The organism is Streptomyces sp. NPDC006655 (assembly GCF_040703965.1).
GTDB lineage: Bacteria > Actinomycetota > Actinomycetes > Streptomycetales > Streptomycetaceae > Streptomyces.
This window is the reverse complement of the sequence record NZ_JBEYJU010000083.1, coordinates 1-41,771: the sequence shown is the minus strand read 5'-3', so window position 1 is coordinate 41,771 and position 41,771 is coordinate 1. Positions and strand designations below refer to the sequence as shown.

The following is a 41,771-nucleotide window of genomic DNA, read 5'->3' as shown; positions in this document are numbered from 1 at the left end:
AGGTGGCTCCGCCACATGACCCGCCACCCCGCACGCCGATCGCACGCACCGAACACCGCTCCTTCTCCCACGGAGATCCATCAGAAGGGCCCTAGCGGAGCATGCCCTCAAGGAAGTCGCTGCCCAGCCGGGCGACGACCGTGACGTCCAGCTGGTGCAGCACGTAACGGCCGCGGCGGCGCGTCGTGACCAGGCCCGCCTTCTTGAGCACCCCCAGGTGCCGGGACACCTCCGGCGCCGACAGGCCGTGCACCCGCGCCAGATCGCTGGTGGTGTACGCGCTGCGCGCCAGGTGCCGGCACAGCCGCATCCGGACGGGGTGGGAGAGCGCGGCCATCCGCAGCGTCAACTGCTCCACCGAGGCCGGGGTGGCCGGCTCCGGTGAACCGACCGGGTAGTGCAGCACCGGCTGCCAGCCGTAGCGGTGCAGCACCATCAGATGCGGCCAGCCGAGGCTGGTGGGCACGAGCAGCAGGCCGTCGGTGTCCGTCACCGCGTGGCCGTCGGTCAGCTTGTCCACGGTGATCCGCGAGGCCGCCTCGTCGAGCGTCACGGAGGGTGAGACGGCGGCCAGCGCCTCGGCCAGCCCCTTGTGCCGCAGCAGCTCGGTCTTGTGCCGGGCGTCGGCCGCCAGCTGGTGGCGCAGCCGCGACCATGCCTCGTCGAAGAACGCCGCCGCGCAGTCCGCCAGGAACCGCCGCAGCCACGCGCGCACGCTCGGCGGATCGTCCAGCAGCCGCTGGGTGAAGCGGACCTGCCGCGGACCGCGGGAGGCCGCCACCTCCTGCGCCCGGCGCCGCGCGACCGGGTCCGACAGGATGTCCGGTGCCTTCGCGTCGTACGACCACACGCAGGTGAACTCCAGGGCGGCGTCCACGAACTGCTCGTCCGTCAGCTTGTCCAGCTGATCCAGCTCCTCCGCGAGCGTGCCGCCCGGGACGGCGCCCGGTACGCCCGCGAACGGCAGGAACAGGTCGGAGAACGTCGACCGCCACAGGAAGTCCGCCTCGCACATCCGGTCCGCCAGGTCCGGCTCCAGACGTGCGGTCACGCCCGTCACCCAGCCCTGGAGGCCGGGGTGGTGTCCCGGCTCGGACAGCGCGTGCAGCGCCATGCCGAGCTCGGCCAGCGGAGAGGGCACGACGGCGACCCTCTCCGGCCGCAGCCCCGCGATGTCGATGCGCACGCTCATGTGCCCATCGTGCACCCCGCCACCGACAACGCCCCCGCCCGCGGGCGCTTCGGCGACGGGGGGTTGGGGGTTCACGGCAACCGTGTCACGAAGTCCGCGACCGCCGCCCGTACCTCCTGCGCCGTCCAGTCCAGACCCGCCGCCGTCACCGTCACCTCCGTCATCGAGATGCCCGGTCCCTTCGTCTCCCAGAAGCCGGCGAAGAGGTAGGTGCCGGTCTCCTCGGCCTGCCTCAGCGCCGTCTCCGTCAGCGCGTCCGCGTCGTACGGCAGCCAGACCTGGAACTGGTGGGTGTGCGGCTCCGCGGGATGCACCCGCGACCAGGGGACGCCGGCTTCCGTGAAGCCCTCGCGCAGTGCCGTGGCGACCACGCGCGCGTGCCGTACGTAGTCCGGGAGGCGCGGGAGTTCGCGGTCCAGGCCGACGAGAGCGGCGAGGGCGGTCGGGAACTGCTGGAAGACCATCCCGCCGTACCGGTGGCGCCAGGCCTTCGCCTCCTCGATCAGGGGAGAGGGGCCGGCCAGCGCGGCGCCGCCGAAACCGCCCAGGGACTTGTAGAACGACACGTAGACGCTGTCCGCGAGGTCCGCGATCTCGGGCAGCGGGCGGCCGAAGTGGACGGTGGTCTCCCACAGGCGGGCCCCGTCGAAGTGCACCACCGCGTCGCGGTCCCGGGCGGCCTCCACGACCTCGGTGAGTTCCTCCCAGGAGGGCAGCACGAAACCGGCGTCCCGCAGGGGAAGTTCCAGCATCAGGGCCCCGAAGGGCTCCTCGAAGTCACGTATCTCCCGTGCGGTGGGGAGCCGGGGCTCGCGGGTGACGCGCACCGTGCGCAGGCCGGCCACCTCCCGGAAGGCGCCGCGTTCGTGCACCTCGGGGTGGGCGAGGGCGTGCAGGGCGACCGTGCCGTTGCCGGTGCGGCCCGCCCAGCAGCGCAGGGCGACCTGCTGGGCCATCGTGCCGGTCGGGAAGAGCGCGGCGGCCTCCGCGCCCAGCAGGGCCGCGACCCGCTTCTCCAGGGCCTCGACGACGCCGTTGCCGTAGACGTCCACGGCCTCGTCCAGGTCGTACACCCCGGGCGCCGCCTCCTGGAGCCGCGCCAGCTGGTCGCGGAGCGAGGCGCGCAGGTTCACGCGCGCGAGGACGCGTCCGGCCGCCCGGTAGGCGGCCGCGCGCCGCTCCCGGAGGCGTTCCTCGGCGGCGAGGGAACCGCGGGGCCGCTCACCCGGCTGCTCACCCTCGCCGGTCTCGTCCTCGGTGGTCTCGTCCTCGGTGGTCTCGTTCTGGGGGTTGTCGCTCATGCCGTGGATGATGCCCGGCCGGTTCCCGTGCGATGTGACGGGTCACCCACAGCCTGTGGACGGCCAACCGCGCCCGGACCCGATAGCGTTAACATGACGAGAAATCGTCCGGTACCCAGAGCGGACTGGAACGGGAAGGCCACTGTCGCGTGAGTACAGTCCAACACCCAGACCCCAGCGACCGCCCCGCACGGCTCACCGTGGGCGTCGTCGGCGCCGGCCGCGTCGGCCCCGCGCTCGCCGCGTCCCTGCAGCTCGCCGGGCACCGCCCGGTCGCCGTGTCCGGGGTCTCCGACACCTCCCGGCGCCGCGCCGAGGCGATGCTCCCCGACGTCCCGCTGGTACCGCCCGCCGAGGTCCTCCAGCGCGCCGACCTGGTGCTCCTGACCGTCCCCGACGACGCCCTGCCGGGCCTCGTGACGGGCCTCGCCGAGACCGGCGCGGTCCGTCCGGGACAGCTGCTGGTGCACACCTCCGGACGGTACGGCGCGCGGGTCCTCGACCCCGCCCTGCGCGCGGGCGCGCTGCCGCTGGCCCTGCATCCCGCGATGACCTTCACGGGCACACCGGTGGACGTACAGCGGCTGGCCGGCTGCGCGTTCGGCGTCACCGCGCCCGAGGAGCTGCGGCTGGCGGCGCAGGCCCTGGTCATCGAGATGGGCGGCGAGCCGGAGTGGATCCTGGAGGAGAACCGCCCGCTCTACCACGCGGCCCTCGCGCTCGGCGCGAACCATCTGGTCACCCTGGTCGCCCAGGCCATGGAGCTGCTGCGCACCGCCGGTGTGGAGGCCCCCGACCGGATGCTCGGCCCGCTGCTGGGCGCGGCCCTGGACAACGCCCTGCGCTCCGGTGACGCGGCGCTGACCGGGCCGGTCGCGCGCGGGGACGCGGGCACCGTGGCCGCGCACGTCACGGAGCTGCGCAGGCACGCCCCGCAGGCCGTCGACGGCTACCTGGCGATGGCTCGCGCGACGGCCGACCGTGCCCTCGCGCACGGCCTGCTGAAGCCGGAGCTCGCCGAGGACCTCCTCGGCGTCCTCGCGAACCGTGCCGTCGACGGGAACGGCACCGACGGCACCGAAGGCACCGAGGGGAACGCCCGATGACGACCGCCCTGCTGAGCACCGCCGACGAACTGCACGCGCGGGTGCGCCACGGCCGCCGCGCCGTCGTGATGACCATGGGAGCCCTCCACGAGGGCCACGCCACGCTGATCCGCACCGCGCGCGAAGCCGCGGGCCCGGACGGCGAGGTCGTCGTCACGGTCTTCGTCAACCCGCTGCAGTTCGGGGCGGGCGAGGATCTCGACCGCTATCCGCGCACGCTGGAAGCCGATCTGAAGCTCGCCGAACAGGCGGGCGCCGACGCCGTTTTCGCCCCCTCGGTCGACGAGGTCTACCCGGGCGGCCGGCCCCAGGTGCGGGTCACCGCGGGGCCGATGGGCACCCTCCTGGAGGGCGCCTCGCGTCCCGGGCACTTCGACGGCGTCCTCACCGTCGTCGCCAAGCTGCTGCACCTCACCCGGCCGGACGTGGCCCTGTTCGGGCAGAAGGACGCCCAGCAGCTGGCCGTGATCCGGCGCATGGTGCGCGACCTGAACTTCGGCATCGAGATCATCGGCGTGCCGACCGTGCGCGAGAGCGACGGACTCGCGCTGTCCAGCCGCAACCGCTACCTGTCGGCCGACGAGCGGCGCACGGCGCTCACCCTGTCCCGCGCGCTGTTCGCCGGACGCGACCGGCACGCGGCGCAGGAGGCGCTGCGCGCGCGGGCCCTGGAGGTGCCCTCCACGCGCGCGCGTGCCGAGGCCCTCAGCGCCATAGGGGAGTCCCGCGCCGCCGCCGACGCGCACGCCGTCGCCAAGGCGGTGCCGAACGCCGCCGCGGCCGTTCGCGCGGCCGCCCGGGCCGTCCTGGACGAGGGCGTGCACTTCGACCCGCCGCTCGAACTGGACTACCTCGCCCTGGTCGACCCCGCCGACTTCACCGAGATCGACGACGACTTCACGGGTGAGGCCGTCCTCGCCGTCGCCGCCCGGGTCGGCACCACCCGGCTGATCGACAACATCCCCCTCACCTTCGCCGCCCCCGGAGCCGCCTCGTGACCAGTACCGGCATACGACTGCACGCGCCCGCCCCCGGATGGTCCATCGACGCCGACGTGGTGGTCGTCGGGTCCGGCGTCGCCGGACTGACCGCCGCCCTGCGCTGCGAGGCCGCGGGACTGACCACGGTCGTCGTCACCAAGGCACTCCTCGACGACGGCTCCACGCGCTGGGCGCAGGGCGGCGTCGCCGCGGCCCTGGGCGAGGGCGACACCCCCGAGCAGCATCTGGACGACACCCTGGTCGCGGGCGTCGGCCTGTGCGACGAGGACGCCGTCCGGATCCTCGTCACCGAGGGCCCGGACGCGGTACGACGGCTGATCTCGACCGGCGCCCACTTCGACACCGACGCGGACGGCGGCATCGAGCTCACCCGCGAGGGCGGCCACCACCGGCGACGGATCGTCCACGCGGGCGGCGACGCGACCGGCGCGGAGATCTCCCGGGCGCTGGTGGAAGCGGCTCGCGCGCGGGGCGTGCGCATGATCGAGAACGCCTTGGTGCTCGACCTGCTGACGGACGCCGAGGGGCGCGCGGCGGGCGTGACCCTGCACGTGATGGGCGAGGGCCAGCACGACGGTGTGGGCGCCGTGCACGCCCCCGCGGTCGTCCTCGCGACCGGCGGGATGGGCCAGGTCTTCTCCGCGACCACCAACCCCGCGGTGTCCACGGGCGACGGCGTGGCGCTGGCGCTGCGCGCGGGCGCCGAGGTCAGCGACCTCGAATTCGTGCAGTTCCACCCGACCGTGCTGTTCCTCGGCGCCGACGCGGAAGGCCAGCAGCCGCTGGTCTCCGAGGCGGTGCGCGGCGAGGGTGCGCACCTGGTCGACGCGGCCGGCGTGCGCTTCATGGTCGGGCAGCACGAACTGGCCGAGCTGGCGCCCCGGGACATCGTCGCCAAGGCCATCACGCGGCGCATGCAGGAGCAGGACGCCGAGCACATGTTCCTGGACGCCCGGCACTTCGGCGCCGACATGTGGGAGCACCGTTTCCCGACCATCCTGGCCGCCTGCCGGGCGCACGGCATCGACCCGGTCACCGAGCCCATCCCGATAGCGCCGGCCGCGCACTACGCCTCCGGTGGCGTGCGCACCGACGCGCGCGGGCGCACGACCGTCCCCGGCCTGTACGCCTGCGGAGAGGTCGCGTGCACCGGCGTGCACGGCGCGAACCGGCTCGCGTCCAACTCCCTCCTGGAGGGCCTGGTCTACGCCGAACGCATCGTCGCCGACATCACGGAGCGGCACGCGGCGGACCGGCTCCACGCACGCGTACCCGCACCGGTCCCGCACCCCGACGAGCCCGACCACCCGCTGCAGACCCCCGAGGCCCGGTTCGCCATCCAGCGGATCATGACCGAGGGCGCCGGCGTCCTGCGCTCCGCCGAGTCCCTGACCAGGGCCGCCGAACAGCTGCAGCGCCTGCACACCGAGGCCCGCGAGGCACTCGCGGAGAACGGCAAGACCGCCGAGCCCGGCGTCGACACCTGGGAGGCCACCAACCTCCTGTGCGTCGCGCGCGTGCTCGTCGAGGCGGCCCTCCGCCGCGCGGAGACCCGCGGCTGCCACTGGCGCGAGGACCACGCCGACCGCGACGACGCGAACTGGCGGCGCCACATCGTCGTACGGCTCAATCCGGACCGTTCGCTGGCCGTACGCACCACCGACACCGCAGACTTCCCCCCGACCCGGCCGCACCAGCCATCCCAGGAGCAGTGACAGACGTGAGCACCAACGATCTTCCCCTCGCCGACGGCGGCGGCTGCGGCGACGGCTGTGCCTGTGGCGCCCAGGGCGACGAGGAGTACTTCGAGTGCGGGCTCGACCCCGCGCTCGCCGAACTCCTCGCCGCCGCCGGACTCGACCCCCTGGAGGTCGAGGACATCGCCAACGTGGCCATCCAGGAGGACCTGGACAACGGCGTGGACGTCACCACCGTCGCGACGATCCCCGAGGAGGCCGTGGCGACCGCCGACTTCGTCGCGCGCGAGGCGGGCGTCGTCGCGGGCCTCCGGGTCGCCGAGGCCGTGGTCTCCGTGGTCTGCACCGACGAGTTCGAGGTCGAGCGGCACGTCGAGGACGGCGACCGGGTGGAGGCCGGGCAGCCGCTGCTGTCCGTCACCACCCGCACCCGCGATCTGCTCACCGCCGAACGCAGCGCGCTCAACATCCTGAACCGGCTGTCCGGCATCGCGACCGCCACGCGCGCGTGGGCCGATGCCCTGGAGGGCACGGACACGCGCGTGCGCGACACCCGCAAGACCACCCCGGGGCTGCGCTCCCTGGAGAAGTTCGCGGTGCGCTGCGGCGGTGGCGTCAACCACCGCATGTCGCTCTCCGACGCGGCCCTCGTGAAGGACAACCACGTGCTCGCCGCCGGTGGCGTCGCCCAGGCATTCAAGGCCGTCCGCGAGGCCTTCCCCGACCTGGCGATCGAGGTCGAGGTGGACACGCTGCACCAGCTGCGCGAGGTCGTCGACGCGGGCGCCGACCTGATCCTGCTGGACAACTTCACGCCCGGCGAGTGCGAGGAGGCCGTCGCCCTCGTGCACGGCCGCGCGCTCCTGGAGGCGTCCGGGCGGCTCACCCTGGAGAACGCGCGGGCGTACGCCGACACCGGCGTGGACTTCCTGGCCGTCGGCGCCCTGACCCACTCCTCGCCGATCCTGGACATCGGCCTGGACCTGCGCGCGGCGGAGTGACGCCATGCTCCTCACGATCGACGTCGGCAACACGCACACCGTCCTCGGCCTCTTCGACGGCGAGGACATCGTCGAGCACTGGCGCATCTCCACGGACGCGCGCCGTACCGCCGACGAGCTGGCGGTGCTCCTCCAGGGCCTGATGGGCATGCACCCGCTGCTCGGCGACGAGCTCGGCGACGGCATCGACGGGATCGCGATCTGCGCGACCGTGCCGTCCGTGCTGCACGAGCTGCGCGAGGTCACGCGGCGCTACTACGGCGACGTGCCCGCGGTTCTCGTCGAGCCCGGGGTGAAGACCGGGGTGCCGGTCCTGACCGACCACCCGAAGGAGGTCGGCGCGGACCGGATCATCAACGCGGTCGCGGCCGTCGAGCTGTTCGGGGGCCCGGCGATCGTCGTCGACTTCGGCACCGCGACGACCTTCGACGCGGTGTCCGCGCGCGGGGAGTACGTCGGCGGTGTGATCGCGCCCGGTATCGAGATCTCCGTGGAGGCGCTGGGCGTCAAGGGCGCCCAGCTGCGGAAGATCGAGGTGGCCCGGCCGCGGAGCGTGATCGGGAAGAACACGGTGGAGGCCATGCAGGCGGGCATCGTGTACGGGTTCGCCGGGCAGGTCGACGGGGTGGTCGGGCGGATGGCCCGGGAGCTGGCGGACGACCCGGACGACGTGACGGTGATCGCGACGGGCGGGCTGGCGCCGATGGTGCTGGGCGAGTCGTCGGTGATCGACGAGCACGAGCCGTGGCTGACGCTGGTGGGGCTGCGGCTGGTGTACGAGCGGAACGTGTCGCGGCTGTAGGCGGCCCCGGGCGGGGCGCGGCGTGGCACCGGGCGGCGGGATGCACCCCCGCCGCCCGAGCCGCCCCGCCCTGCCGCCCCCACTTTCCGCGTCGTGCCCGCGGTCCGCGCTGTCCGCGCCGTTCGCGCCGCCCCCGCGCGAGGGCCCCCGCCGAGAGGCGGCTAGGCGGGTGGCCCCTGCCGCGCCACACCCGCACCCTGTGTCTGGTTTGTCTGATTTACGCGTATCTTCGGTCCATGCCCACGCCCTACGGATCCCGCGGCGGCATGGCGTTCGGTGCGGAGGAGCTGCGCGTGCTCCGCCGTGCTCTCGCCCTCGCCCTTCACCCCGGCCCCGCCTCCGCCGACGACATCAAGCACTGTCATCGGCTCGCCGAGTCGCTCGACGAGGCGACGCGCGAGGCGGCCCGGCTGCGTGCCTTCCTGGTGGCCGATCTCGCCCGGTACCGGGCCGCCCTGCCGGGGACCGTCACCGCTTACCTGGCCCTTCTGGAGGAGGTCCTGGCCGCCGGGCACCGGCCCACCCCGGACGATCTCGCCGCGCTGCGGGCGCTGCGGGGCAACCCGGGCGCCGCCGCGCTGCTCGCCCGGTGCCAGGACCTCGCCGAGCACGACGTGCGGGCCCGCCTCGCGCAGGGCGCCCGCAAGGTACCGGCGCCCGCCGTTCCGCTCTCCAGGGCCCGCCTGGCGGCCCTGTCGGGCGGTGTGGCCGGGGAGCCGGAGCGCAAGCCGAAGGAGAAGCCCGCCGAGCGGCCGGCCCCGCGGCCCGCGACTCCCGAGCCCGCCGCGCCGAAGCGCCCCATCCCCACCCCGGGCGAGGTCTTCCCCCGCCGCCGTCCCACCCCGCCCCCCGCCGGACCCCCGCACCAGCTCGCCGCGGGCTGAACGGCCCGGCGCGCGGTGGACGACGCCGAAGTCGGGGGCGACGGCGAGACCCCGCCCCGGGCCGTCCCGCTCGGTGCCGGGACCGCCGCCGGCACATCGGGGTCGGCCGACGGCGGGTGACACGCGGGTGGGTGGGAAAACGGCAGCTCGCGGGGGTTGCGGATCGGTTCGCCCACCCCGCACCTTTCGCCCGGTCCGCCGTGGCTACCCTGGACGCATGGAATATGCCGCCGCGCTCCTGCCTCCGGTCGTCATGGCCATCTTCTTCATCGGCCTGGTCCGGGTGATCGTGAAGACCCAGGGCGGAGCCGCCAAGGCCAAGGAGGACGCCGCCGTCGACGCCGCCCTCGCCCACGCGGAGAGCGTCCGGCAGGCGGCCGCCCCGAAGGCCGACGCCTGACCTTCCGGGCCCCCGCCCGCACGTCACTTTCCGCGCCGTGCGCCCCTTTTGCTCGCGTTTGCAGGCGTAGGTGCACGTCCGGCACGCCTTTGGCGGGATCTCCCACTATTGTCTGAGCTGTGCCTCGCCCATTGGGAGAACTCGAAGACGCGGTCATGACGCGGGTGTGGAAGTGGAACCGCCCGGTGACCGTTCGAGAAGTCCTGGAAGACCTCCAGCAGGAACGGTCCATCGCCTACACCACGGTGATGACCGTTTTGGACAATCTCCATCAGAAGGGCTGGGTCCGCCGCGAGGCCGAAGGCCGCGCCTATCGATATGAGGCCGTCTCCACCAGGGCCGCCTACGCCGCCGCCCTGATGAACGACGCCTGGTCGCAGAGCGACAACCCCGCCGCCGCTCTCGTCGCCTTCTTCGGGATGATGAGCGACGAACAGCGTCAGGCGCTGCGCGACGCCGTACGCATCGTGCAGGGCCCGGATAGGGCGGAACGGCCGGAAGAACGCGAAGGCCGGCCGCCCCGCCAAGAAGACCGGCCGCCCCGCCAAGAGGAGAACCCCGGCTCCGTGGTGGACCACGGAGGGCGATAGCGTCCGCTCATGTCAGCGATGCGCCCCGAAGTCACCGCAAAAGCCATCACCGTCCGGCGGGCCAGGACCGGCGATGTCCCGGCGGTGCGCCGCCTCCTTGACGCGTACGTCCGCGACCGCATCCTGCTCGACAAAGCGACGGTCACGCTTTACGAGGACATCCAGGAGTTCTGGGTCGCGGAACGCGACGACAACGCCGAGGTGGTCGGCTGCGGCGCACTGCACGTGATGTGGGAAGACCTCGCGGAAGTGCGCACTCTCGCGGTGAAGCCGGGCCTCAAGGGCGCCGGTGTCGGTCATCAGTTGCTGGAGAAGTTGGTGGAGACCGCGCGTTGGCTCGGTGTTCGCCGCGTTTTCTGTCTGACCTTCGAAGTCGAGTTCTTCGGGAAGCACGGCTTCGTGGAGATCGGCGAGACGCCCGTGGACACCGATGTCTACGCGGAGCTGTTGCGTTCCTATGACGAGGGCGTCGCGGAGTTCCTCGGACTCGAACGAGTGAAACCGAACACCTTGGGCAACAGCCGGATGCTTCTGCATCTGTGATCGCCAAGGGCCGCCGGGGCAGAGATGGGCAGGAGATCGGCGGGAGATCGGCCCGCTATTCCGGGCATCGCGCCTTGCCCCGGTGCCCTATGTCCGAAACGCGCATGTTTCCGCGTGGGAGCGGGCCCCCCGGTCTCTCCCAGGGGTTTGTGTTTTCCTCGCAAAAGCGGTTTGCTTTCCGACGTACTGCAGTACTGCATATAACAGGGGACGGCGTAACGGCGGACGCCGCGGACCCCCGGCCCTCACGTTTTCGATGAAAGGAAATCCGGTGGCACAGAAGGTTCAGGTCCTTCTTGTCGACGACCTCGACGGCGGCGAGGCGGACGAGACCGTGACGTTCGCGCTGGACGGCAAGACATACGAGATCGATCTCACGACGGCCAATGCGGACAAGCTGCGTGATCTCCTCGACCCCTACGTCAAGGGCGGCCGGCGTACCGGCGGCCGTGCCTCGGGCGGGCGCGGAAAGACCCGTGCGGCTTCCGGCGGCAGCCAGGACACCGCGCAGATCCGCGCCTGGGCGAAGGAGAACGGCTACGAGGTGAACGACCGCGGCCGTGTTCCCGCGACCATTCGCCAGGCCTACGAGGACGCCAACGCCTGACGGTCCGGCTCGCGGCCCGCACGCCGCAGCCGGATGCGGTGGCACTCGGTGGCCACCGTCTCCACCACGCGCACGAGATCGGGGGCGCCTTGGACGCGCCCCGCGGCCGACAGCGTCGGCAGCGAGGCCTCGACCTCGCACCCCGCCCCGGGGGGTCGCAACCAGACGGCGGCCCCCCGTACGGGTTCCGCGATGTCCTCGGCATGTCCGGGCCGGGCCGGCGCCTCCATCCGGCCCCGCGTGCCCAGCGCCCGCACGTCGAGGTCCAGCACGCCCCACTCCAGCCACTCCAGCAGCCCCGGCAGCTCCTCCGCGCCGCCCGCGGCCACCAGCAGCCGCATCCGCTCGCCCTGGAGCGCCACCGGAGAGCTGGGCGTCAGATGCCTGAGCGCCTCGACGCCCGCCCGGGCCGGCACGTCGAGCACATCGAAACGCACGCCCGTGACCAGCCGCAGCGGTTCTCCGGGCGACGCGGGCACTGTCGCCCACCCCAGATCGTTCTCGTACCAGTGCCGTAGCGGGCCCGGCCACCGGGGTCCGCCGGGCGCACCGACGGGACCGCGGTCCTGAGCGGAACCGGAACCGAGCGGACGACGGGGGTGAGGGAGCGTGGAAGCAGCCAGGGGGAGCGTGCCAGCCATGCCACCTGCAACGCCCGAGGACCGCCAGGGTTACGCTGGGTGCTCCGGTGACTGCACAGCGTCTCGGGGCGGGTGCCGAGCGGGCGTCCGGAGCGGCGCAAGGTTGTTCGCCCATAGCGGAGGGATCGGGGGCTCACGGCATGGACTGTCCGTCGCTGCGGGTAAGACATCCCTAGTGGGAGGGGGCGACACGCATGCGAGGCCGTCTCACGTTCGCCATCGGCGTACTGGCGGAAGGGGTAACTGTCTGGCCTGCGGGAACATCGTCTCGCACCATCGGGTTGGAGCAGATGTCGGCGTTCGGGGTCAGGAGGCCATCGACGGTGTCGGCAGTTGGAATGAGCGGTCCCCGCTTGCGGGACTAAGCTGCGGAAGGACAGGGAGGGGAAGTTCCCCCCACTGCCTGACCGCTCTGAGGAGCGATTAACGATGTTCGAGAGGTTCACCGACCGCGCGCGGCGGGTTGTCGTCCTGGCTCAGGAAGAAGCCCGGATGCTCAACCACAACTACATCGGCACCGAGCACATCCTCCTGGGCCTGATCCACGAGGGTGAGGGTGTCGCCGCCAAGGCCCTTGAGAGCCTCGGGATTTCGCTCGAGGCGGTCCGCCAGCAGGTGGAGGAGATCATCGGCCAGGGCCAGCAGGCCCCGTCCGGGCACATCCCCTTCACCCCCCGTGCCAAGAAGGTCCTGGAGCTGTCGCTCCGCGAGGCCCTTCAGCTGGGCCACAACTACATCGGCACGGAGCACATCCTGCTCGGCCTGATCCGTGAGGGCGAGGGCGTCGCCGCCCAGGTCCTGGTCAAGCTGGGCGCTGACCTCAACCGGGTGCGGCAGCAGGTCATCCAGCTGCTCTCCGGCTACCAGGGCAAGGAGACCGCCACCGCCGGCGGCCCTGCCGAGGGCACCCCCTCGACGTCCCTGGTCCTCGACCAGTTCGGCCGGAACCTCACCCAGGCCGCTCGTGAGTCCAAGCTCGACCCGGTCATCGGGCGCGAGAAGGAGATCGAGCGGGTCATGCAGGTGCTGTCCCGCCGTACCAAGAACAACCCGGTCCTGATCGGTGAGCCCGGCGTCGGCAAGACCGCCGTCGTCGAGGGCCTCGCCCAGGCCATCGTCAAGGGCGAGGTGCCCGAGACCCTCAAGGACAAGCACCTCTACACCCTGGACCTCGGCGCCCTGGTCGCCGGCTCCCGCTACCGCGGTGACTTCGAGGAGCGCCTGAAGAAGGTGCTCAAGGAGATCCGCACCCGCGGCGACATCATCCTGTTCATCGACGAGCTCCACACGCTGGTCGGTGCGGGTGCCGCCGAGGGCGCCATCGACGCGGCTTCCATCCTGAAGCCGATGCTGGCCCGCGGTGAGCTCCAGACCATCGGTGCCACCACCCTGGACGAGTACCGCAAGCACCTGGAGAAGGACGCGGCCCTGGAGCGCCGCTTCCAGCCCATCCAGGTCGCCGAGCCGTCCCTGCCGCACACGATCGAGATCCTCAAGGGTCTGCGTGACCGGTACGAGGCCCACCACCGGGTCTCCATCACGGACGAGGCGCTGGTCCAGGCAGCCACCCTGGCCGACCGCTACATCTCGGACCGCTTCCTGCCGGACAAGGCGATCGACCTGATCGACGAGGCCGGTTCCCGGATGCGCATCCGCCGGATGACCGCGCCGCCGGACCTGCGCGAGTTCGACGAGAAGATCGCCGCCGTCCGCCGGGACAAGGAGTCCGCGATCGACTCGCAGGACTTCGAGAAGGCCGCCTCCCTGCGCGACAAGGAGAAGCAGCTCCTGGCCGCCAAGGCCAAGCGGGAGAAGGAGTGGAAGGCCGGCGACATGGACGTCGTCGCCGAGGTCGACGGCGAGCTGATCGCCGAGGTCCTCGCCACGGCCACCGGCATCCCGGTCTTCAAGCTGACCGAGGAGGAGTCGTCCCGCCTGCTGCGCATGGAGGACGAGCTCCACAAGCGGGTCATCGGCCAGGTCGACGCCGTCAAGGCGCTGTCGAAGGCGATCCGCCGTACGCGTGCCGGTCTGAAGGACCCGAAGCGCCCCGGTGGCTCGTTCATCTTCGCCGGCCCGTCCGGTGTCGGTAAGACCGAGCTGTCCAAGGCCCTCGCCGAGTTCCTCTTCGGTGACGAGGACGCGCTGATCTCCCTCGACATGTCGGAGTTCAGCGAGAAGCACACGGTGTCGCGTCTCTTCGGTTCGCCCCCCGGCTACGTGGGCTACGAAGAGGGCGGCCAGCTGACCGAGAAGGTCCGCCGCAAGCCGTTCTCCGTCGTCCTCTTCGACGAGGTGGAGAAGGCCCACCCGGACATCTTCAACAGCCTGCTGCAGATCCTGGAGGACGGTCGGCTGACCGACTCCCAGGGCCGGGTCGTGGACTTCAAGAACACGGTCATCATCATGACGACCAACCTCGGCACCCGGGACATCTCCAAGGGCTTCAACCTGGGCTTCGCGGCCTCGGGTGACACGAAGACCAACTACGAGCGCATGAAGAACAAGGTCCAGGACGAGCTCAAGCAGCACTTCCGGCCCGAGTTCCTCAACCGCGTCGACGACGTGGTGGTCTTCCCGCAGCTCACGCAGGAGGACATCCTGCGGATCGTCGACCTGATGATCAGCAAGGTGGACGAGCGCCTGAAGGACCGGGACATGGGCATCGAGCTCTCCCAGTCCGCCAAGGAGCTGCTGTCCAAGAAGGGCTACGACCCGGTGCTGGGCGCGCGGCCGCTGCGCCGCACGATCCAGCGCGAGGTCGAGGACACGCTCTCGGAGAAGATCCTCTTCGGCGAGCTGCGTCCCGGCCACATCGTGGTCGTCGACACGGAGGGCGAGGGCGACACCGCGACCTTCACCTTCCGCGGCGAGGAGAAGTCGGCACTCCCCGACGTCCCGCCGATCGAGCAGGCGGCCGGCGGAGCCGGACCGAACCTGAGCAAGGAGGCGTAGCCCTTCCGGGGTGAGCCGATGACAGGGGCCGGTGCTTTTCGAAGCACCGGCCCCTGTCGCATGCCGCGGCGCGGCACATAGGAGAGTGGGCCGTCGGGGTCCGCCAGATGATCCCCGGACGTAGGCGGCCGGAGGTGTGCGTCACACCACGCCGTCGACCCTCTGAACGACGGGGGTGACGGGGAGTTCGGGGTCCAGTTCGGTCGCGTGTTCCAGAGAGGCCAGAGCGAGCAGTCGGACCCGGGTGGCGGCCGGTCCGGTCAGCCGCGTGGCCGCGTCGGCGAGGTCCCTCAGCAACTCGGCCCGTTCCCGGGGGCGGGCATGGGCCACGGCCATGCGGACGACGTCCGCCCACTGCTCGTCCGGCGCGCCCCGCACCAGCAGGCCGAAGTCGCCGTCCTCCACCGCCGCCTTCGCGCCCAGGTAGTCCTGGAAGGTGCGGTGCACGAACTCCAGGGTGCCCACGGCGGGCTCCCGGAGCAGGCCGCTGCGCAGCAGCAGGTGGGCGAGGATCGCCCGGGCGTCGCCCTGGGCGGCGGCGGCCGGCAGGGACGGCAGGACGTCCGCGATGATGCGCTCCGCGCGCTCGCGGTCGAGCTCCGACTGGTTGTTGCGGATCAGCCAGTAGGCCAGGCGCTGGAGCAGCTGGACCTGGGGGCGTTCGCCGAGCCGGATGCCGGAGGAGTCGTCGCGGAACATGTCGCGTTCCTCGTCGCGGCGGGTGAGCAGCATCGACAGGGCCGCCTCGTACAGTTCCTGGCGGCCGTGCGGGAGATAGCCGCGGCGGGTCGCGGTGCAGGGCGCAGATCAGGCCGCACATCAGGGGGTTGGTGGCGAGCCGGCCGAGGTCCGGTTTGGTCCGTACGGCGTCGAGCAGCGAGCGTTCGTAGGCGTCGAGGCGGTCGAGGTCGGCGGCGTCGGTGCGGGCGGCGGTGTGCCAGCGCGTGATGAACGCGGCCGTCTCGTCCGGTCCCATCGGGGTGAGGACGAGTTCGCCGAAACCGTCGGCGGCCAGCCAGTCCTCGCGTACGGCGGACGGACGGGAGGTGACCAGCCACTGGTTGCCGGGGTAGGTGTCCAGCAGTTCGCGCAGCCGGCGCCGGGTGCTTTCGCGGTCGCGTTCCGGGATCTCGTCCAGGCCGTCGACCAGGAGCAGACCTCGGCCGGCGGTGAGCACCCGGTCCGCCCAGCCGGCCGGCTGGGCCGCGTGGAAGGGGACGCGTACGGCGGCCAGAAAGGCGTCAGGAGCCGGGAGGCCGCCGGCGCGGCGGACCAGGGTACGCAGCGGGAGGACGAAGGGGATGCGGTCGCCGCGCTCGCCGCGGGCCGCGGTGACGGCCAGCCACTGTACGAGCGTGGTCTTACCCGAGCCGGCGACCCCGCGCAGCAGTACCCGGTCGTGTTCGGACCGCCTCCGTCTCCTCCGCGGGGAAGGGCCGCTCGCCGGGGGCGTCGGCGGTCCGTGACACCAGGACGCGTGCGAGGCGTCGCAGCTCCTTGTCTGTCAGGGTGCGCCGTACGCCGGTCAGGGACAGCAGCGCCGACAGCCGGACGGGCCGGTCGACCAGGGCGGCGCCCGGGCCGTCCGGCACGAACAGCCTCCTGACCAGCGAGCCCATCAGGCTCGATGCCAGCTTGGTACCGAGAACCGCCGGGTCCATCCTCGCCCACCCCCGTAGTCGCGCGAACGCCGCTGGTCAGCGTAGTGCGCGTCACATTTCCGCGGGGTGGGATCCCGGCGGCTCGTGACATAGCGCACGGGGGAAATGTCCGTTACTAGTGGAGATAGTGGGACCTGTGGCCCAGGTGATGGGGATTCGGTACCCGGAGGTATCCGGATGCGGCGGCGTCGGGGACGGTTTGTGCGGCCTGGCGCTCCTGTCAAGAAGGTGACGGTTATGGGGGGCGGGTACTACGAAGTGCCGTAGACGGGCTGTTTGAGCGTTGGGCGGCCTCCGGGTTACCAAGGGATGGCCCACCCGGTGCACGGCCGGCGAACGAGCCGGTGCGCCAGTGGGTTCCCTGTTGCCTACCCCACGAGGTTCCGATGTCCCTGCGCGCCGCTCTCCGTGCCCCCCGTACGTCCTCGCTCCGCAAGCGTGCCGCCGTTCTGGCCGCCGGTGCCGCGGTGACGGCCGTCGTGGGGTCGGGTGTCGCGTCGGCCGCCACCTCCAGCGCCGCCGCCTGGGTCGACCCGGTGAAGAAGTACACCCTCTCCGCGACCTTCAACCAGGCCGGTGGCCTGTGGACCCATCGGCACAGCGGCCAGGACTTCGCCGTGCCCACCGGCACCGAGGTCATCGCCGCCCACGGCGGCACCGTCGTCAAGGCCGGCGGCAACGGCGCCGGCGACGGTCCCGCGTACGGCAACGCCGTCGTCATCAAGCACGCCGACGGCGAGTACTCGCAGTACGCGCACCTCTCGCGCATCGACGTCAGGGTCGGGCAGGTCGTGAAGACCGGTCAGCACATAGCCCTGTCCGGCAGCACCGGCAACTCCACCGGCCCGCACCTGCACTTCGAGATCCGCAAGACGCCGAACTACGGCTCCGCCGTCGACCCGGTCGCCTTCCTGCGCGCCCAGGGCGTGACCGTCTAAGCGGGCCGGTCCGAACCCTGGTGGGCCTGGGTCACCAGGTCCATGGCGACCTCCAGCACGGCTTCCCGCTTCTTCTGGAGGTCGCCCTCGATGTCCTGCATCACGAACATCCCGGCGTGCAGCGTGAACAGCGCGCTGACGCAGCGGATCTGGTCGGTCAGCGGAGCGTCCGGGTCCATCAGGATGTTCCGCAGGCCGCGCATCCGGTCCTTGAAGGTGTCGCCGATGCGCAGCTCCCGGACCGTCGCCTGGTTCTCCTGCATGAACCGGAACAGCGGCTCCGCGTCGCCGAGCGCCTTGCTGTAGCGCCGGACGATCTCCTGTTTGGTCTCCAGGGTGTGGGGCTGGTCCCTGCCCCACTCGATCAGGTCGCTGATGGGCTGCGTCAGATCCTCGAAGACGCTGACCAGGATCTCTTCCTTGGTCTTGAAGTGGTAGTACAGGGCCGCCTTGGTCACGTCGAGGCGCTCGGCGATCTCCCGCAGGGAGGTCTTCTCGTAGCCCTGCTCGGCGAAGAGTTCGAGCGCCACGTCCTGGATGCGCTGGCGGGTGTTGCCGCGGCGCTGCTGCTTGGTGCCGTCCATGGTGACGCCCATCCTCTTACTCCTCGCACTCCCGCGAAAATTCGTCCCGCCGGACGCCGTCGTCCGCCCCGGGAAACTTACTTGACGCCCGGCTAGTGACAGGTCTACCTTCCCAGTGTAGTGAACTAGCCGGGCGGCAAGTAAGTACCTGTCGCCAGGGGGAGTGGGAGAGATGGCGGACACCCAGGCGGCCGTGACCGGCCAGGAGAATCCGGGGGCACCGGAGCCGGCGGAGCAGCCGGAGAAACAGCCGAGGAGCGTACGGGTCGTACTGCTCGCGCTCATGATCGCGATGATGCTCGCGATGCTCGACAACATGATCGTGGGCACCGCGATGCCGACGATCGTGGGCGAGCTGGGCGGCCTCGAGCACCTGTCGTGGGTGGTGACCGGGTACACCCTGGCGACCGCCGCGGCGACCCCGATCTGGGGCAAGCTCGGCGACATGTACGGGCGCAAGGGCGCCTTCATGACCTCCATAGTCATCTTCCTGATCGGCTCCGCGCTCAGCGGAATGGCCCAGAACATGGGCGAGCTGATCGGGTTCCGGGCCGTTCAGGGGCTCGGCGCCGGTGGTCTGATGGTCGGGGTCATGGCGATCATCGGTGACCTGATACCGCCCCGCGAGCGCGGCAAGTACCAGGGCATGATGGCCGGCGTCATGGCGCTCGCGATGATCGGCGGTCCGCTGGTCGGCGGCACCATCACCGACAACTGGGGCTGGCGCTGGGCCTTCTACATCAACCTGCCGCTGGGCGTGATCGCGCTGGCCGCCGTCAGCGCCGTGCTGCACCTGCCGAAGAAGCGGAACAAGGCCCGCATCGACTACCTCGGCGCCGGTCTGCTGACCCTCGGCATCACCTCCATCGTGCTGGTCACCACCTGGGGCGGCTCCGAGTACGCCTGGACGTCCGCGCGGATCATGGAACTGATCGCCATCGGTGTCGCCGCGCTCGTCGGGTTCGTGTTCTGGCAGACCAAGGCCGCGGAGCCGGTGCTGCCGCTGCACATCTTCCGCAGCCGCAACTTCACCCTCATGTCGGTCATCGGCTTCATCGTGGGCTTCGTGATGTTCGGCGCCACGCTCTTCCTGCCGCTCTACCAGCAGTCCGTGCAGGGCGCGTCCGCGACCAACTCCGGTCTGCTGCTGCTGCCGATGCTCGGCGCGATGCTGGTGACCTCGATGGTCGCCGGGCGGGTCACCACCAACACCGGCCGCTACAAGATCTTCCCCATGGTGGGCGGGGTGCTGCTGGCCGTCGGGCTGTACCTGCTGTCCACCATGGACACCGACACCACCCGGTTCACCTCCGGGCTGTACATGGCCGTCGTCGGCCTGGGCATGGGCTGCCTGATGCAGATCACCATGCTGGTCGCGCAGAACAGCGTGCAGATGAAGGACATGGGTGTCGCGTCCTCGTCCACCACCCTGTTCCGGACGCTCGGCTCCTCCTTCGGTGTCGCCATCATGGGCGCGATCTTCAACGACCGGGTGAAGCACGTCATGTCCGAGCGGGGCGGGGCGCTGGCGGCCAAGGCCACCGAGAAGTCCGCCTCGCTGGACGCGGCGAGCCTGGCGAAGCTGCCCGCTCCGGTGCGGGACGCCTACCAGCACGCGGTGTCGGCCGGCACGCACTCGGCGTTCCTGCTGGGTGCCGTGATCGCCGTGGTGGTGCTGGTGGCGGCGGTGTTCGTCAAGGAGGTGCCGCTCAAGAGCGGACCGGCCACCAGCGAGGAAGCGGCTCCGATCCAGCTGGCCGAGGCCGTCTGACGACGCTGCTCACCGCCGTCTGACGACGCGGCTCACCGACGACGACGCCGGCCGACTGGTTCTCCAGTCGGCCGGCGTCGTCGTGTCCGTGCCGCGGCCGGCGGCTCGCCCCGGGAAGGCCGCCGCCGGTCACCATGTTCCTGCGGCCGATCGAGGACGTCGAAACCGACCGGCGGGAGCAGCCAGCGGGCCGCGCGGGCCTCCGGCACGCCCTTCCTGAGCCTCTACGCGCCGGAGCGGATCGCCGCACTGGCCCACACTGCCGGTTTCCGCCGGATCACCACGTCCCGGCGGAGGAACTCACCGCTCGCTCGTTCGCCGGCCGCACGACGGCATACGTCCGTCACGCGGCGAGGAGATTTTCGTGGCCGGTGCGTGAAGGACTCTCAGCGGCTTCCCGCCTGGGCCGGTCCCGGGAGTATCGGGTAGCTGCCGGTGGCCGTCGGGGCGTGTTCGGGGAGCCACAGGACGGCCACCGCGCCCTCCGCCGGAATGTGTGCGGGGGCCCCCGCCGGGCGGATGTTGCGGAAGGTCAGCCGGGCCCCCAGCACCCGCGCCTGCCCGGCCGCGATGGTCAGCCCCAGGCCGTGCCCCTGGCCCGCGCGGTCCGCGCTGCCGGTGCGGAACCGGCTCGGGCCCTCCGCGAGGAGTTCCTCGGGGAAGCCGGGGCCGTGGTCGCGGACCCGGATGACCCGGCCCTCGACGGTCACCTCGATCGGCGGCCTGCCGTGCCGGGCCGCGTTGGCGAGCAGGTTGAACAGCACCCGCTCCAGCCGCCGCGGATCGGTGGTGACCTCCGACTCGTGCACCACCCGTACCTCGATCGCCGGGTCCTTCGCCGCCACCCGCCGGGACACGAACTCGCCCAGCATGATGTCCTGGAGCTCGGCCCGCTCGGAGGCACTGTCCAGCCGGGCCACCTCCAGCACGTCCTCGACGAGGGTGCGCATCGCCTTCGCCCGGTCCAGGACCAGTTCCGTCGGGCGGCCGGGCGGGAGCAGTTCGGCCGCCGTGAGCAGCCCCGTCACCGGCGTCCGCAGCTCGTGCGCGATGTCGGCGGTGACCCGCCGCTCGGCCTCCAACCGCTGCTGCAGCGCGTCCGCCATGGCGTCCACCGCGCGGGCGAGGTCGTCGGTCTCGTCCCGGACGACCCCGCCGATGGCCTCCCGCACCCGCACGTCCGGCTCGCCCTGGGCGACCTGGTTGGCCGCGGCCGCCGCCTTGCGCAGCCGGCGCGAGAGCTGCCCGCCGATCAGCACGCCGAGCGCGCTGCCGCCGAGCACCACCGCGATGGAGCCGATGACGAGGGCCTGGTCGAGGTCCCGCAGGACGTTGCTGCTGCGGTTGGGGAAGGTGCCGTGCAGGGACAGCACCCGTCCGTCCTTGGCCTGCACGGCCGCCCAGATGTCCGGCGCGCCGCTGCCGTGGTCGATGACGTCGGTCGCCCGGCGGCCCGCGTCGACCTTGTCACGCAGGGCGTCGGGCAGCAGCGGGTCGTTGACCTTGACGTCGGGGAAGTTCGCCCGGCCGAACAGCTCGTAGTTGCGCTGGGCGATCTGCAACCGCTCGTTGGCGAGGTCGCGTGCGTTGTCCAGCATCGAGACCCGGGCCGCGTTGTGCACCACCAGGCTCAGCGCGATCGCGACCAGCGCGCCGACCAGCGCGATGGCCGCGCTCAGCTTCCAGCGGAGCCCGGTGCGCAGTCCCGGGCCGCTGTGCCGGATGTGTCTGGTGAACCCCCGCATGGCCGCCTCGCTCAGGCCTTCAATTTGTAGCCGAAACCGCGGACCGTCTCGATCCGGTCCTGGCCGATCTTCGTGCGCAGCCGCTGCACGTGCACGTCGACGACCCGGGTGTCCCCGCCCCAGCCGTAGTCCCAGACGCGTTCGAGCAGCTTGTCGCGGGAGAGCACGGTCCCAGGTGCCGAGGAGAACTCCAGGAGCAGCCGCATCTCGGTCGGGGTGAGCGCGACCGGCTGCCCGGCCCGGCGCACCTCCATGCCCTCCGTGTCGATCTCCAGATCGCCGAAGGTGAGCAGACCGCCGGTGACCGGCGCCGCGTCCTCATGTGGCTTCTCACCGCCGCTCGCGTGTCCGAAGCGGCGCAGCACCGCCCGGATCCGGGCGACCAGCACGGCCCCGTCGAACGGTTTGGTGACGTAGTCGTCGGCGCCCGCCTCCAGGCCGAGGACCACGTCGATCGAGTCGGCGCGCGCCGACAGCATGATCACCGGCACGGTGGACTCGTCCCGGATCCGCCGGCACAGGCTCACCCCGTCCAGGCCGGGGACCATCACGTCCAGCAGGGCGATGTCGGGCCGGTCGGCTCGGAACGCCTCCAGGCCCGACAGTCCGTCGGGCATGGCGGTGACCGCGAAGCCGTCCCGCTCCAGGGCGAGCTGCGTGGCCTCGCGGATGACGTCGTCGTCCTCGACGAACAGGACGTGGGTCTGGTCTGCCATCCGGCTCTCTCGTGTCGTCGTGGTGGGGTCGGGGCCGGGTCAGCCGGCGGCGGTCGGGTTGTCGGTGGCGTTGCCGCCGGCCGCGTTGCCGTAGTCGGTGTGGTGGAAGTCCTGCTGGACGAAGCGTCCCGAGGTCCAGTGGTAGGTGATCACGTTCTCGCCCGAGGGACTCGACACCGGGTCCCCCTTCTCGTACACCTGCTTGGTCACGCTCAGGTCGCCCTTGTCGATCTCCGCGTAGACCGGGGACTCCTCGGCCCTGAAGACATTCTTGTACGAACCGTCCTCCCTGCGGTACACGTACGCCCCGACTCCCACCGCGTCCCCGCAGGTCAGCACGTTGACGACGACGTCGTCCAGCTGGCCTCCGGTGAGATCGCCGTAGGTCACGTCGACCGGGTACGCGTCGCCCGCGCAGGGCTTGAGGTCCCGCTTCACGGTGGCCGAGACCGCCGGGTCGGCCTTCACCAGGGCGACCGCGTCGATCTTCGAGTAGGTCTGCGACGGGTTGGGCGAGGGGGCCTTGGCGGCCGGGGCGTGCTCGACCGAGTCGGAGTGGGCCGGGCCCTCGTCACGGGCGCCGGTGCCACCGGTGCCGCAGGCCGCGGCGAAAAGGGCGACGGCGGCGACCACGGCCGCTGCCGTGACCACCGCCTGTGCGCCCGCCGGGCCCCTGTCGGGCCCCGCGTCGGTCAGGCCGCGCAACGCTCCTGCTCCTCACGCTCCAGCGCGCGTGCGTCGAGGTCGCGGGACTCCAGCTCCTCGCGGAGCCGGGCGAGCGCCCGGTGCAGCGTGCTCTTGACCGTACCGGCCGACATGCCGAGGGCGGCGGCCGTCTCCTCCGTGGACATCTGCTCCCAGTGTCGCAGCACCACGACGCTGCGCTGCTTCGGAGCCAGCACCTTCATGATGTCCATGAGGAGCGCGCGGTCCGCGTGCTGCTCGGTGGCGTCGTCCACGCAGGCGTCGGGCATCTGCTCGGTCGGGACCTCTTCCAGCTTGCGGGCCCGCCACCACTCGGTCCGCGTGTTGATCATGACGCGGCGCAGGTAGGCGTCCGCGAGTTTCTTGTCGGCGATGCCGTCCCAGCGGCCGTACGTCCGTACCAGCGCGGTCTGGAGCAGGTCCTGGGCGTCCGTGGGGTCCGGGACCAGCCGACGAGCGCTGCGCAGCAGCGCGTCCTGCCGGGTGCGGACGTACTCCTCGAATTCGAGCACCTCGCCCTGCGCCATGATCAACCGCCTCCCGATCCCCGTTTTCCCCGGCCCTCGGCCCCTGAGTTCCTGCTCTGGTCACTGCTGTCCCGCGGTCCTGGCGGGCACAGAAACGAAGCTACGGACTCGTTGTCACGGGGCTGTGCGGAGCAGCCTGCGGGTAGCAATCGGCTGTCCGTCGGTTGTGTAACGGAAGTAGGTTCGGGGTAAGCAGGCAGGGAGATATGCCCGTTTATCGGGGGGTTCGTCCGGTCGTCGGGGTCGTAACACGGCCCCGGCCGCTGTGATGTGGCTGTGCGTCAGCCCAGCGGAAGCCGATAGAGACCGCCCGTGAGCGGCTCCACCAGTCCGTCCGAGACCAGCCCGTCCAGGGCGCGCGCCCGCTGCACCGGCTCGTGCCACACCTGGTCGAGCGCCGTCTGCGGCACGGGGGCGTGCGCCTCGCGCAGTACGGCGAGGAGCTTGCCGCGCACCTGCCGGTCGGTACCGGCGTACGTCTGCCCGCGCCGCGGCGGTCCCTCGTGCTCCGGCTTGCCGGCCAGCCGCCAGGCGCACTGCGCGGCGATCGGGCACCGCGGGCAGGTCTCGTTCTTCGCCGTGCACACCAGCGCGCCCAGCTCCATGGAGGCGGCGGCCCAGCGGGCCGCGGTCCGCTCGTCCGCCGGCAGCAGCTCACGGGCGAGCTTGCGCTCGGCGGCGGTGGTGGCGTTCGGCGGGTACTGCACGCCGGTCACGGCTCGCGCGAGCACCCGCCGCACGTTCGTGTCCAGCACGGCGTGCCGCTGCCCGTACGCGAACGACGCGACGGCGGCGGCCGTGTACTCGCCGATCCCGGGCAGCGCGAGCAACTGCGCGTGGTCGGTGGGCACGTCGCCGCCGTGCCGTTCCGTTATGGCGACCGCGGCGCCGTGCAGCCGCAGGGCGCGGCGCGGGTAGCCGAGCCGGCCCCAGGCGCGTACCGCCTCGCCGGGCGCCTCCGCGGCGAGGTCGGCGGGGCGCGGCCAGCGGGCCAGCCACTGCTCGTACACCGGCAGGACGCGGCTGACCGGCGTCTGCTGCAACATGAACTCGCTGACCATCACGCCCCACGGGCCCGCTTCCGGGTGGCGCCAGGGGAGGTCGCGGGCGTGGGCGTCGAACCAGGCGATCACAGGGGTGTGCAGCTTCTCAGTCATGGCCCTTCCGATCCTGCCACGTTCCGCGACGACCGGGGCGGACGTGGCGGGTGACGAGGCCGGGTCGACGGCGTCGATGACGAAGAAGAGCCGGGCTGACGGGAGTTGCCGGAATGATGATCCGGAAAAGTTGAGGTTCGGGCGGCGGGTGGGGCGAGGAAGCGCATGGATCTCTCGTACAGTTTGCGACGTGGGATCTCTGCGCAATCCGGTCGGGCCGCTTCCCTCCTCCATCTACTGGCGACGGAGGGCCATCATGCTGTCCGCGGTCGTCGTACTGGCGCTGCTGATCGCATGGATCGTGACGTCGGGCGGCGGGGGCGGCAAGAAGGGCGCCGACGGGTCCAACGGCAAGAATCCCGTGTCCACCATCACGCCGGGACCCTCCGGCAGCGGGCCCGCGATCAGCCAGGCCCCCGGCGGACGGGACGAGTCGAGCGGGGGCGGGTCGGGATCCGGCTCCGGCAGCGGTGGCGGAGCCGGCTCGGGTGCGGGCGACGGGAGTTCGGGCGGTACGGGGGACGGCTCGACGTCGGGCTCCTCAGGTTCCGCCGGTTCCTCGGGCGGCTCGGGTGGCTCGGGGGGCGACGTGACCTCCGGCTCCGGCGGTACGGCCGCCTCGCTGCCGGGGTCTTCCGCCCTCCCCAACTGCACTGCGGGCGCGGTGTCGTTGACCTTGAAGAGCCTGCACAACTCGTATTCGCCGGAGCAGACGCCGACCTTCGAACTCGCGGCGAGGAACACCTCGTCCAGTGACTGCAAGATCGATCTCGGCCCGAAGAACGCGGTGTTGACGATCACGGCGGCGTCCGCGGACAACAGCTACTGGTCCTCCGCCGACTGCCCGAAGACGGCGGGGAGCCGGTGGTACCGGGTGCCGGCCGGCAACAGCATCACCTACACCCTGAAGTGGGACCGCAAGCCGAGCGCGGCCCAGTGCGCGACGCCCCCGGCAGGGTCGGCCGGCGCGGGCACGTACCTCCTGCAAGCGGCGGTCCCGGGCTACGCGAAAGCCCAGGCGTCGTTCGTCCTGTCAGCGGACTAGGGCCGATCTGAAGGAACGGCTGTGGAGCGCCCCGTCAGGGGCGCTGGGGGTGCCCCCGGCCGAAGGCTGGGGGAGGAACTGCGCGATCAGCCCCCCACCGGCCCGCAGCCGCCGTACAGCCACAACCGCCCGAGCTAACAGGCGGAATCAGACATACCGCTCAAGAATCGAAGACTCGGCCAACCGCGACAGTCCCTCGCGCACACTCCGCGCCCGAGCCTCCCCGACCCCGTCCACCGTCTGGAGGTCGTCCACACTCGCGGCGAGCAGCTTCTGCAAGCCCCCGAAGTGCTCCACCAGCCGGTCGATGATCGCCCCCGGCAGCCGCGGCACCTTCGCCAGCAGCCGGAAACCACGCGGCGACACCGCCGAGTCCAGTGTCTCCGGCGACCCGGTGTACCCCAACGCCCGTGCCACCGTCGGCATCTCCAGCAGCTCCGCATGGCTCAGGGCGTCCAGCTCGGAGAGCGCCTCGTCGACCGTGCGGGACCGCTTCGCCGTCGGCTCGGGCACGTAGTCCCGGACCACCAGCTCCCGCTCGGGTTCGACCCCGGCGATCAGCTCGTCCAGCTGGAGCGCGAGAAGCCGCCCGTCGGTGCCCAGTTCGACCACGTACTCGGCGATCTCCGTGGCGATCCGGCGGACCATCTCGAGGCGCTGGGCGACGGCGGACACGTCCCGGACCGTCACCAGGTCCTCGATCTCCAGCGCCGACAGCGTGCCGGCCACCTCGTCCAGGCGGAGCTTGTACCGCTCCAGGGTCGCGAGCGCCTGGTTCGCACGGGACAGGATCGCCGCGGAGTCCTCCAGGACCCGGCGCTGCCCGCCGACGTAGAGCGCGACCAGCCGCATCGACTGCGAGACCGAGACCACCGGGAAGCCGACCTGCTTGGAGATCCGGTCCGCCGTCCGGTGCCGGGTGCCCGTCTCCTCCGTCGGGATCGTGGCGTCCGGTACGAACTGGACACCAGCCCGCAGGATCTTCGACAGGTCGGAGGAGATCACGATGCCGCCGTCGAGTTTGCACAGCTCCCGCAGCCGGGTCGCCGTGAACTCGACGTCGAGCACGAAACCGCCCGTGCACATCGTCTCGACCGACTTGTCGAAGCCGAGGACGATGAGTCCGCCCGTGTTGCCGCGGAGGACCCGCTCCAGGCCGTCCCGCATGGACGTGCCCGGAGCCACGGCGCTCAGCGAGGCGCGCATCAGGCCCTCGGAACCGGCACTCCCGCCGGACTTTCCGGGAGCCGATGCCCGGTCGTTGGCTGCCACTGCACTCCTCCGGTCGCAGGTTCTGAGGCGCTGCCGCACCCGCACTCGGTTCGTACGGACGGGCGAGACCAGGGCAAAGTCTACCGGCGCTCCTCCGCCTCCCGTGGGGCCTCCCGGCGACGGGAGCGCGGCAGCACCCGCAGCGCGTCCCCCATGTCGGCGACCTCCAGGACCTTCATGCCCGGCGGGACCTTGCCGGGATCGCCCGGTACGAGCGCGTGCGTGAAGCCGAGCCGGTGCGCCTCCGAGAGCCTGCGCTGGACGCCGGTGACCCGCCTGACCTCGCCCGCGAGGCCGACCTCGCCGATGGCGACGAGGTTCTTCGGGAGCGGGGTGTCGCTGGCGGCGGAGGCCAGCGCGAGGGCGATGGCCAGATCGGCGGCGGGCTCGGAGAGCTTCACCCCGCCGACCGTCGCGGAGTAGATGTCCCGCTTGCCGAGCGCGCTGATCCGGCCGCGCTGCTCCAGCACCGCCAGCATCATCGAGACCCGGGAGGTCTCCAGGCCGGAGGTGGTCCGGCGCGGGGAGGGGATCTGCGAGTCCACCGTGAGCGCCTGGACCTCGGCGACCAGCGGGCGGCGGCCCTCCAGGGTCACGGTCAGGCAGGTGCCCGGCACCGGTTCGGCGCGCCGGGTCAGGAAGAGTCCGCTCGGGTCGGCGAGACCGGTGATGCCCTCGTCGTGCAGTTCGAAGCAGCCGACCTCGTCGGTGGCGCCGTACCGGTTCTTGACGCCGCGGACCAGGCGCAGGCGCGCGTGCCGGTCGCCCTCGAAGTGCAGGACGACGTCCACCAGGTGCTCCAGCAGCCGCGGTCCCGCGATCGCGCCGTCCTTGGTGACGTGGCCCACCAGGAGCGTGGACATGCCCCGCTCCTTGGAGGCGCGGATGAGGGCGCCGGCCACCTCCCGCACCTGGGCCATGCCGCCGGGCGCGCCGTCGATCTCCGGGGAGGCGACCGTCTGCACCGAGTCCAGGATCAGCAGCGACGGCTTCACCGCGTCCAAGTGGCCGAGGACGGCGGCCAGGTCGGTCTCGGCGGCGAGGTAGAGGTGGTCGTCGATGGCGCCGATGCGGTCCGCACGGAGGCGGACCTGGCTCGCGGACTCCTCACCGGTGACGTAGAGGGTGCGGTGCTCGTCGCTCGCCGACTTGGCCGCCACGTCCAGCAGGAGCGTGGACTTGCCGACGCCGGGCTCGCCCGCCAGGAGCACGACCGCGCCGGGGACCAGGCCGCCGCCGAGCACCCGGTCCAGCTCGGGCACGCCGGTGGTGCGGGCGGTGGCCTGACGGCCGTCCACCTGGCCGATGGGCACCGCGGAGGTGGTGACCCGGCCGGGTGCCGTCGTACGGACCGCGGGCGTGCCGTACTCCTCGATCGTCCCCCAGGCCTGGCACTCGGGGCAGCGACCGAGCCACTTGGCCGTCTGCCAGCCGCACTCGGTGCAGCGGTACGACGGGCGGTCCTTGGCGGTCTTGGTACGGGTGGCCATGCGGAAACCGTAGCCCCCGCCACCGACAACGGGTCCGGGGTGGCTCCTGTGACAGGTGTGGGTGGACCGGTCCCAGCCATGCCCCGTCGGGAACGAGCCACGGAATCGCGGCCTCCTGTCCCCTATTGAGGGATCGTTTCACCCGTACGGATTAAAAGTGCTCAAGCCGCAAGAAGGGACGTTACGCCGCCGCCTACGGTCGCACGGGTGATGAGCAGCACTCCGGAGACCTCGCCCCGCATGACCGGTGCCCACCGGGCGCACCGGGAGGCGCGCGCGGCGCGCGACCGTACGGCGGCGCGCGCGCTGGCGCAGCGACCGTCCGCGCGCTACGAGCCGTACCTCGACGGGCTGTTCACCTACTGCCTCTCGGTGCTGTGCGACCACGACGCGGCCACCGCCGCCCTCGGGGACGTCCTCGCCCTCGCCGAGCGGCGCGGCCAACGCGTCCCGCAGGCCGCCGGGGACCGCAGGGCCTGGCTGTACGCACTGGCCCGCTGGGCCTGTCTGCGCGGGCTGGCCCAGGCCAAGCAGAAACGTCAGGCCACTCACGCGGCGGGCCGCCACATCGCCCCCGAACCGCAGGCCCCCACCGACGACCAGGAGCAGCGGCGCCGCGAACTCGCCCTGCTCGCCTGGCCCGAGGCGGCCGGCACCACCCCCGAGCAGCGCGAGGCGCTCGAACTCGCGGTACGCCACCACCTCACCGCCGAGGAGGTCGCCGCCGTCCTCGGCATGGACCTCGCCGGCGCCCGCGAACTGCTCGCCTCCGCCGCCTGCGAGGTCGAACGCACCCGCGCGGCCCTCGCCGTCGTCGAGACCGGCGGCTGCCCGAGCGTGTCCCACCTCACCGGGGACAGCCAGCTGGTGCTCAGCAGCGCCCTGCGCCGCGAACTGGTCCGGCACGTCGACGACTGCCCGCGCTGCCGCCGCACCGCCGAACGCGCGGCCCCCGGCCGGTGGCCCGGCGCGATGACCACCCCCGCGGAACTGCCCGTCCTGGAGGCGCCCCGCGCGGCCCTGCACAGGGCGATGGCGCACCAGCCACGCGTGCGCGGGGCGGCTCTCCCGCGCTTCGACCGGCGCGGCTTCCCGATGGACCCCAAGGACCACGCGGCCCGTCGGGACCGGCTGCGCGCGCGTGCCGTCACGGCCACCGTCGTGGCGACGGTGGTGGCGGCGCCGGTGCTCGCCCTGTGGGCCGCCTACCGGGGCTCGCCGACGGGGGAGGGGCAGGACGGGCCGTCCGCGACCGCGCGGGAGGCCGCCGGCTCCGGCGTCCTCGGCGGTGACGGGTCCGGGGGCGGGGGGTACGAGAACGCCGGGAACGCCGGCCCCGGGCCGCGGATCGGCGCGGGCGGCAAGGCCGATGTGTCGGTGGAGGTGATCAGCGTGCTGGGGGCCGACCGGAAGCAGGCCGGCGCGGGGCACCTCACGGTGACGGCCGAGAACGACGGCGACACGACGCTGGTCACGCTGGCGGCGGGCGGGGACGCGGCGGTGCGGTGGTCGCTCTCCACCTCGGCGGGGTGGCTGTATTTCTCCCGGTCCTCGGGATCGCTGCGGCCCGGCGAGTCGTTCACGGTCAAGGTCTACGTCGATCAGCTGAGGGAGCCGTCGGGGCACTGGAGCGCGCGGGTGGCGGTGGCGCCCGCAGGGGCGGTGGTGTCGATCGACGGGCACGGGACGGCTCCGCCGTCCCGCCGCGGGCCGAAACCGCCCCCTTCGCAGGGACCGACGCCGACACCGACGGCCTCCGCCCCCACCCAGCCGCCGCCACCGGCCAGTGACCCGCCGCCGTCGACCCCGACGCCGACGCCGACCGAGTCGGACACCGGCGCTCCCACACCCTCGGCTTCGCCGACGCCCCCGGACACCGGGGCGCCCCCACCGATCCCGTGACCCCGGCCCTCCCGGGCAGGCACCACTGCTTCGGTGTGCCGGCCTGTTCTTCCGCCGGTGCCGGGCCGGGCCGCGGCCGCCGTGGGCGTCAGTCCAGAGGGTCCGCCGGGTGGGGGGCCAGCAGCGGCAGCAGGCCGGACAGGCGCTGCTCGCAGAGTTCCACCAGTCGGTCGTAGCCCGCCTTGCCCATCAGCTCGGTCAGCTCCGGGCGGTACGAGACGTACACCGGGTCGCCCGCGCCGTGCGCCGACGTCGCCGACGTGCACCACCAGTGGAGGTCGTGGCCGCCCGGGCCCCACCCCCTGCGGTCGTACTCGCCGATCGAGATCTGCAGGACGCGGGTGTCGTCGGGGCGGTCGATCCAGTCGTAGGTCCGGCGGATCGGAAGCTGCCAGCAGACGTCCGGCTTGGTCTCCAGCGGCTCCCGCCCCTCCTTCAGGGCCAGGATGTGCAGCGAGCAGCCCGCGCCGCCCGCGAACCCGGGACGGTTCTGGAAGATGCACGAGCCCTTGAAGGGACGCGTCTGGCGGGAACCCTCCTCGTCCTCCGAGACCCAGCCGTCCCGGGTGCCCTCGGCATGGTGCTGCCAGATCTCCGGCGTGAGCCGCGCCACATGCTCGGCGACCCGCTTCTCGTCGTCCTCGTCGGAGAAGTGCGCGCCCAGCGTGCAGCAGCCGTCGTCCGCGCGGCCCGCCTGGATGCCCTGGCAGCCACTGCCGAAGACGCAGTTCCAGCGGGAGGTCAGCCAGGTCAGGTCGCAGCGGAACACCTGCTCGTCGTCCGCCGGATCCGGGAACTCCACCCACGCGCGCGCGAAGTCGAGCCCCTTCTCGTCCGCGGCCAGGGCCTTCTTCGACAGCTTCGGCGTCTTCGACGGCCGCGGCGGCTTCACCCGCGAAGAACCCTCGGCTGATTTGACGTCCTTGTGGTCCTTCGTCTTGTTCGTCTTTGGCACCCGTCCAGGGTAAGTCGCCGAAGCTCCCCGCGGGGACTGCTCGGCGCCCGCTCCCAGCAGCGTTCCGTACAGTTCCGTACATGAGACTCGGTGTCCTCGACGTGGGATCCAACACGGTGCACCTGCTGGTGGTGGACGCGCACCCCGGTGCGCGCCCGCTGCCGGCGCACTCGCACAAGTCGGAGTTGCGCCTCGCGCAACTCCTCGACGGCAACGGCGCGATCGGCCCCGACGGGGTCGAGAAACTGGTCGGTGTCGTCAAGGACGCCCTACAGGCCGCCGAGGACAAGGGCGTCGAGGATCTGCTGCCCTTCGCCACCTCCGCCGTGCGCGAGGCCAGCAACGCCGACGACGTCCTCGCGCGCGTGCAGGCCGAGACCGGCGTCGAGCTCCAGGTCCTCACCGGTGCCGAGGAGGCCCGGCTGACCTTCCTCGCCGTACGCCGCTGGTTCGGCTGGTCCGCCGGAAAGCTGCTGGTCCTGGACATCGGCGGGGGCTCCCTGGAGGTCGCCTACGGCATCGACGAGGAACCGGACACGGCGGTCTCCCTCCCGCTCGGCGCCGGCCGGCTCACCGCGGGCTGGCTCCCCGGCGACCCGCCGGCCGCCGACGACATACGTGCGCTGCGCCGCCATGTACGCGCCGAGATCGCCCGCACGGTCGGCGAGTTCAGCCGCTTCGGCGCGCCGGACCACGTGGTCGCCACCTCCAAGACGTTCAAACAGCTGGCCCGCATCGCCGGCGCGGCCCGTTCCGCCGAGGGCCTCTACGTGCAGCGCGAACTCAAGCGGAACTCCCTGGAGACCTGGGTCCCGAGGCTGGCGGCCATGAACACGGCGCAGCGCGCCGCGCTCCCGGGGGTGTCGGAGGGCCGGGCGAACCAGCTGGTGGCGGGCGCCCTGGTGGCGGAGGCCGCGATGGACCTGTTCGGGGTGGAGAGCGTGGAGGTCTGCCCGTGGGCGTTGCGGGAGGGTGTGATCCTGCGGCGGCTCGATCACATGGGTTCGGCGTAGCCGCTCCGCGGGGTGCCGCGCATGGCGGTGGTCACAACGGCGAGCAGCCGCCCCGTGTCCACCCGCCCGCACCCCGTAACCTGTCCCTCGTGGCAAATCCAAGGGACGTCGTCCGCATCCCGGATGCGAAGGTCGCGCTCTCCACGGCCTCCGTGTACCCGGAGTCGACGGCGACGGCCTTCGAGATCGCCGCGCGCCTCGGCTACGACGGCGTGGAGGTCATGGTCTGGACCGACCCGGTCAGCCAGGACATCGAGGCCCTGCGCAGGCTCAGTGACTACCACCGCATCCCGATCCTCGCGGTGCACGCCCCCTGCCTGCTGATCACCCAGCGGGTCTGGTCCACCGACCCCTGGGTCAAGCTCCAGCGGGCCCGGGCCGCCGCCGAGAAACTGGGCGCGAGCACGGTCGTCGTACACCCCCCGTTCCGCTGGCAGCGCCAGTACGCCCGCGACTTCGTCGAGGGGATCTGGCGGATGGCCGACGAGACGGACGTACGGTTCGCGGTGGAGAACATGTACCCGTGGCGCTACCGCGACCGCGAGATGCTCGCGTACGCCCCCGACTGGGACGTCACCAAGGACGACTACCGGCACTTCACGATCGACCTCAGCCATGCCGCGACGTCCCGCGTGGACGCCCTCGCCATGGTCGACCGCATGAGCGACCGGCTCGGCCACGTCCACCTCGCCGACGGCCGCGGCTCCGCCAAGGACGAGCACCTGGTGCCGGGACGCGGCACCCAGCCCTGCGCCGAGCTGCTGGAGCGCCTCGCGCTCACCGGCTTCGACGGGCACGTCGTCATCGAGGTCAACACCCGGCGCGCGATGTCCGGCGCGGAGCGCGAGGCCGACCTCGCGGAGGCCCTGGCCTTCACCCGCCTGCACCTGGCCTCCGCGGTGCGGGTGCCCCGCCGATGACCGACGCCGACCACGGCCCCGGCGCCCGCCGCCGTGGCCGCCCGCCGCGCACCGAGTCGGCCGGCACCCGGGACCGTATCCTCACCGCCGCCCGCGAGGAGTTCTCCGAACGGGGCTACGAGAAGACGTCCGTACGCGGTATCGCCAAGGCGGCCGGGGTCGACTCCGCCCTGGTCCACCACTACTTCGGCACCAAGGAACAGGTCTTCGAGGCCGCCATCTCGGTCGCCTTCGCCCCCGCGCTGAACGCGCCCGCCGCGCTCGCCGACGGCCCGCCGGACGGCGTCGGCGAACGCCTGACCCGCTTCGTCCTCGGTGTCTGGGAGAACCCCACCACCCGTACGCCCCTGCTGGCGATCGTCCGCTCCGCCGTCAACAACGAGACCGCGGCCGCTGTCTTCCGCCGCCTGGTCGCCACCCAGCTGCTGCGCCGGATCGCCGGACAGCTGGACCTCCCGGACGCGGAGCTGCGCGCCGAACTGGCGGCCGCGCAGCTGATCGGCTGCGCGATGCTGCGCTATGTGATCAAGGTGGAGCCGCTGGCGTCGGCGGACCTGGAGCAGATCGTGGCGCGGGTCGCTCCGGTGGTGCAGGGGCACCTGACTGCTCCCTGACCGGGTCCCCTGTCACCCGTAGGCCGGGTTCCCTGTCACCCGTAGGCCGGGTTCCCGTCCGGTCGGTCACCGACCGGTCCGTGACCTGCTCGCTGAGACATCCGTCCCGCATTCCGGACGGCGCGTCCCGAGCCGTGGGCAACGGGCGTACGCTCGTCAGCAGCCCTATCTGTCTGAAGGAGCGAGCGACGATGCCCGAGCTGAGGTCACGCACAGTCACCCACGGTCGCAACATGGCGGGCGCCCGCGCCCTGATGCGCGCCTCCGGTGTACCCGGTGCGGACATCGGCCGCAAGCCGATCATCGCCGTCGCGAACTCCTTCACGGAGTTCGTGCCGGGCCACACCCACCTCCAGCCGGTCGGCCGGATCGTCTCCGAGGCGATCACGGAGGCCGGTGGCATCCCCCGCGAGTTCAACACGATCGCCGTGGACGACGGCATCGCGATGGGTCACGGCGGCATGCTGTACTCCCTGCCCTCCCGCGACCTGATCGCGGACTCGGTCGAGTACATGGTCGAGGCGCACTGCGCCGACGCCCTGGTCTGCATCTCCAACTGCGACAAGATCACCCCGGGCATGCTCATGGCCGCCCTGCGCCTGAACATCCCGACGGTCTTCGTCTCCGGCGGCCCCATGGAGGCCGGCCGCGCCACCCTGGTGGACGGCACGGTCCGCACCCTCGACCTCGTCGACGCGATCTCCGACGCGGTGAACGACAAGATCTCCGACGAGGACATTCTCCGGATCGAGGAGAACGCCTGCCCGACCTGCGGCAGCTGTTCCGGCATGTTCACCGCCAACTCGATGAACTGCCTGACCGAGGCGATCGGTCTCTCCCTCCCCGGCAACGGCTCGGTCCTGGCCACCCACACGGCCCGCAAGCAGCTCTACGTGAACGCGGCCCGCACGGTCATGGACATCACCCGCCGCTACTACGAGCAGGACGACGACACGGTCCTGCCCCGCTCCGTCGCCACCTTCGCGGCCTTCGAGAACGCGATGGCGCTGGACATCGCGATGGGCGGCTCGACGAACACGATCCTGCACCTGCTGGCCGCGGCCCAGGAGGCGGGCGTCCCCTTCGGCCTGAACGAGATCGACGCGGTCTCCCGCCGCGTCCCCTGCCTCGCGAAGGTCGCCCCGAACGTCGCGAAGACCCGCACCTACTACATGGAGGACGTGCACCGCGCCGGCGGCATCCCCGCCCTCCTCGGCGAACTGCACCGCGGCGGCCTCCTCAACGAGGACGTGCACTCCGTCCACAGCCCCTCCCTCGCGGACTGGCTGAAGACGTGGGACGTGCGCGGCGGTTCGCCCTCCCCGGAGGCCGTGGAGCTGTGGCACGCGGCCCCCGGCTGCGTCCGCTCCGCCGAGGCCTTCTCCCAGTCCGAGCGCTGGGAGGCCCTGGACGAGGACGCGGCGGAGGGCTGCATCCGCAGCGTCGAGCACGCGTACTCCAAGGACGGCGGCCTCGCCGTCCTCAAGGGCAACCTCGCCGTCGACGGCTGCGTGGTGAAGACGGCCGGCGTCGACGAGTCCATCTGGACCTTCGAGGGCCCCGCGGTCGTCTGCGAGTCGCAGGAGGAGGCCGTCGAGAAGATCCTCAACAAGCAGGTCACGGACGGTGACGTGGTCGTGATCCGCTACGAGGGTCCCAAGGGCGGCCCCGGCATGCAGGAGATGCTCTACCCGACGTCCTTCCTCAAGGGCCGCGGCCTCGGCAAGACCTGCGCCCTGATCACCGACGGCCGTTTCTCCGGCGGCACGTCGGGCCTCTCCATCGGCCACGCCTCCCCCGAGGCGGCCTCCGGCGGCACGATCGCCCTCGTCGAGGACGGCGACCGCATCCGCATCGACATCCCGAACCGCACGATCGAGCTCCTCGTCGACGAGGCCGAGCTGACCCGCCGCGAGCAGGCCCTCAACGGCGCGTACGCCCCGAAGAACCGCGAGCGCAAGGTCTCGGCGGCGCTCCGGGCCTACGCGGCGATGGCCACCAGCGCCGACAGGGGCGCGGTCCGCGACGTGTCGAGGCTGGGCTGAACCCCGGCGGGTGACCAGGGGCCGCGTCCCGCACGGGAGCGGCCCCTGCTCCGTCCCCACGACGTCACCAGCCCCGCGGATCCTTCGCGTCCACGGCGAACACGGTGCCGTCGGGGGCGGTGGCGTAGACGTGGGCGTCGAGGAGCAGCGGAGCCGACAGCGACGCCGTGACCTCACTCGCGTTCGCGCCGAGCCGGGCCGGGGTCTGGCCGACCAGGGTGCCCCTGCGGGCGTCGGCGGCGAGCAGGCGTCCGTCGGCCGCGGTGACGTAGACGTACCGGCCTTCGGTCACGGGCGCCGAGCCCCGGCTCACCGAGGTCTGGAGCTCCCAGAGCTGCTTGCCGCTCTCGATGTCCACGGCCTCCAGCGAACCGCCGGCGGACAGCAGGTAGACCACGTCACCGCGCACCGTGGCCCCCGGGGCCACCCGCGGCACGGGCAGCGCCACCCGACGGGTCGCCCCGGACCCCGGCGTGTAGCGCACGACCCCGTCCGTCTCCCCGGCGGAGGTCTTCACGGACAGCAGGACCAGGGACCCGCCCGCACTGCCGACCGGCCGCAGATCCCCTGCCAGCCGGGCCGCCCAGCGCTCGGCGCCGGTGGCCGGATCGAGCGCGGTGACCACGGTGTGCGTCCCGTGGTCGGAGGTGCTGGTCGCGTAGACCAGCGGATCCCCGGCGAACGAGTCCAGGGACGGCGCGTCGCCGCCGGACAGGGGCCGGCTCCACCGGGTACGGCCGGACCCGCTGTCCACGCCGCTGAGCACCCCGTCGGACCCGACGGTCAGCAGCATGCTCCTGGTGACCTCCAGGCTCTGGAGCGCGGGAAGGTCCAGCGACCAACGCGACGCACCCGAGGCGGGATCCAGGGCTTCGACATGCCGCCCCCCGTCCGTCGGCAACAGCAGCAGTCCGCCCGACAGGAACGGCGAGCCGCTCGTACGCTCCTTCACGACCCGGTGCCGCCACAGCAGACGCCCGTCGGCCGGGTCGAGGGCGAAGGCCAGCCCCGACCGGAAACACAGCAACTTCCCGGCTCCGGCGACACAGTGGGGCATCCCGGAGCCGTCCTTGGCCACTGCGGCCGCCTGCCACCCCTCGAACGCGGTGGTGGAGCCGTGCCCGGTGCTGCCCGCGGGCTTCGGATCGCTGTCCCCGGGCCACAGCACCGAGCCGACCAGGCCGCCCAGGACCAGGACGCCCGACCCGGCGGCGAAGGCCACCCGCCGCCGGGTGGCCTGCCAGGAACCTCGCACCTTCGGCGCCGGCGCGGCGGGGGGCCGCTCCTCCGGCGCGTCACCGGCGCCGTCCTCGTCCTTGACCCGCTGTGCCGGTATGAACGCCTGCGTGTCGTACGACGCGGCCAACGACCTGATCTCCCGCATCAGTTCGTCGGGCGTAGGCCGGTCCTCGGGCTCCTTGGCGAGGCACCGCAGCACCAGCGGAGCCAACTCCTCCGGGACCCCGGTGATGTCCGGCTCGTCATGCACGACCTGGTAGGCGACGACATACGGACTGTCCGAGTCGAACGGCCCCCGCCCGGTCGACGCGTGCACCAGCACCGACCCCAGCGCGAAGATGTCCGCGGCGGGCCCCACCTCACGCGGCCGCCGGAACTGCTCGGGCGCCATGAACGGCGGTGTACCTATCAACTTTCCCGTCTCGGTGCGCAGCTCGCTGTCTTTCGGCCGGGAGATCCCGAAGTCGATGACCTTGGGGCCGTCCTCGGCGAGCAGCACGTTGCTCGGCTTGAGATCCCGGTGCACCACGCCGACCCGGTGGATGTCGCCCAGCGCCTCCGCCAGCCCGGCCATCAGGCGGCGCAACTGGGCAGGTGACATCGGCCCGTTCCGCTTCACCTGCTCGGAGAGCGTCGGGCCGGGAATGAAGAGGGTGGCCATCCACGGCCGTTCGGCCTCCGGATCGGCATCCACCACGGGGGCGGTGAAGGCACCGCTCACCTTGCGCGCGGCGGCCACCTCCTGCCGGAAACGACTCCTGAACTCACGGTCCTTGGCGAACTCGGCATGCACGATCTTCACCGCGAGCTTCAGCCCCGAGGTGCTGCGGGCCAGATGCACCACGCCCATGCCACCCGAGCCCAGGCAGGACTCCAGGCGGTAGTGCCCGGCGTACTCGGGAAGTTCCGCTTCCGCGCCCGCTCCGGTGTTGCGCTGTGGCGTCAAGGGACCACCCCCGTGTGTTTCCGCGGAGCGCGACGCACGGAGCCTAGTCGATGGCTCGTGCGACACAGAGGCGGCTTGCTAGCCTCCGCGTTCGAGTTGCGGACGTGTGTTTCGTGGCTCGATCCAGGGGAATCAACGGGACTCCATGGCACGCATGGGTCCAGTGGGGGGAGCACCACATGTCTGTCGAGCACGCACAGGAAGCCGGGAGCAACGGAGAGGACGCGGCCGTCACCGCGCTGGCGGCATCCGTCGCGACGTACGCGGTCGCACCGGGCGTCCGCCTCAACGTCCGCAGCGGCCCCGGCACCAGCTACAGCATCACGCGGACCCTCCCCGAGGGCACCCGCGTCCCCATCTTCTGCCAGACCCCCGGTACGACGGTCTCCGGCTACTACGGCACGTCGAACATCTGGGACAACATCGACAACGGCGAATACGTCTCGGACACCTACGTCCACACCGGCAGCGACGGCTACGTGGCCGACCGCTGCGGCTGACCGACGCACCGACCCCGACCCGGAGCCCGCGGAGCCCCCGGCGCCATAATCGTCCCGTGAGCGACGAAACAGGCACCCCGGACGGCCCCGCGGGCTCCACCGGCGGCCCCCGCCCCGAGCCCCTCCGCTTCTTCGGCACGTCCTGGGTGCACCACGACGACGGCTACACCGCCCGCCGCATCGGCGTCGCCATCGGCTCGCTCGCCGCCGCCGTCGCCTCCTGCCTCGTCCTGCGCCTCGCCTACGAGGGCGTGCAGCTCGCCGACACCGGGGCCTTCGTCAGCGTCCTCGTCGTCGCGATGTTCGCCATCTGCAGCGCCCTCGCCTTCCGCACCACCTGGGACTCCTTCGCCAAGCGCCCCGACCCCGAACGCCAGGCCTCCCTGCGCGGCCTGCTCGCCATCGGCTTCGTCGGCTCCCTGCTCGCCTACTTCTTCCGCTCCCTCACCGAGGCCCCCGGCGAGAAACTCCACCGCGCCGAGTACGACGCCGCCGTCCAGGAGCACGAACGCCGCACCACCCGCCGCACGGGCAACCCCTCGAAGAAGAAGCGGAAGCGCTGAGCCCGTACGCCCGGTGCGGCCCCCCGAGCCGCCCCCGCTCGGAAATCCCCTGTCGTCCCCTGCCCCACCACCGGGACGATGACCGCATGACCACGAGCCAGTCACGCCCCCCGGCCCCCACCCCCTCCCACACCACCCGCGCCCACTCCTTCAACGCCGCCGCGGCCCAGTACGCCGCGAACCGCCCCTCCTACCCGTCCGCCCTGCTCGACGCCGTCGAGGAGGAAGCCGGCCGGTCCCTCGCCGGGGCCAGGGCGGTCGACGTCGGCGCGGGCACCGGCATCGCGACCGCCCTGCTGCACGCGCGCGGCGCCGACGTGCTCGCGGTGGAGCCGGGGGAGGGCATGGCGGCGCAGCTCCGGGCCGGCCTTCCCGACATCCCGGTCGTCCGCGGCGACGGCAACGCCCTCCCGCTCGCCGCCGACACCGCCGACTTCCTGACCTACGCCCAGGCCTGGCACTGGACCGACCCCGCCCGCTCCGTGCCGGAGGCGCTGCGCGTCCTGCGTCCCGGCGGCGCACTGGCGCTGTGGTGGAACACCACCCCCCTCGACGTCGACTGGATCGTCGCCCAGGACGACCGCTTGAGCCGCTTCTTCGGCGTGGCCACCGCCGCCGACAAGCGCAGCACCGCCGACCGCACGGACCTCGCCGACCCCAGCGGCCGCCTCCGCTTCACCCGTCGCGAGGTCCGCTGGAGCCGCCGCGTCTCCGTCGACACCCACCTCGCCAACATCGGCAGCCACTCGGCGTTCCTGGTCATCCCCGAGGACCGCCGCACCGCCTTCCTCGCCGAGGAACGCTCCCACCTCCTGAAGGCATTCCCGGACGCGGTCGTAGAGGAGACGTACGACGTCCTCCTCCTCGTCGCCCGCAACGACTGAGCCGCGCCGGGCGACGGGGTGGCGTCCGGCGTCCGGGGGCGACTGCTTCGGGAGGCGGGTGCGAGTGGGCCGGGGGGGTGACCGCGTAGTTCCTCCCCTGCTCCTTGACGCCCCTGCCCCCTCGGCGCATTATTCATCACATGGTGAATTATTCGTCGGAGCCGCCCCAGGCCCCCGGCAGCACAGCCCTGCCCCCCGCCGTCCAGGCCACCGGCCTCGTCGTCACCCGCGGCCCCCGCACCGTCCTGCGCGGCCTCGACTTCACCGTCCCCCGGGGCCAGATCACCGGTCTGCTCGGCCCCTCCGGCTGCGGCAAGTCGACCCTGATGCGATCGATCGTCGGTACCCAGGCCAAGGTCTCCGGCACCCTGAACGTCCTCGGCAGCCCCGCCGGCCACCCCACCCTGCGCACCCGCATCGGCTACGTCACCCAAGCCCCCTCCGTCTACGACGACCTGACCGTCCGCCAGAACCTCGACTACTTCGGCGCCGTCCTCGACCCCGCCCGTCCCACCGCCGACCGCCGCACCGACGTCGAACGCGTCCTCGGCGAAGTCGACCTCACCAGCCACGCCGACGCCCTCGCCGGCAACCTCTCCGGCGGCCAGCGCAACCGCGTCTCCCTGGCCGTCGCCCTGCTCGGCGCCCCCGAACTCCTCGTCCTCGACGAACCCACCGTCGGCCTCGACCCCGTGCTGCGCCGCGACCTCTGGCAGCTCTTCCACACCGTCGCCGCCGACCGCGGCGCCACCCTCCTCATCTCCTCCCACGTCATGGACGAGGCCGAGCGCTGCCACCGCCTCCTCCTCATGCGCGACGGCGAGATCCTCGCCGACGGCAGCCCCGAAGCCCTCCGCACCCGCACCGGCTCCGACACCGTCGAAGCCGCCTTCCTCCACCTCGTCGACGCGGCGGCCGCCCAGCCCCGCGCAAAGGAAACGGCACGATGACCACCCATCAGGCGACCACCACGGCCGCCCCCGTGAGCGTCCTCAACCTCTCCCGCACCACCGCCACCGCCGCCCGCGTCCTGCGCCAGCTCCGCCACGACCCCCGCACGATCGCGCTGCTGCTCCTCATCCCCTGCCTGATGCTGGTCCTGCTCCGCTACGTCTTCGACGGCAGCCCGGGCACCTTCGACAGCATCGGCGCCTCGCTCCTCGGCATCTTCCCGCTCATCACCATGTTCCTGGTGACCTCCATCGCCACCCTCCGCGAACGCACCTCCGGCACCCTCGAACGCCTCCTCGCCATGCCCCTCGGCAAGGCCGACCTCATCGCCGGCTACGCCCTCGCCTTCGGCATCCTCGCCGTCATCCAGTCGGCCCTGGCCACCGGCCTGGCCGTCTGGTTCCTGGGCCTCGACGTCACCGGCTCACCCTGGCTCCTGCTCCTGGTCGCCCTGCTCGACGCCCTGCTCGGCACGGCCCTCGGACTCTTCGTCTCGGCCTTCGCGGCCTCGGAATTCCAGGCGGTCCAGTTCATGCCCGCGGTGATCTTCCCGCAACTCCTCCTCTGCGGCCTCTTCACCCCTCGCTCCGACATGCACCCCGTCCTGGAAGCCGTCTCCGACGCCCTGCCCATGTCCTACGCCGTCGACGGCATGAACGAGGTCCTCCACCACACCGACATGACCACCGCCTTCGTCAGGGACATCCTGATCGTCGCCGGCTGCGCCCTGCTCGTCCTGATCCTGGGAGCCGCCACCCTGAAGCGCCGCACGGCCTAGAGCCTGTCTGTCAATTCCCGCCTGCCGCGCGACGCCATGCACGCTCCCCCAGCCTCCGGCCGGGGGACCCCCATTCGACCCGCTCCTCGGTCCTCTGATCACCCAGGAGCGCGGCCGGGAACTCCTGGCC

At 72.1% G+C, this 41,771-nt stretch carries 37 protein-coding genes and 1 pseudogene; 24 read left to right on the top strand and 14 right to left on the bottom strand.

Features of this window, described 5'->3' with window-relative positions:
* Window positions 1–91: 91 nt before the first annotated feature.
* Window positions 92–1,192: a DUF5937 family protein gene (locus tag AB0958_RS34195; RefSeq protein WP_366894351.1), complete on the bottom strand. Its 1,101-nt coding sequence runs from the start codon at window positions 1,190–1,192 to the stop codon at window positions 92–94.
* A 71-nt stretch (window positions 1,193–1,263) separates the two neighbouring features.
* A complete protein-coding gene (locus AB0958_RS34190; RefSeq protein ID WP_366894350.1) occupies window positions 1,264–2,493 on the bottom strand; it encodes a beta-eliminating lyase-related protein in 1,230 nt (409 codons plus the stop codon).
* Window positions 2,494–2,642: 149 nt separating this feature from the next.
* On the opposite strand from AB0958_RS34190, the gene AB0958_RS34185 reads away from it, so the two are divergent.
* The 10 genes from AB0958_RS34185 to AB0958_RS34140 all read left to right on the top strand — a co-directional run bounded on the left by AB0958_RS34185 (window position 2,643) and on the right by AB0958_RS34140 (window position 11,124).
* Complete coding sequence (locus AB0958_RS34185; protein ID WP_366894349.1) at window positions 2,643–3,599, top strand: DUF2520 domain-containing protein; 957 nt, start codon at window positions 2,643–2,645, stop codon at window positions 3,597–3,599.
* Complete coding sequence (gene panC / locus AB0958_RS34180; RefSeq protein WP_366894348.1) at window positions 3,596–4,597, top strand: pantoate--beta-alanine ligase; 1,002 nt, start codon at window positions 3,596–3,598, stop codon at window positions 4,595–4,597. The genes AB0958_RS34185 and panC overlap by 4 nt, the downstream gene beginning before the upstream one ends.
* Entirely contained in the window at window positions 4,594–6,315 is a 1,722-nt protein-coding gene (locus tag AB0958_RS34175; protein WP_366894347.1) for an L-aspartate oxidase, read from the top strand. The genes panC and AB0958_RS34175 overlap by 4 nt, the downstream gene beginning before the upstream one ends.
* Window positions 6,316–6,320: 5 nt before the next feature.
* Window positions 6,321–7,298 (top strand): carboxylating nicotinate-nucleotide diphosphorylase, encoded by a 978-nt coding sequence (gene nadC / locus AB0958_RS34170; protein ID WP_366894346.1) that lies wholly within the window; start codon window positions 6,321–6,323, stop codon window positions 7,296–7,298.
* 4 nt (window positions 7,299–7,302) lie between these two features.
* Window positions 7,303–8,100, top strand: coding sequence for a type III pantothenate kinase (locus AB0958_RS34165; protein ID WP_366894345.1), 798 nt, complete (start codon window positions 7,303–7,305; stop codon window positions 8,098–8,100).
* A 266-nt stretch (window positions 8,101–8,366) separates the two neighbouring features.
* Window positions 8,367–8,984, top strand: a complete 618-nt coding sequence (locus AB0958_RS34160) for a hypothetical protein (protein WP_366894353.1) — start codon at window positions 8,367–8,369, stop codon at window positions 8,982–8,984.
* 217 nt (window positions 8,985–9,201) lie between these two features.
* Entirely contained in the window at window positions 9,202–9,384 is a 183-nt protein-coding gene (locus tag AB0958_RS34155) for a hypothetical protein (protein WP_366894344.1), read from the top strand.
* Between the two features lie 119 nt (window positions 9,385–9,503).
* Window positions 9,504–9,974, top strand: a complete 471-nt coding sequence (locus tag AB0958_RS34150; RefSeq protein ID WP_366894343.1) for a BlaI/MecI/CopY family transcriptional regulator — start codon at window positions 9,504–9,506, stop codon at window positions 9,972–9,974.
* Between the two features lie 9 nt (window positions 9,975–9,983).
* Complete coding sequence (locus AB0958_RS34145; RefSeq protein ID WP_132889366.1) at window positions 9,984–10,517, top strand: amino-acid N-acetyltransferase; 534 nt, start codon at window positions 9,984–9,986, stop codon at window positions 10,515–10,517.
* Window positions 10,518–10,788: 271 nt separating this feature from the next.
* Window positions 10,789–11,124 (top strand): Lsr2 family protein, encoded by a 336-nt coding sequence (locus AB0958_RS34140; protein ID WP_366894342.1) that lies wholly within the window; start codon window positions 10,789–10,791, stop codon window positions 11,122–11,124.
* On the opposite strand, the gene AB0958_RS34135 is transcribed toward AB0958_RS34140, so the two are convergent.
* A complete protein-coding gene (locus AB0958_RS34135; protein ID WP_366894341.1) occupies window positions 11,103–11,765 on the bottom strand; it encodes an SCO3374 family protein in 663 nt (220 codons plus the stop codon). The genes AB0958_RS34140 and AB0958_RS34135 overlap by 22 nt on opposite strands.
* Before the next feature lie 429 nt (window positions 11,766–12,194).
* Between AB0958_RS34135 and AB0958_RS34130 the strand changes: the two genes are divergently transcribed.
* Window positions 12,195–14,720, top strand: a complete 2,526-nt coding sequence (locus AB0958_RS34130; protein ID WP_132889358.1) for an ATP-dependent Clp protease ATP-binding subunit — start codon at window positions 12,195–12,197, stop codon at window positions 14,718–14,720.
* Between the two features lie 141 nt (window positions 14,721–14,861).
* Here AB0958_RS34130 and AB0958_RS34125 read toward each other — a convergent pair.
* A pseudogene (locus AB0958_RS34125) lies at window positions 14,862–16,381 on the bottom strand (NACHT domain-containing protein).
* A gap of 386 nt (window positions 16,382–16,767) precedes the next feature.
* On the opposite strand from AB0958_RS34125, the gene AB0958_RS34120 reads away from it, so the two are divergent.
* Complete coding sequence (locus tag AB0958_RS34120) at window positions 16,768–17,319, top strand: M23 family metallopeptidase (RefSeq protein ID WP_366894340.1); 552 nt, start codon at window positions 16,768–16,770, stop codon at window positions 17,317–17,319.
* Here the strand turns inward: AB0958_RS34120 and AB0958_RS34115 are convergent.
* Complete coding sequence (locus tag AB0958_RS34115; RefSeq protein ID WP_366894339.1) at window positions 17,316–17,915, bottom strand: TetR/AcrR family transcriptional regulator; 600 nt, start codon at window positions 17,913–17,915, stop codon at window positions 17,316–17,318. The two genes, AB0958_RS34120 and AB0958_RS34115, sit on opposite strands and share 4 nt — an antisense overlap.
* A gap of 160 nt (window positions 17,916–18,075) precedes the next feature.
* Between AB0958_RS34115 and AB0958_RS34110 the strand changes: the two genes are divergently transcribed.
* Window positions 18,076–19,674 carry an MDR family MFS transporter gene (locus AB0958_RS34110; protein ID WP_366894338.1) on the top strand — a complete coding sequence of 533 codons (1,599 nt, stop codon included), beginning with the start codon at window positions 18,076–18,078 and terminating at the stop codon, window positions 19,672–19,674.
* Between the two features lie 386 nt (window positions 19,675–20,060).
* On the opposite strand, the gene cseC is transcribed toward AB0958_RS34110, so the two are convergent.
* The 5 genes from cseC to AB0958_RS34085 all read right to left on the bottom strand — a co-directional run bounded on the left by cseC (window position 20,061) and on the right by AB0958_RS34085 (window position 24,524).
* Window positions 20,061–21,419, bottom strand: coding sequence for a two-component system sensor histidine kinase CseC (gene cseC, locus AB0958_RS34105; protein WP_366894337.1), 1,359 nt, complete (start codon window positions 21,417–21,419; stop codon window positions 20,061–20,063).
* Window positions 21,420–21,430: 11 nt separating this feature from the next.
* Window positions 21,431–22,135, bottom strand: coding sequence for a two-component system response regulator CseB (cseB, locus tag AB0958_RS34100; RefSeq protein WP_132889347.1), 705 nt, complete (start codon window positions 22,133–22,135; stop codon window positions 21,431–21,433).
* Window positions 22,136–22,174: 39 nt separating this feature from the next.
* Window positions 22,175–22,840, bottom strand: a complete 666-nt coding sequence (locus tag AB0958_RS34095; RefSeq protein ID WP_366894336.1) for a hypothetical protein — start codon at window positions 22,838–22,840, stop codon at window positions 22,175–22,177.
* Entirely contained in the window at window positions 22,828–23,367 is a 540-nt protein-coding gene (locus AB0958_RS34090; RefSeq protein ID WP_132889343.1) for a SigE family RNA polymerase sigma factor, read from the bottom strand. Before AB0958_RS34090 ends, AB0958_RS34095 begins: the two co-directional genes overlap by 13 nt.
* A 281-nt stretch (window positions 23,368–23,648) precedes the next feature.
* The gene (locus AB0958_RS34085) at window positions 23,649–24,524 is read right to left on the bottom strand and encodes an A/G-specific adenine glycosylase (RefSeq protein WP_366894335.1); all 876 of its coding nucleotides are present in this window, start codon (window positions 24,522–24,524) and stop codon (window positions 23,649–23,651) included.
* Window positions 24,525–24,714: 190 nt separating this feature from the next.
* Between AB0958_RS34085 and AB0958_RS34080 the strand changes: the two genes are divergently transcribed.
* Window positions 24,715–25,569 carry a hypothetical protein gene (locus AB0958_RS34080; RefSeq protein WP_366894334.1) on the top strand — a complete coding sequence of 285 codons (855 nt, stop codon included), beginning with the start codon at window positions 24,715–24,717 and terminating at the stop codon, window positions 25,567–25,569.
* 147 nt (window positions 25,570–25,716) lie between these two features.
* On the opposite strand, the gene disA is transcribed toward AB0958_RS34080, so the two are convergent.
* Both disA and radA read right to left on the bottom strand, forming a co-directional pair.
* Window positions 25,717–26,841, bottom strand: a complete 1,125-nt coding sequence (gene disA, locus AB0958_RS34075; RefSeq protein WP_366894333.1) for a DNA integrity scanning diadenylate cyclase DisA — start codon at window positions 26,839–26,841, stop codon at window positions 25,717–25,719.
* An 80-nt stretch (window positions 26,842–26,921) separates the two neighbouring features.
* Window positions 26,922–28,331 (bottom strand): DNA repair protein RadA, encoded by a 1,410-nt coding sequence (gene radA, locus AB0958_RS34070; protein ID WP_360564311.1) that lies wholly within the window; start codon window positions 28,329–28,331, stop codon window positions 26,922–26,924.
* Between the two features lie 207 nt (window positions 28,332–28,538).
* On the opposite strand from radA, the gene AB0958_RS34065 reads away from it, so the two are divergent.
* Entirely contained in the window at window positions 28,539–30,233 is a 1,695-nt protein-coding gene (locus AB0958_RS34065; protein WP_366894332.1) for a hypothetical protein, read from the top strand.
* An 88-nt stretch (window positions 30,234–30,321) separates the two neighbouring features.
* Here the strand turns inward: AB0958_RS34065 and AB0958_RS34060 are convergent, their stop codons facing one another.
* Window positions 30,322–31,125: a hypothetical protein gene (locus AB0958_RS34060; RefSeq protein WP_366894352.1), complete on the bottom strand. Its 804-nt coding sequence runs from the start codon at window positions 31,123–31,125 to the stop codon at window positions 30,322–30,324.
* A 143-nt stretch (window positions 31,126–31,268) separates the two neighbouring features.
* Between AB0958_RS34060 and AB0958_RS34055 the strand changes: the two genes are divergently transcribed.
* The 4 genes from AB0958_RS34055 to ilvD all read left to right on the top strand — a co-directional run bounded on the left by AB0958_RS34055 (window position 31,269) and on the right by ilvD (window position 35,780).
* Complete coding sequence (locus tag AB0958_RS34055; protein ID WP_366894331.1) at window positions 31,269–32,201, top strand: Ppx/GppA phosphatase family protein; 933 nt, start codon at window positions 31,269–31,271, stop codon at window positions 32,199–32,201.
* A gap of 89 nt (window positions 32,202–32,290) precedes the next feature.
* The gene (locus AB0958_RS34050; RefSeq protein WP_366894330.1) at window positions 32,291–33,121 is read left to right on the top strand and encodes a sugar phosphate isomerase/epimerase; all 831 of its coding nucleotides are present in this window, start codon (window positions 32,291–32,293) and stop codon (window positions 33,119–33,121) included.
* Window positions 33,118–33,735: a TetR family transcriptional regulator gene (locus tag AB0958_RS34045; RefSeq protein WP_366894329.1), complete on the top strand. Its 618-nt coding sequence runs from the start codon at window positions 33,118–33,120 to the stop codon at window positions 33,733–33,735. Before AB0958_RS34050 ends, AB0958_RS34045 begins: the two co-directional genes overlap by 4 nt.
* A 191-nt stretch (window positions 33,736–33,926) precedes the next feature.
* Window positions 33,927–35,780: a dihydroxy-acid dehydratase gene (gene ilvD, locus AB0958_RS34040; protein ID WP_366894328.1), complete on the top strand. Its 1,854-nt coding sequence runs from the start codon at window positions 33,927–33,929 to the stop codon at window positions 35,778–35,780.
* Window positions 35,781–35,844: 64 nt separating this feature from the next.
* Here the strand turns inward: ilvD and AB0958_RS34035 are convergent, their stop codons facing one another.
* Window positions 35,845–37,965 carry a serine/threonine-protein kinase gene (locus AB0958_RS34035; protein WP_366894327.1) on the bottom strand — a complete coding sequence of 707 codons (2,121 nt, stop codon included), beginning with the start codon at window positions 37,963–37,965 and terminating at the stop codon, window positions 35,845–35,847.
* A 179-nt stretch (window positions 37,966–38,144) separates the two neighbouring features.
* On the opposite strand from AB0958_RS34035, the gene AB0958_RS34030 reads away from it, so the two are divergent.
* The 5 genes from AB0958_RS34030 (at window position 38,145) to AB0958_RS34010 (ending at window position 41,641) form a co-directional block, all read left to right on the top strand.
* Window positions 38,145–38,465, top strand: a complete 321-nt coding sequence (locus AB0958_RS34030; RefSeq protein ID WP_366894326.1) for an SH3 domain-containing protein — start codon at window positions 38,145–38,147, stop codon at window positions 38,463–38,465.
* A 56-nt stretch (window positions 38,466–38,521) separates the two neighbouring features.
* Entirely contained in the window at window positions 38,522–39,028 is a 507-nt protein-coding gene (locus tag AB0958_RS34025; protein ID WP_366894325.1) for an EamA/RhaT family transporter, read from the top strand.
* 86 nt (window positions 39,029–39,114) lie between these two features.
* Window positions 39,115–39,912 carry a class I SAM-dependent methyltransferase gene (locus AB0958_RS34020; protein WP_366894324.1) on the top strand — a complete coding sequence of 266 codons (798 nt, stop codon included), beginning with the start codon at window positions 39,115–39,117 and terminating at the stop codon, window positions 39,910–39,912.
* A 140-nt stretch (window positions 39,913–40,052) separates the two neighbouring features.
* Window positions 40,053–40,862: an ABC transporter ATP-binding protein gene (locus AB0958_RS34015; protein ID WP_366894323.1), complete on the top strand. Its 810-nt coding sequence runs from the start codon at window positions 40,053–40,055 to the stop codon at window positions 40,860–40,862.
* On the top strand, window positions 40,859–41,641 hold the full coding sequence (locus tag AB0958_RS34010; protein ID WP_366894322.1) for an ABC transporter permease: 783 nt from the start codon (window positions 40,859–40,861) through the stop codon (window positions 41,639–41,641). Before AB0958_RS34015 ends, AB0958_RS34010 begins: the two co-directional genes overlap by 4 nt.
* Window positions 41,642–41,771 lie beyond the last annotated feature (130 nt).

Coding starts and splice junctions, on each gene's coding strand:
- AB0958_RS34195 (WP_366894351.1), bottom strand. CDS start 1,192: ATGAGCGTGCGCATCGACATCGCGGGGCTGCGGCCGGAGAGGGTCGCC.
- AB0958_RS34190 (WP_366894350.1), bottom strand. CDS start 2,493: ATGAGCGACAACCCCCAGAACGAGACCACCGAGGACGAGACCACCGAG.
- panC (WP_366894348.1), top strand. CDS start 3,596: ATGACGACCGCCCTGCTGAGCACCGCCGACGAACTGCACGCGCGGGTG.
- AB0958_RS34165 (WP_366894345.1), top strand. CDS start 7,303: ATGCTCCTCACGATCGACGTCGGCAACACGCACACCGTCCTCGGCCTC.
- AB0958_RS34160 (WP_366894353.1), top strand. CDS start 8,367: ATGGCGTTCGGTGCGGAGGAGCTGCGCGTGCTCCGCCGTGCTCTCGCC.
- AB0958_RS34155 (WP_366894344.1), top strand. CDS start 9,202: ATGGAATATGCCGCCGCGCTCCTGCCTCCGGTCGTCATGGCCATCTTC.
- AB0958_RS34145 (WP_132889366.1), top strand. CDS start 9,984: ATGTCAGCGATGCGCCCCGAAGTCACCGCAAAAGCCATCACCGTCCGG.
- AB0958_RS34135 (WP_366894341.1), bottom strand. CDS start 11,765: ATGGCTGGCACGCTCCCCCTGGCTGCTTCCACGCTCCCTCACCCCCGT.
- AB0958_RS34130 (WP_132889358.1), top strand. CDS start 12,195: ATGTTCGAGAGGTTCACCGACCGCGCGCGGCGGGTTGTCGTCCTGGCT.
- AB0958_RS34120 (WP_366894340.1), top strand. CDS start 16,768: ATGTCCCTGCGCGCCGCTCTCCGTGCCCCCCGTACGTCCTCGCTCCGC.
- AB0958_RS34115 (WP_366894339.1), bottom strand. CDS start 17,915: ATGGGCGTCACCATGGACGGCACCAAGCAGCAGCGCCGCGGCAACACC.
- AB0958_RS34110 (WP_366894338.1), top strand. CDS start 18,076: ATGGCGGACACCCAGGCGGCCGTGACCGGCCAGGAGAATCCGGGGGCA.
- cseC (WP_366894337.1), bottom strand. CDS start 21,419: ATGCGGGGGTTCACCAGACACATCCGGCACAGCGGCCCGGGACTGCGC.
- cseB (WP_132889347.1), bottom strand. CDS start 22,135: ATGGCAGACCAGACCCACGTCCTGTTCGTCGAGGACGACGACGTCATC.
- AB0958_RS34090 (WP_132889343.1), bottom strand. CDS start 23,367: ATGGCGCAGGGCGAGGTGCTCGAATTCGAGGAGTACGTCCGCACCCGG.
- AB0958_RS34085 (WP_366894335.1), bottom strand. CDS start 24,524: ATGACTGAGAAGCTGCACACCCCTGTGATCGCCTGGTTCGACGCCCAC.
- radA (WP_360564311.1), bottom strand. CDS start 28,331: ATGGCCACCCGTACCAAGACCGCCAAGGACCGCCCGTCGTACCGCTGC.
- AB0958_RS34055 (WP_366894331.1), top strand. CDS start 31,269: ATGAGACTCGGTGTCCTCGACGTGGGATCCAACACGGTGCACCTGCTG.
- AB0958_RS34045 (WP_366894329.1), top strand. CDS start 33,118: ATGACCGACGCCGACCACGGCCCCGGCGCCCGCCGCCGTGGCCGCCCG.
- ilvD (WP_366894328.1), top strand. CDS start 33,927: ATGCCCGAGCTGAGGTCACGCACAGTCACCCACGGTCGCAACATGGCG.
- AB0958_RS34030 (WP_366894326.1), top strand. CDS start 38,145: ATGTCTGTCGAGCACGCACAGGAAGCCGGGAGCAACGGAGAGGACGCG.
- AB0958_RS34020 (WP_366894324.1), top strand. CDS start 39,115: ATGACCACGAGCCAGTCACGCCCCCCGGCCCCCACCCCCTCCCACACC.
- AB0958_RS34015 (WP_366894323.1), top strand. CDS start 40,053: ATGGTGAATTATTCGTCGGAGCCGCCCCAGGCCCCCGGCAGCACAGCC.
- AB0958_RS34010 (WP_366894322.1), top strand. CDS start 40,859: ATGACCACCCATCAGGCGACCACCACGGCCGCCCCCGTGAGCGTCCTC.